Raw genomic sequence first — 56201 nt, forward strand, 5'->3', positions numbered from 1 at the left:
CGCCGCGGCATACATCTGGCCCGGCGCACCGTGGCGAAATACCGGGCCGATCTGGGCGTGCCGGGATGGAACCGAGGGCGCAACATCCAGGGCTGACCGACAGGCTCAGTCCCGATCTTCCTCGACCTGCCGCGCGAGCCTTTCCAGCGCGCCGTCCCAGGCCGAGTTGACTTCGGCAAGCCAGTCCGCCGCCCGGACAAGCGGTGCCGGGGTCAGGGTCAGGTGCAGTTCGCGCCCCGCGCGGCGGGCGGCGATCAGTCCCGCGGCCTCGAGCACTGCGACATGGCGGCTGACCGCCTGGCGGGTGATCGGCGCGCCGCGCGCCAGTTGCGTCAGGCTCAGCCGCCCCTCGCGCGCCAGCCGCCGCAGGATGCCCGCGCGGGTCGCATCGCCCAGCGCGGCAAAGACCGGCACCGGATCGGGCGCGCGCGGCTCAGGCTGCGACATGGTCGGCGATGTTCTGCATCTGCATGGTCCAGCCGCCTTCGTTGCGCTGCCAGACGGCAAGCCCCGGCCCCTCCGGCAGGTCAGCAAAGCCCGATTCCACCAGCGTCAGCCGCGTGCCCGCGCCCTCGGGCGCCAGCGTGATCGACACCGTGAGGCGCGCGTCGCTGTCGGGATCGCCGGGAAAGGCCTTGCCGTCGAAGGCCGGCCAGTCCCAGACCAGCCGCCGGCCCGGCTCCATCGTCAGGATGCGCATGTCCCAGCGCATGTGCTCGGTGCCGGGATAAAGGCTGCGGCAGGCAAGCGTCGCGCCCTCGCGCAACTCTCCCGTGACTTCGGCGCGGAACCAGCGGCCGAATTCGGCCGCGTCGCTCAGCGCGCGCCAGACCCGTTCGGGCGGGGCGTTCAGGTGCAGGGATTTCTCGATCGTGTCGGGCATGGCGGCCTCGTGATGTGCAACAGGATTGTTGCATGATGTCACAGCCAGCCTGATATGCAACATAAATGTTGCGCATCATTGCGCCCGCTGTCAGTCGCGCAGCAGCGCATTCGGGGAAGCGCGACGGCAACAGCATGACATGCCCCGCGCGCATTCGCCCCGGATGCCCTGCGCTCAATCACGCGCCTGCCCTTGCCGCGCGCGCGGCAAGGTGCCGGGCCAGCTTGTCGAGCGTCTGGACACCGTATTCGACCGCGCCGAAGCCGATGGTCGCCTGCCGCTGCGCGCGCGAGGGGTGCATCTGGCGCAGCGTCAGCACCGTCTTGCCGTCCGACTGCGCGTCGAAGGTGACGAGCATGCGGAACCGGCCCGGGTCGTCGTCGCGGTCCGCGCCGTGTTCGACCTCGATCCGGTGCGGGCGGTCCAGGATCAGGAAGGTCATGCGGTTGCCGTAACGGGTGCCGTCCGCCGCCACCATGTCGAAGCGCCACACACCCCCCTCGGTCAGGTCGATGGCATGGGTCTCGATGACCATGCCCTCGGGTCCGAACCAGGCGGTGATCTGGGCGGGATCGGTCCAGGCGTCGAACACCGCCTCGGGGCTGGCATCGAGCACCCGGGCAAGGACGATCTCGCGGTCGAGCGGCCAGTCGGCCCAGGCGGAGTCAGCGGTCAAGGTCGGAATCCTTCTTTATGCGGTTCAGATGCGCCTCCAGCCGGTCGAGCCGAGCTTCCCAGGCCAAGATGTGGGCGGAGAGCCAGGCCTCGGTCTGGCGCAGGGCGTCGGGGACAAGCGCACAGCGCCGCACCCGGCCCGTCTTTCGCGACACGATCAGCCCGCCGCGTTCGAGCGCGGCGATATGCTTGAGCATCGTCGGCAGGCCGATGGCGAAGGGCTGGGCCAGATCGCCGACCGATGCCTCGCCCTGCGTCAGCCGCGCGACGATGGCGCGCCGGGTCGGATCGGCGAGGGCGGCGAAGGCATGGTCGAGTCGCTGCGAATTGTTTTCCATATGGCGAAGTAACCGCGCAGGCGCAGCTTCGTCAAGAACAGTTCGCCAAACGGCAAAATTTTTGTCGCCGCAAGGAACGCAATTCGGCCATGGCCCCGGCGCGGAACCGCGCTAATCTGGCCCGGCATCCCGCCCCTGCCACATCCGAGCGCGCCCATGACCCCGACCGACCTGTCCCACCTGAAAACCATCGAACAGCGGCTGCTGTGGCTGTCGCACTGGATGATCCACCACGCCAATCACATCCGACCCAAGGTCGATGCCATCAAGATCGGCGGGCATCAGGCCTCGTCGGCGTCGATGGTGTCGATCATGACGGCGCTGTATTTCCATGCGCTGCGCCCGCAGGACCGGGTCGCGGTCAAGCCGCACGCGGCGCCGGTGTTTCACGCCATGCAATATCTGATGGGCCATCTGGACCGCGCCCGCATGGAAAATTTTCGCGGCTATGGCGGGGTGCAAAGCTATCCCAGCCGCACCAAGGATGTGGATGACGTGGATTTCTCGACCGGGTCGGTGGGGCTGGGCGTTGCCATCACCTGCTTTGCAGCCCTGGTGCAGGATTATATCGCCGCCAAGGACTGGGGGCGCGACCTGCCCCTGGGCCGCATGGTGGCGCTGGTCGGCGATGCGGAACTGGACGAAGGCAATATCTACGAGGCCCTGCAAGAGGGATGGAAGAACGATCTGCGCAACTGCTGGTGGATCATCGACTATAACCGCCAGTCGCTGGACGGCATCGTGCGCGAAGGGCTGTTCGCCCGCGTCGAAAAGATCTTCGACGCCTTCGGTTGGGACGTGGTGCGGGTGAAATACGGCGCCTTGCAACGGGCGGCCTTTGCCGAACCGGGCGGTGAGGCGCTGCGCGACTGGATCGACCGTTGCCCGAACCAGGAATATTCGGCGCTGACCTTCATGGGCGGCGCGGTCTGGCGGCGGCGATTGCTCGAGGATCTGGGCGATCAGGGCCCGGTCAGCGCGCTGATCGAGCGTCGCTCGGACACCGAGCTGGCGGCGCTGATGGAAAACCTGGGCGGCAATTGCGTGCAGACCATGGCCGAAGCCTTTGACGCCATCGACCACGACCGGCCGACCTGCTTTCTGGCCTATACGGTCAAGGGCTGGGGCACCCCCATCGCCGGGCACAAGGACAACCACGGCGGGCTGATGAACCCCACGCAATTCGCCGTCTGGCAGCGCCATATGGGCGTGCCGCCCGGACAGGAATGGGAACCCCTGGCCGGCGTGCCCGATCCGGCGGCGCTGCGCGACTTTCTGAACCGGGTGCCGTTTTTTGCCCAGGGTCGGCGGCGGCATCAGGACGCGCGCATCGCCGTGCCCGACATCGCCCTGGACAGCGACCGGACGATTTCGACCCAGGCCGCCTTCGGCAAGATCCTGGACGACCTGTCCAAGGGCGACAGCGCGCTGGCCGCGCGCATCGTCACCATGTCGCCCGATGTCACCGGCACCACCAACCTTGGCCCCTGGGTCAACCGGCGCAAGCTGTTCGCGCGCCAGGCCCAGGCCGATGCCTTCATCGAACACCGCATCCCCTCGACGGCGAAATGGGAATTCACCCCCCAGGGCCAGCACATCGAACTGGGCATCGCGGAAATGAACCTGTTCCTGCTGCTGGGTGCGGCGGGGCTGGGCCACAGCCTGTTCGGCAAGCGGCTGTTTCCCATCGGCACGGTCTATGACCCCTTCGTGCATCGGGGGCTGGATGCGCTGAACTACGCCTGTTACCAGGATGCCCGCTTCATCATCGCCGGCACGCCGTCGGGGGTGACGCTGGCACCCGAAGGCGGCGCGCATCAGTCCATCGGCACGCCGCTGACCGGCCTGTCGCAAGACGGGCTGGCGGCGTTCGAGCCCGCCTTTGCCGACGAACTGGCGGTCATCATGCACTGGGCCTTCGATTACCTGCAGCGCGATGGCGAGGGTGACCCGGACGAACGCACCTGGCTGCGCGACGAAACCGGCGGCTCGGTCTATCTGCGGCTGACGACCAACCCGCTCGAGCAGCCGGGCCGGCGCCACGACGACGCCTTTCGCCAGGGCGCCATCGACGGCGCCTATTGGCTGCGCCCGCCGGGGCCGAATTGCGATGTGGTCATCGCCTATCAGGGCGCCGTCGCGCCCGAGGCGATCGCCGCCGCCGGGATCATCGGCGAACACCGCCGCGATGTCGGCGTGCTGGCCATCACCTCGGCCGACAGGCTGAACGCCGGCTGGACGGCGGCGCAGCGGGCGCGGGCCCGTGGAAATCGCGCCGCGCGCAGCCATATCGAACGGCTGCTGGCCCCCCTGCCCCGCGACTGCCTGATCGTCACCGCCATCGACGGGCATCCGGCGACGCTGGCATGGCTGGGCGCGGTCGCGGGCCACCCCACCGTGCCGCATGGCGTGGAACATTTCGGCCAGACCGGAACCATCGCGGACCTTTACCGCCACTTTGGCCTGGACCGTCAGGCCTTGGCGCGTTCGGTTCTGGAACTGTCGGCCGGGTCGCGCGGCTAGGCCATGCCGTCCCGATCCGGCGCCAGCCGCCGCGCGGCCAACCAGCTGGCCAGTGCCAGCAGCCCGGCGGTGGCCAGACACAGGCCCAACCCGCCAATCTGATAGCTGACCCCCGACAGCAGCGTGCCGATCAGCCGGCCCGCCGCATTGGCCATGTAGTAGAACCCCACATCGCGGGTGATCCGCTGCGCCGAGCCATAGGCCAGGATCAGATAGGAATGGACCGAGGAATTGACCGCAAAGACAAAGCCGAACAGAAGCAGGCCCGCGATCAGCGTACCGGTCAGCCATGGCGCCGGCCCACCCGCCGCCCAAGCCGCCAGCGCCAGCGCAAAGGGGATCGGCACCAGCAGCCCCGACCACAGGATCGCCTTGCGGGTGATCGCGGCCTCGGGCTGGGCCTTGCCGCCCAGCAGCCGCGGCGCCATCGCCTGCACGGCCCCATAGCCGATGATCCACAGCGCCATGAAGCCGCCGATCAGGAAAAACGCCTCGCGCCGGCCTTCGGCGGTGCCGTCCGACAGCACCGACTGGAAATAGATCGGCACCCCGACCACGAACCAGACATCGCGCGCTCCGAACAGGAACATGCGCGCCAACGACAGCCGGTTCACCCGCAGGTCGCGGGACCGCCAGCCCGACCAGCTTTCCTTGGACGATACCCGACCGGGCAGACCCGCAGGCAGAAACAGCACCACCGCCAGCAATATCGCGGCCAGCACCGCCGCCATGCCCCACAGCGCCGCGTCGAAGCCCGCCAGCGCCAGCAGCGCCGCGCCCAGAAAGAAGCCCAGGCCCTTCACTGCGTTCTTGGAACCGGTCAGCACCGCCACCCAGCGAAACAGTGCGCCCTGTTCCGTGGGTGCCAGCAACTTCACGGCCGATTTCGACGACATCTTGGCCAGATCCTTGGCGACGCCCGACACCCCCTGCACCGCCATGACGAACACGACCGAAGCCGCGATTCCCCAGGCCGGGTCCAGCAGGGTCAACCCCAGCAGCGCCGCGATCTGCAGCGCCAGCCCCGCATAAAGCGTCGCCGCCAGGCCGAAACGTGCCGCCAGCCAGCCGGCGGCAAGGTTGGTCACCACCCCCGCCACCTCATACAGCAGAAACAGCCAGGCCAGCTGCACCGGGGAAAACCCCAGCGCGTTGAAATGCAAAAGCACCAGCATGCGCAGCGCGCCATCCGACAGCATGAAGGCCCAATAGGCCGCCGTCACCGCGGCATAGGCGCGCAAGGGGTTCGCGGGCGGCCGGGGCCGGGGGTGGGTCGCGGCCTGGCTCACATCGCCCCCAGGATCATCCGCGCCAGGTCGCCCATGCGACAGGCATAGCCCCATTCGTTGTCATACCAGGCATAGATCTTGACCTGGGTGCCGTTCACCACCATCGTCGAGGGCCCGTCGATGATCGCGGATCGCGGATCATTGGTGAAATCGCCCGACACCAGCGGCCGCCGCTCGAAACCCAGAATGCCCTGCAGCGCGCCCTCGGCCGCCCCAGACAGCAGGGCGTTCACCTCGTCGACGCTCGTCGCCCGCTCGACCTCGAACACGCAATCGGTCAGCGAGGCGTTCAAGAGCGGCACGCGGATGGCATGGCCGTTCAGCCGCCCCTTGAGTTCGGGATAGATCAGCGTGATCGCCGTGGCGCTGCCCGTGGTGGTGGGGATCAGGTTCATCAGCGCCGAACGCGCGCGGCGCATGTCCTTGGCCGGGCGGTCCACGATGGTCTGGGTGTTGGTCACGTCATGGATGGTGGTGATCGAACCGTGGCGGATGCCCAGGTTTTCGTGAATGACCTTGACCACCGGCGCCAGGCAGTTGGTGGTGCAGGAAGCAGCCGTGACCAGCGCCTGCGAACCGTCGTAAAGATGATGGTTCACCCCATAGACCAGGTTCAGTGCCGCCGCATCCTTGATGGGCGCGCTGACCAGCACCGTCCTGACGCCGGCGGCGTAATAGGGCGCCACCTTGGCCGCGGTCTTGAACACACCAGTGCAGTCGATCACCAGATCGACCCCCAGTGCCGCCAGCGGCAGCGCCTCGATGGTCCTTTCATGATGCAGCGGGATGGTGTGACCGCCCAGGGCCAGCGCACCGGGCAGGTGCCGGACCGGAGTGGACCAGCGGCCATGCACGCTGTCGAATTCCATCAGCAGCGCGTGCTGTTCGGCATCGCCCTGGGCATCGTTCAGCAGCACGATCTGATCGCCCTGGCCTTTGTCGATCAGGTCACGCAGCACCAGCTTGCCGATACGTCCCAATCCGTTCAATGCGATACGGGCCATTCTTCACGCCTTTTCCTTGTCGTCGCTGCCGATTTCATCGACACGGGCCTGCAGCGAAATCCGGCTGAGCGAGGCAAAGGGCAGTTCGACAAAGGCCATGATCCGGCGCCGCAGCGCGCCATAGGTCTGGGCAAACACCAGCGCCTTTTCCGCATCGGTCCCGGTCGCCTTGACCGGATCGGGCAGCCCCCAATGGCCGGTTATCGGCTGGCCGGGCCAGGGCGGACATTCCTCGGCCGCGGCGGTGTCGCAGACGGTGAACACGAAATCCATCACCGGCGAATCCGGCTGTTGAAATTCGGAAATGTGTTTGGAACGCAAACCGGCGATGTCATGGCCATTGCGCTGCAGGATCTCGAGCGCAAAGGGGTTGAGTTCCGTGTTCGGGCGGGTGCCGGCCGAATAGGCGCGAAACCGCCCCTGACCCAGGTCGCGCAGCAGCGCCTCGGCAAAGATGGAACGGGCGGAATTGCCCGAACAGATGAACAGCACGTCAAAACCGTCGTCGCGCATGGCAGCGTCCTTTCGCGTGGCCAGCATGGGGGCAAGCAGGTCGGGTCGGGCGCGGCCGACGTCCAGGGCGAGATAGCCGATCAGCGCCTCGACCAGGTCCAGATCGACCGCATAGAACAACGACCGCCCCTGCCGCGTCGCACCGACCAGGCCCGAAACGGTCAGATCGGCCAGATAATGCGACAGGGTATTGGGCCTGATGCCCAGCGCCTCGGCAATCTCGGTCGGCCGCACCCCGCGCGGGGCAAAGCGCATCAGCAGTCGAAAGACCGCCAGGCGACCGGGATGACCCAGGGTGGCAAAGGCAAGGCTGGCGCGGTTGTGTTCCATAATTCCCGAATAATGGAATCATATGCGCCGATCAAATGAACTTTCCATGACAGTCGGATGACCGCCAAGCATGACGGTCGCCGAAGCGGTCTGGTCCGTCCTCCGACCGGCCCGCGGGCAGGATACCTTATGGCGAAGCTGCCATGTGCAAGGACAACCACGCGACCGTTGCCCAGACCCTGAACCGCTGTTTTCCGGACCGGAGACTTCGACATCAGCGCGCAGCTCGGCGGGACGGGCAAGATGCTTTTACCCGCGCTGTGGGTCGACAGGGCGTCATCTGCATCGTGCCGGCCTTTCGTTTTCTGTCGACAGACCGGGCTGGACCCCGGCATCCTGCCCCTGGGGCGCCCATCGTCATGGTGTCATCGGCCGGAATCGCGGCAGAGGCCGCTGGCGACGATTCCCAGATCCATCCCGACGCCAGCAGCAGGAACGCGCATGTTCCGCACCAAAGCAGGTCGATTCACGGATGATCCGCTGGGTGTGTCCGGCCGCAGAGCTCGCAGGTCTGCGGCCGGGCCCTGACCTGTTTCGTGACCTGTGATCGGGAAACCGCGTCGCTCCGCATCGCCACGCGCGGATCCGCCACTGTGGGGGATTTGCCCGATGACAGCCTGCGCGGCCGGCGGCTGGGGGCCTCTGCCGGATGATGCCGACAGCGACGTCTGCGGAATATCCGACAGCGGCAGCTGCACGAATGTTGGCAAATGGCTTGCGCCGCGCCCGCGACCGGCGGCGTCCCGGGCGCGGAATGATGGAGAGGCATCGATCGCGGTCCCGCCCCGTCGCCCTGCGGGTCAGCGCCCTCAACGAGGACGGTCATGCCGCGCGCGAAGGATCGGCATGGCCATGAGCCCTATCGGGACTATTGCTGTCGCCCCTCACAGGAATCACGCGCGATTGCCCCGGCCATGCCTGAACGTCGGCCAAGGGCGATTGGCAGCATCCACGGTTCCTGCCCCGCCGGCTCAGGGTTCCGCGCCTGCTGGCCGGACGCCACGGCAGCCCCCGGTTCCGGCGCTGGCCCGCTGTCGTGCTGCGCCGGCCCGGGTCAGCCATCAACCGCGGCGCGGTTCCGGCCCCGAGGGCCGAGCCTCGGGCGGCTCGACATCGGGGCGCACGGGCAGGATGTCCTCGGCACCCGCAATCACCGGGCTCCGGCGCGGGGTGGCAACAGGTTCCGACGGCGCGTCGGGCGTCGCGGCGGGGCGATGGGACAGCGGCGGCTCGGGATCGGTCACGGTCATGGCCGGCTCGGCCCCGTCAGGCTCGGCAGCGGGCACCACCCGATAGTCGGATTCGCGCGGCACCATTCCGGGAGGCACATTCGCGACCTCGACGGTCGCACGCGGCGCAGGCGGCTCGGCCCCGGTGGCGGCCGCATCCATCCCTTCGGGGGTTGCCTCCGGCACCGGCGGCGCCGAAGTGGCAAGAACCCGGTCGGACCCGGCACCGGCAGCGGGCTTGCCCACCAGCAGCGGCAGCATCTCGACGCCGTTCGTGGTCGCAGCCCCCCAGGCAGGGGTTTCCGGCTCGCGCCAGGTCAGGGTGTCGAACCCGCCGCAACTGTCGCAGACGGGCGACCATTCGGCCATGACGTTATGACATTTGTCGCAGACCCATTGCGGGCCGCGGCTGGCCACCAGCGCCTTGGCCAGAATGCCGCGCACCACCGCGTCATCGGACCCTTCGCCACGTTCGACCGCCGCCAGGATCGACAGCGACCGGACCGTGGGGTGCTTTTCGGCCAGATCACCCAGGGCGCGGCGGGCCCCGGGAAAATCTTCGGCCGCCAGCAGCAATTCGGCGCGCAGCAGCCGCGTTTCCTCGTGATCGGGATTCTGGCGCATCAGATCCTCGAACCGACGCAGACGCGCGGCGGGTTTTTCATCGGGAACGATTTCGGCATAGGCTGCCGCGATCGCGGGATGGGGCCGCACGCTCCACGTCTTTTGCAACACACGGCTGGCATTTCGGCTATCACCTTGCGCGATATAGCTGCGTGCCGCCAGCACCGCCGCAGGGATCAGGTCGGGGCTGGCGCGGTTGGCCGAAATCGCCGCCTCGCGCGCGCTGATCGAATTGCCCTCGGCCAGGACTTCCGAGGCTTCCTTCAGCGCCAGCACCGCATCGCGGCGAATATGCACGTCCTTGGGCAGTTGTCCCTGCTGGCGCTTGTCCTTCAGCACGGCGCGGGCGCCCTTCCAGTCGCCCTGCCGGGTCTGCAATTCCAGCAGCATGTCCTGCACCTCGCCGTGCCGCGGCTTGAGCGCATAGGCCTTTTCGGCAAGCTTCAGCGCGGTGGGCAGATCGCCTTCGTCCAGCTTTTGCCGCATCAGCCCGCGCACGCCGACAAAACGCGTGCGCGGATCGGACAGCATGCGGCGATAGACCTCGGCAGCGGTGGCGCGGTCACCGGCCACCTCGGCGGCCTGCGCCGCCAGCAAGTCGGTGACATGCGGCTTGTCCAGAAAACGCGCCGCCCGCGCCGCCTTGTCCTGCGCCAGACGCCCTTCGCCCGAAGCAACCGCCAGCATCCCCTCGGACAGCGCCTCGTAACCCTTGCGCTCGCGCGAGCGCGCAAAATAGCGGGTGATCGAGGTTTCATCGCCAAGCAGAAAGCGCACGAAAGCCAGGATCAACCCGATCAGCTTGACCAGCAGCCACCCCAGCAGCACCGCGATCAGCACCGCGATCACCGCCTGCACCGGGCCAAGCACATATTCCGTGCCGCCATAGACCAGACGGAAGCCCTGGCCATATTCGGCAAGTTGCATCGCACCCAGCGTCACCGCCAGCACGATGGCAAAGAAGATCATGATTTTCAGCGCCGAAAGCAGCATCTCTTGCCCCTTATTGCGTGCCGGCGGCCAATGTGGCCAGGGCGGCCTGGGCCTCGACCCAGGTAGTTGCGCGGGCCGTCCAGTCGGCCATGGCGGTGCGACCCACCTCGGGCAGGGTGGCGATTTCCGACAGTGCCCCGGCGACATCGCCGGCGTTCACGGCGGCATCGGCGCGCGACAGCACCGCATCGGGGTCGCTGCCTTCGCGCGGCTCGACGGAACGCGCCCCGGTCTGGACGCGCAGGAAATTGCCGATGGTGCCGGCGATGCCGCCCTGATCGGGCGCGGCCTTGCGCGTCGCGGCCAGCGCAGCGCGCGCCGCGGCGGGGAAATCGGCCCGCAGCTGCGCCAGGGTCGGCACATCGCCCGCCAGTGCGTCGGGCACCTCGACACCAGCCTGTCGCAGATCGGTCAGCGCCTGGTCGCGGGCACCGCCATTTTCGATGGCGGCCTGCAGTGCCGCGGCCGCCGCAGCCGCGCGGGCGCGCCGATCGGCCGCCTCGGCGGTTTGCTTCAGGGCCTCGGCCTGGGCCTCGGCGGCGGCGATGCGCTGCTGGGCCTCTTCCGCGGCCCGGGCGATCTGCGCCTGAAGATCCTGCGCCTGCTGCGCAAAGGCGCGGGCCTCGTCGGCGCTGGCTGCATCGGCGGCGGGCCGCGCGGCAAGTTCGTCGATGCGCGCCTGCTGCGCCGCCAGCCGCTGGGAGAATTCGTTCAGCACCCCTTGCAAGGCAGCGCCCTCGTCGCCCGAGACGACGGCCGGGGGACGCGCCGCAAGCTCGGTCACGGATTTTTCCAGCGCAGCCAGCTTGTCCTGCAAGGATTTCAGCGCTTCGCCATCGGCGGACGTGGACGAGGCTGAATCGGCCAGGGCCTGCCGCGCGGCATCGGCGCCGGCCTGTGCCGCGCGTGTGGAAAAGGCATCGGCCTGCGCCTGAATCTCTGCCCGCGCAGCCTCGACCGCAGCCGAGCGCAGCGCGTCCTCGGAAAGCACCGGGGCGACAGCTTCGCCTGCCGCCGGGCGCAGGGCTGCGGGCAGATGCGGGATCGCCCAATAGGTCGCGGCGGCGCCCAGACCGGCAGCGATGACCCCGCCCAGCACCAGGGGCGCAAACCCGCCCCGGCGCACCTCGACAACGCGGGCAGCAGGGCTATGCGCGGAGGAGGCCGACGCAGGATCGGCGGAGATGCCCGCAGAATCCGGGCCAGAGGGGGCTACCGGGGCCGACGCCGCCGCAGTGGGAGCCGACCCACCCGCAGCAGCGTTCGCTGCGCTGGCGCGAGGCCGCGGCATGGCTGCGGCCGGTCCCTGACCGTCGCCGACCAGGCGCGACTCGATCGCGGGCTTGGGTTCGGCCGGGAGGCTGCTGCCTGCGGTCGGGGCGGTAATCGGCCGGCTTTCGATCGCCGCGCCGGGCACCGGTTCGCGGCGGGGCTTGTCGCCCTGGGCGGATTTGTCGCTGCTGGGATGGGTTTCTGGCTTTTTCACAACTTTTCCCCGATCTTGGGCCGTGGCGGCCGTTCTGCGCAGCGCGGCAGGACCACGCACCCGATGCCACAATCTGCGCCGAGTCCGTGGCACAGTCTAGATGCCGCATCATGTCCCCTCAACCCGGCGTTCCGGGGAATGTTCCCTGCCCAGCAGCGCCGAAATGGCCCCGCGCACGCCGGGGCTGTCGGGCGTTTCGGCCAGCTGGCGGCGCGCGGCGGGCGCGTCCCAGGCCCGGTTCGCGGCGGCACTGATAGGTGCCAGCCAGATGGGCGCCCGCGGCTGGCCGAGCTGATCGGCCAGCACCTGGGCCGAGCGCGGCGAGAACAGCGGCACCAGCACCGGCGCAGGTCCGGCCAGCACCGCCCGCGCCTGATCGTTCAGCGCCATCGGCTGCTGGTCATAGACCACCATGCCCGGCACCGGCAGCACCTTGGCCACATGCGCGCCATGCGGATGCAGCCAACCCGGCCCCAGATCCTGCAACAGCGGCAGCATGCGTTCGGCGTCGCCCGGCCCCTCGGTCACGCGGTATCCCGCCGCCCGCGCCGCCTGCGCTGTCGCCGGCCCCACGCAGATCGCCGGCCGCCCCCGCCCCGGCCCCGCCGCCGCCAGCGCATTGACCGAGGTCAGCACCAGCCCGCTGGCCGCCGCCAGCCGCGCCGCATCATGCGCCACCGGCACGATGCGCAGCACCGGCGAAATCACCACCCGCAGCCCCAGATCGGCAACCGCTGCGGCAAAACGCCGCGAGGCGTCCTCGGGGCGGGTCAGAAGCAGCACGGGCAGGCAGGTCTGCGGCATGGCAATCGACGCAACATGGTGATACTTCCCCTTGCCTAGGACCTGGGCGGCGCACAGACAAGGACAAGCATGTCACTGACCTTTCTTGGCATCGAAAGCAGCTGCGACGATACCGCCGCCGCCGTGGTGCGCGGGGATCGCAGCGTTCTGGCCTCGGTCGTGGTGGGGCAGACGGCGCTGCACGCCAGCTTTGGCGGCGTGGTGCCGGAAATCGCCGCCCGCGCCCATGCCGAAAAGCTGGACGGCTGCGTGGCCCAGGCGCTGGCGCAGGCCGGGCTGGGCCTGCGCGATCTGGACGGTATCGCCGTTACTGCCGGGCCTGGATTGATCGGCGGCGTGCTGTCGGGGGTGATGCTGGCCAAGGGGCTGGCGGCCGGCAGCGGCCTGCCGCTTGTGGGGGTGAACCATCTGGCCGGCCACGCGCTGACGCCGCGGCTGACCGATGGCGTCGAATATCCCTATCTGATGCTGCTGGTCTCGGGCGGGCATTGCCAGTTCCTGCGCGTTGACGGCCCGCGCGACTTCGCCCGCCTGGGCGGAACCATCGACGACGCCCCGGGCGAGGCCTTTGACAAGGTGGCCAAGCTTCTGGGTCTGCCCCAGCCGGGCGGCCCCGCGGTCGAGGCCGCCGCCCGCGCCGGCGACCCACGCCGCTTTGCCCTGCCGCGCCCGCTGCTGGACCGGCCGGGTTGCGACCTGAGCTTTTCGGGGCTGAAAACCGCGGTCCTGCGCCTGCGCGACGATCTGGTGGCGGCGCAGGGCGGGCTGCACGAACAGGACCGTGCCGACCTTTGCGCCGGGTTTCAGGCCGCCGTGGCCGAAGTGCTGGCCGAAAAGACCCGCCGCGCCCTGCTGGCCGCACCGGCGCCGGTGCTGGCGGTGGCGGGTGGGGTCGCCGCCAACCAGACCCTGCGCCAAGCGTTGCAGCAGGTGGCGTCGCAGGCGGGCGCCCGCTTTCTGGCGCCGCCCCTGCAGCTTTGCACCGACAATGCCGCCATGATCGCCTGGGCCGGGATCGAGGCATTTCAGGCCGGCCAGCGCGACGGCATGGATCTGGCAGCGCGGCCGCGCTGGCCGCTGGACCGCAGCGCCGCCCCGATGCTGGGCGCAGGCAGGAAAGGCGCCAAGGCATGACCGGCACGCTTTCGATCATCGGCGCCGGCGCCTTCGGAACCGCCCTGGCGGTCAGCCTGGCGGCGCGCGGCCCGGTGACGCTGTGGGGGCGCGACATCGACTGGGCGGCAACGGGGCTGAACCCGCGCCTGCCGGGGATCGCCATGCCGCCGGGATTGCGCGTCACCGACGATCTGGACCAGGCGCGCGCCGACACCATGCTGCTGGCGCTGCCCGCGCAGGTTCTGGGGGGCTTTCTGTCCGAACATGGCGCCGCGCTGGACCGGCGAAATCTGGTCAGCTGCGCCAAGGGGATCGATCTGGCGACGCTGCGCGGCCCCTCGGCGCTGATCGCGGCGGCCTGTCCCGATGCCACCGTCGCCGTGCTGACCGGGCCCAGCTTTGCCGCCGACATCGCCCGCGGACTGCCCACGGCGCTGACGCTGGCCTGCGCGCGCGCCGATCGGGCCGAGGCATTGCAGCGCCAGCTGTCCACCGCCAGCCTGCGGCTTTACCGCAGCAACGACGTGACCGGGGCGGAACTGGGCGGGGCGCTGAAGAACATCATGGCCATCGCCGCCGGCGCCGCCATCGGCGCGGGCTATGGCGACAGCGCCCGCGCCAGCGTCATCACCCGCGGCTTTGCCGAAATGACCCGCCTGGCGCTGGCATTAGGCGCGCGGGCCGAAACCCTGACGGGCCTGTCCGGCCTGGGCGACCTGGTGCTGACCTGCACCTCCGAACAGTCACGCAACTTTCGCTATGGCCTGGCGCTGGGCGCGGGCCAGCCCTTTGCCGCCGGCACCACGGTCGAGGGCGCGGCCACCGCCCGCGCCGTCGCCGCCCTGGCCCCGACGCTGGGCATCGACATGCCGATCTGCCAGCTGGTCGCCGGCCTTGCCCAGGGGCGCATCGCCATGGAACATGCGCTCGATCTTTTGCTGAACCGCCCGCTGAAGGAGGAATGATGCCGCTTTTCGCCCTGATCTGCCGCGATGCGCCCGACATGCTGCAAACGCGCCTCGATACCCGCGAACGCCACCTGGCCTGGCTTGCCCAACGGCCGGGCGTGATGGTCGGCGGCCCGATGCTGCAGGACGGCCAGCCCTGCGGTTCGCTGCTGATCGTCGAGGGCGACAGCCTGGACGAGGTGCGCGCCTGGGCGGCCGGCGATCCCTATGCCCAGGCCGGCGTTTTCGGATCGGTCGAGATCGTCGAATGGCGCAAGGTGATCGGCTGATGGCATATTGGCTGTTCAAGTCCGAACCCGATGTCTTCAGCTTTGACGACCTGATCGCCCGCGGCGAAACCGGCGAGCAATGGGACGGCGTGCGCAACTATCAGGCCCGCAACAACATGCGCGCCATGCAGCTGGGCGAGCGGGGATTTTTCTATCATTCCAACCTGGGCAAGGAGGTGGTCGGCATCTGCGAGGTAGTGGCCACCGCCCATCCCGATACCACCGCCGACGATCCCAAATGGGAATGCGTCGATGTCAAGGCGGTGGCCCGCCTGGCCCGGCCAGTCAGCCTGGATCAGGCCAAGGCCGAACCGCGCCTGGCCCAGATGGTGCTGGTGACGAACTCGCGCCTGTCGGTGCAGCCGGTGACCGAGGCGGAATGGCAGGTGATCCTGGAACTGGCAGGCGGCACCCGCGATCTTTGACAGCACGGACCACGGCCAGACCGGGTCGGCCCCCGTGCCGCGCCCGATCCAGCCGAACAAGGAAAGACGACACATGGCACGCGGCACCCCCGTCCTCGCTGACCGACCCACCTCGCGCCGCATCGGCGCGTTGCGGGCACTGTGGCCCTTTATCCGCCCCTATCGCGGGCTGCTGCTGGCGGCACTGCTGGCGCTGACGGTGACGGCCGGCATCAGCCTGATCCTGCCCCTGGCGGTGCGGCGGGTGGTGGACGGCTTCGACGCCGGCGCGCATCTGCTGGACCAGTATTTCGGCGCCGCGCTGGGGATAGTGGCGCTGTTGGCGGTGGGCACCGGCATGCGCTATTACCTGGTGACACGGCTGGGCGAGCGGGTGGTCGCCGATATCCGCAAGGCGGTGTTCGACCGCGTCATCGCCATGAGCCCTGCCTTTTACGAGCGCGTCCTGACCGGCGAGATCATCAGCCGCATCACCACCGACACCACGCTGATCCAGTCGGTCATCGGCTCTTCGGTGTCGATCGCGCTGCGCAACTTCATGATCCTGCTGGGCGGGGCGGTGATGCTGGTCTGGACCTCGGCCAAGCTGTCGCTGCTGGTGCTGGCGCTGGTGCCCCTGGTGGTGGTGCCGATCGTGGTGCTGGGGCGCAGGCTGCGCCAGCTGTCGCGGCAGAACCAGGACTGGATCGCGCAAAGCTCGGGCGCGGCCTCGGAAAGCCTGCTGTCGGCGCAGACCATCCAGGCCTTTACCCACGAAGGGGCGACGCGGACGCGGTTCAACGCAGTGACCGAACAGGCCTTTGACGTCGCCCTGCGGCGGGTGCGGGTGCGCACGTTGATGACGGTGATCGTGATCTTCCTGGTGTTTTCCGGCGTGCTGGGGGTGCTATGGGTCGGCGCCCGCGACGTGCGGATGGAGACGATGACCGCCGGCCAGCTGGTGCAATTCGTCATCTATGCCGTGCTGACCGCCGGTGCGGTCGGGGCGCTGTCGGAAATCTGGGGCGAGTTGCAGCGCGCCGCCGGCGCCACCGAGCGGCTGGGCGAATTGCTGAGCGCCACGGACAGCCTGACCGACCCCGCCGTGCCGCTGCCCCTGCCCCGCCCGGTGCGCGGCGAAATCGCCCTGCACGATGTCACCTTCCACTATCCGTCGCGGCCCGATGTCTCGGCCCTGGAAGGAGTCAGCCTGCAGATCGCGCCGGGGGAAACCGTGGCACTTGTCGGACCTTCCGGGGCGGGCAAGACCACGGTCATCCAGTTGCTGCTGCGGTTCTGGGATCCCGCCAGCGGGCGGGTGAGCATCGACGGCATCGACCTGCGCCAGATGGCGCGGGCCGATTTCCGCCGCGCCATCGCCCTGGTGCCGCAGGATCCGGTGATCTTTGCCGCCACCGCCCGCGAGAACATCCGCTTCGGCCGCCCCGATGCCAGCGATGCCGAGGTCGAGGCCGCCGCCCGCGCCGCCCATGCCGACGAATTCCTGCGCCGCCTGCCGGAGGGTTATGACAGCTATGTGGGCGAGCGCGGGGTGATGCTGTCGGGCGGTCAGAAACAGCGTATCGCCATCGCCCGCGCCATCCTGCGCGATGCGCCGATCCTGCTGCTGGACGAAGCGACCAGCGCGCTGGACGCCGAATCCGAACGGCTGGTGCAGCAGGCGGTGGACGATCTGGCGCGCAGCCGCACCACCGTCATCATCGCCCACAGGCTGGCGACCGTGCAAAAGGCCGACCGCATCATCGTGTTCGACCATGGCCGCATCGTCGCCCAGGGCCGTCACGCCGATCTGGTGGCGCAGAACGGGCTCTATGCCCGGCTGGCACGGTTGCAGTTCAGCGAAGGGGCGCTGGCGGGTTAGCGGGGCGCCCCATAAACGGCCGCCCAGTAGATGGTGCGGCCGTCGGCGCCGATCGCATGGCCGATGCCATAGTCGCGCAGCTGCGGGATCAGGATATTGGCCAGATGGCCCCTGGACCGTTCCCATTCGCGCAACACACGATCCTGAGCAAACGGGCCGGCGGCTATGTTTTCGGCCGCCAGCCGGGGCCGGTAGCCCTGGGCCTTCAGGCGCTGCATCGGGCCCCGCGTGCCGCTGCCGCGATGCGACATCACACCCCGCCGTGCCATGTCGCAGGCATGCCGCGCAGCTGCCCGGGCCAGGGTCGCATTGGGGGAAACCGGCGGCAGGCCGTGACTGCGACGGGTGGCATTGGTCGCCGCCGCCGCCAGACGGTTGGCTTGGGCGTCGGGCTGCACGCAGCGCACCTGCCCGACCTGCGCCGCCGCTGTCGTCGCGCTGATGCGATATTCGGCGAAATGATTTGCCGATTCGGCCAAACCCGGCCCAGCCACCACCACCCAACCCAGCACAAGGCCGGCAAACAGCTTGATTTTCATGATGGTGCCTTCCATCCTGATCGCAGTTTCGGCGGCAAAGCTAGGACGGGCAGTTCAGATGCTCAACCAAAGCTTGTGTAAAATGCGCCGGAACCCGGGTTTCGGCAAGGCGTTGCCGATAAGCTGCGCAATGACACGCAGAATGTCTCAGGAAAGGACAGGACATGGCCATTTGGGATTTCGTGAAAGACGCCGGAAAATCGCTTTTCGGCTCGGAGGCGCAGGCCAGCCCGGCCCCCGCCGCAGCAGACCCGCAGCAAAGTGACACCGACCGCAAGGTCGCGGCCCTGAAGGCGGAACTGAAGGCCTTGGGGCTGACGGCGAATGACGTTCATCTGACCTTGCGCGGCGGCGACACGGTTGTCATCTCGGGCAAGGCCCGCGATCAGGAAACCCTGGAAAAGCTGATCCTGGCGGTCGGCAACATCAAGGGCATCGCCCGTGTCGAAACCGCCCCCGACACGGCGACCGAAACCCCCGCCCCGGCCGGCGCCAAGCCCGTGTTCCACACCGTCCAGAAGGGCGAGACCCTGTCCGAAATCGCGCAGAAATATCTGGGCAAGGCAGGCCGCTACAACGAGATATTCGAGGCGAACAAGCCGATGCTGAGCCACCCCGACAAGATCTATCCCGGTCAGACCCTGCGTATCCCCCAGGCGTGACGGTCGGGTGACGCAGCGGTAGCCCCGCCGCGCCGCAGCGTCGCCGGCTCTGACGCAGCGTTTCCGAAGGCCGCGGCAGGCCATGCGGCTTGCCCCGGCGACGGCTTTTGGCCCATTCTTGTCCCAAAGCGCAAAGCTGAATTCAATCGGGAGGAGAATTGATGGCTAGGTTTGCAGGCGCCGCCGACCGGGATGCGGTCGAAGCGGAAATGCCCTATGTAAACAGGGACGTGCCGCATTCGCTGTATGAGGCGCTGGGACGAACGCGGGACCGCCACCCCGACCGCCCGGCCATCAGTTTCCAGCTGTTTTCCGCCCCGGACGCGCCGGCACGCACACTGACCTGGACCGATCTGCACGAACGGGTCACCGAAACCGCGAACCTGTTTCACAGCCTTGGCGTGGGGCCGCGCGACGTGGTGGCCTATCTCTTGCCCAATTGCATCGAGGCGCCGGTGGTGCTGCTGGCCGGGGCGACGGCGGGCATCGTCAACCCGATCAACCCGCTGCTGGACCCCGAACAGATCGCCGGCATCCTGCGCGAAACCAACGCCAAGGTCTTGGTGACGCTGAAATCCTTTCCCAAGACCGAAGTGGCGCAAAAGGCGGCGCAGGCTGTTGCCCTGGCCCCCAACGTGCAGACCGTGCTCGAGGTTGACCTGCGCAGCTATCTGACCGGGATCAAGCGGCTGCTGGTGCCGTTGATGCGACCCAAGACCACGGTGCGCCATCAGGCGCGCGTGCTGGATTTCGAAGCCAGCGCCAGTGCCCAGAACCATGACCGGCTGAATTTCGCCTTGCCGAACGAAGATCGCGTCTCGGCCTATTTCCATACCGGGGGCACCACCGGCACGCCAAAGGTGGCTCAGCACAAGCAGTCGGGCATGATCTACAACGGCTGGCTGGGCGCCACGCTGCTGTTTGATGAAACCGACGTGCTGATGTGCCCGTTGCCGATGTTCCACGTCTTTGCCGCCTATCCGGTGCTGATGTCATGCCTGATGTCGGGGGCGCATCTGGTCATGCCCACCCCGGCCGGCTATCGCGGCGAAGGGGTGTTCGACAATTTCTGGAAGCTGATCGAACGCTGGCAATGCACCTTCCTGCTGACCGTGCCCACCGCCATCGCCGCGCTGATGCAGCGCCCGGTCAATGCCGATGTCAGTTCGCTCAAGACCGCGATTTCGGGCTCCGCGCCGCTGCCGGTCGAACTTTACAACCGCTTCCGCACCGCCACCGGGGTCGAGATCGCCGAAGGTTACGGCCTGACCGAGGCCACCTGCCTGGTGTCGTGCAACCCGATCGACGGGCTCAAGAAGGTCGGCTCGGTCGGGCTGCCGCTGCCCTATACCCACACGCGTATCCTGCAGCGCATCGACGGCGGCTATCGCGAATGCGGGATCGATGAAATCGGCGAAATCTGCATCGCCAGCCCCGGCGTGTTCGAGGGCTCGACCTATACCGAGGCCGACAAGAACAAGGATCTGTTCGCCGAGGGACGTTTCCTGCGCACCGGCGACCTTGGCCGCATCGATGCCGATGGCTACCTGTGGATCACCGGCCGTGCCAAGGATCTGATCATCCGCGGCGGCCACAACATCGACCCGGCGGAAATCGAACAGGCGCTGCTGGCGCATCCGGCGGTCGCCTTCGCCGGCGCCATCGGTCAGCCCGATGCCTTCGCCGGCGAATTGCCTTGCGCCTATGTCGAACTGGTGGCCGGCGCCCAGGTCACGGCCGAGGAACTGGCCGATTTCGCCCGCGACCACATCCACGAACGCGCCGCCGTGCCGAAACATGTCGAGATCCTGCCCGAACTGCCCAAGACCGCGGTGGGCAAGATCTTCAAGCCCGATCTGCGCAAGCTGGCGATCAAGCGCGTCTATGACGCCACCTTGGCCGAGGCCGGCCTTGCCGCCGAGGTGGCCGAGGTGATCGATGACCGCAAGCGTGGTCTTGTCGCACGCATTGCCCGGCGCGGCGCGGTGGACGACAAGGCGGTGCAGGAATGTCTGGGCCGCTTCGCCCTGGCCTGGGAATGGGCATAGGACAGGCGGTTGCGGCCGTTGCAACCGGCGATCTATAACAGACAGGCGGAGCAACGGGGCTGAACATGTCTGGACCGGAAATCAGGCCGTCCGAGGACGACGAGCGCTTGGACGACGGCGCGGCCGAGGCCGCGCCGGTCGAACCCGCCCCCGCCTGGCTGATCGATTTCCGCCGTTCCGACCATCGCCGCGGGTTCTATCAATCGCTGGGCAACCACGCGCTGGTCTTTGCCGAACGCGGCACCGATCATCTGGTGGTCAGCTTCGACAACCTGTCCTCGGCGCGCGAGGATCGCATCGAACGCGAGCCTTGGGGTTATGGATTCGTCGCCAAGAACGGCTGGTCGCATCTGGGGGTGATGGCGTTCCGGCCGGACTGGTTCCGCGATCCCGACCTGTTCGCGGCGCTGGAACATCTGCGCGATGCCGGGTTCTTCCGCCGCTTCCGTTCGGTGACGCTGATGGGAACCTCGATGGGCGGCTATGCCGCCTGCGCGCTGGCGTGGCTGGCGCCGGGCTGCCGGGTCATCGCGTTTTCGCCGCAATCGACGCTGCGGGCCGATCTGGTCCCGTGGGAGGAGCGCTTTGCCGCCGGCCGGCGGGCCGATTGGGACGGTCCCTATGCCGATGCCGCGGTCGAGGCGGGCGCGGCGGACAAGGTCTGGCTGGTCTATGACCCGCATTTTGCGCCCGACCGCCAGCATGTCGAACGCTTTTCGGGTCCGAACATCCATCCGCTGCGTGCGCGCCACGGCGGGCACAAGACCGCGCTGGTGCTGCGCCGCGCCGAAATCCTCAGCGAGATCGTGCGCCAGGTGGTCGAGGACAAGCTGACCGAAAGGCGCTTTTACGGCATGTATCGCCGGGTGCGGCATCTGCCGTGGTTTCTGGCCAGCCTGTCGGATTCGATGCTGGCCCGCGGCCGCTTCGGCCTTTCCACGCGGCTGATCCATTATCTGCGCCGACGCGGACAGGGCTTTGCCGCGCATAACCTGCGCAAGAAGCATTCTCAGGTGGCGGGCAGCGACCCGCTGATGCCGGCGGGCGCAAGCCGCCGGCCCGTCGATCAGCAGGGGGCGTGACGTGTTTCTGAATCTGGATGATCCCGAAGGCGATCTGGTCGAACTGACCCAGGCGCTGGTGGTGCCGCCCCTGAGCGAGGAACGCCTGCGCGAGCAGCCATCGGGTGTGGTCGACAGCGAAGGCCGCTTCGTCGCCAATTCCATCAGCTGGACCGACAGCCGGCGTCCGGTGAACAGCCAACCCCTTGTGCCCTGGGATCTGCCCGTCGACGAGCTGGACGGTCACTATCTGTTTGGGGGCATCTTTTACGGCCATTTCGGCCATTTCATCGTGGAATCGCTGGCACGGCTATGGGCGCTGGACCGGGTTCAGGGACCGCTGGACGGCATCATCTTTACCCCCAAGATCCAGCGCGTGAATGCCCGCACCGTCGCCGTCTATCGCGAGATGCTCGAGGCGATGGGGGTGCGCGTGCCGGTCGTCATCGCCAGCCGCGCCACCCGCGTCGCGCGACTGTCGGTGCCGCGCCAGGGCTTTGGCATGTATGACCTCAGCGCCGGCAGCGCGGCCTTCCGCGATTATGTCAACCGTCACGCCGGTCGCGACATCGCCCCCGATGGCCCCGAGCGGCTTTACGTCTCGCGCACCCGGCTTGGGCCGCAGCGCGGCAGCATCCTGGGCGAGGCCCGCATCGAAGCCTATCTGGCCGACGAGGGCTATGAGATCTTTCATCCGCAACTGGCCAGCCAGAACGAACAGATTGCCCGATACAAGGCGGCGAAATTCATCGTCGGCACCGACTGCTCGCCGCTGCATCTGCTGGGCTATGTCGGCAATGCCGATCAGAAGGCAGCCGTGCTGACCCGGCGCAGCATGGAAATCGGCGGTTTCCTGGTGCGGCAGTTGCAGGCGTTCAAGAACATGCAGGCGGTGGAAATCAACACCCTGGTCAACGACTGGATGCCCCAGCCCGGCAGCCGCCCCAGCCGCAGCTCCTGGGGCGAGGTGGATTTCCCGCGCATGCACGCAGAATTGCTGGCGGCGGGCATGATCCGTAACCCCACCCCCTGGCGCAACCTGACGGCCGATGAGCGTGCGGCCGAACTCGCGCGACTGGAACAGTCGCACAAGACCAGCTTCAAACCCTATCGCCAGGACGCGGCCTGACGCGAAACGGCTGGGTTTTCAGGGTGATCGGCGCTATCATGGTGGCGATCATGCCCTGTTCGGGGTGCTGCCATGCGCTGGACGACCCTTTTGCCTGTCCTGCTGATCGGAACGCTTGCACTGCCCGGTCACGGGCGGGCGTGGTCGTTTTTCGACATCTTCGATCTGGAACGGCTGTTCGGACCGCTGTGGGGCAAGATGGACATGGCAACATCGGCACCTCCGCCCACAAGCAGCCCACCACCCATGACCGGCACGGACGGTGGCTTGCGGGCCTCGCGCATCTTTGCCGGGCCGGGCCAGTATCCGCCGCAGGATTTCGCCGCCTATGGCATTGTCGCCTTTCCGGGGCTGGCGACCAGCGCCGATCGGCCGCGCCACCTGATGATCTGCGAAGCCTATGTCGCCAACCTGCCGAATGCCGATGCGCTGGACATCCCCGCCGCAGAACAGATGGTCACGGTCTGGCCGGTGGCCCAGGACAGCCTGGCCCAGGAACTGACCCGGACCGGCGGTATCGCACCCTGCCCTGCTGCGGTCGACGGCTACAACCAGATGCTGGGCCTGCGGGCGCTGCGGCTGGCCGAACGGGCCGGGGCACGACCGGGCGACCGCCGCGGCCCGTTCCTGCTGGCCTGGAGCCCGGGGCGCCAGCACGGCCAGGACGGCGCGCATGTGCTGATCGCCGACCTGAGCCATGTGAACACCCCCGATCAGGCCGCCGCCGCCTTTCGCCGCTGGGCCCGCGACATCGAGGGGCAGCCCGAATTGTGGCAGCGCGGCTGGGACATGGAACGGCTGCGCCTGTCCCTGCGCAACTGGGCCGACGATCTCGGCGCCCGCATCCTGCCGGAGTAAGCCATGAACCTGCTGGAACTGGTCAAGATCGCGGGGCCGGGCGGGCTGGCGGGGGCGCTGGTCGGGCTGGCCCTGGTCAGCTGGGTGCGCCCGGAAACCACGCAAGGCGCGCTGATCCTGATGCTGCTGTCGGTGGCCAGCGTCGGTGTGCTGGTGGGTCTGGCAGGGTTGGTCTGGCGCCGTCGCACCCCGCCCGATACGGAAAAAACCGATGCCGGAAAGCCGGGGGCCGGAAAGCCCCCTGCGCAAACCCCGCGCCCCAGACGCCCCCGCGGCGGCAAGGGCGGTTGAACGGCTGCCCCGGCACCGGGCCGGGGCAAGCGCCTCAGCGGGTGAACTTCTTGTATTTCACCCGCTTGGGTTCGATGGAATCCGGGCCCAGACGGCGGACCTTGTCGGCCTCGTAATCCTCGAAGTTGCCCTCGAACCATTCGACATGGGCATCGCCTTCAAAGGCGAGGATATGGGTGCACAGCCGGTCAAGGAAGAAGCGGTCGTGGCTGATGATGACCGCGCAGCCGGCAAAATCCTCCAGCGCCGCCTCGAGCGCCTGCAAGGTTTCCACGTCCAGGTCGTTCGTCGGTTCGTCCAGCAGCAGCACGTTGCCGCCTGATTTCAGCAGCTTGGCCATATGCACGCGGTTGCGTTCGCCGCCCGACAGCAGGCCCACCTTTTTCTGCTGATCGCCACCCTTGAAGTTGAAGGCCGAGCAATAGGCGCGGCTGTTCATGGTGGCATCGCCCAGTTCGATCTGCTCTGCCCCGCCCGAGATTTCCTCCCAGACGGTCTTGTTGGGGTCAAGCGCATCGCGCGACTGATCGACATAGCTGAGCTTGACGGTATCGCCATAGACGATCTCGCCGGCGTCGGGTTGTTCCTGGCCCGTCAGCATCCGGAACAGCGTGGATTTCCCGGCGCCGTTCGGACCGATCACCCCGACGATGCCCCCCGGCGGCAGGCTGAATGTCAGATCCTCGATCAGCAGCTTGTCGCCCATGGCCTTTTTCAGGCCGGTGACCTCGATCACCTTGTTGCCCAGCCGTTCGCCGTTCGGAATGATGATCTGGGCCCGGGTCAGCTTTTCACGTTCGGACTGGCTGGCCAGTTCGTTATAGGCGTTGATGCGGGCCTTCTGCTTGGCCTGGCGGGCCTTGGCGCCGGCCCGGATCCATTCCAGTTCGCGTTCCAGCGTCTTTTGCCGCGCCTTGTCCTCGCGCGCTTCCTGTTCCAGGCGCTTGGCTTTCTGTTCCAGCCAGGCAGAATAGTTGCCCTCGTAGGGGATGCCGCGGCCGCGATCCAGTTCCAGGATCCAGCCGGTGATGTCATCCAGGAAATAGCGGTCGTGGGTGACGATCAGGATGGTGCCGGGATATTCGATCAGGTGCTTTTGCAACCAGGCGATGGTTTCGGCGTCCAGGTGGTTGGTCGGTTCGTCCAGCAACAGCATGTCGGGCTGTTCCAGCAGCAGCTTGCAGAGCGCCACCCGCCGCTTTTCGCCGCCCGACAGTGTGCTGACATCGGCATCATCGGGCGGGCAGCGCAGGGCCTCCATCGCCACGTCCACCTGGCTGTCCAGATCCCACAGGTTCTCGGCGTCGATCTCGTCCTGAAGCCGCGCCATTTCCTCGGCGGTTTCGTCGGAATAGTTCATCGCCAGTTCGTTGTAACGGTCCAGCTTGGCCTGCTTGGCCTTGACGCCTTCCATCACGTTGCCGCGCACGTTCAGCGCGGGATCCAGTTCCGGCTCCTGCGGCAGATAGCCGACCGTGGCCCCCTTGGCGGCCCAGGCCTCGCCGGTGAAGTCCTTGTCCCAGCCGGCCATGACGCGCAGCAGGGTCGACTTGCCGGCGCCGTTGACGCCGACCACGCCGATCTTGACCCCGGGAAGAAAGTTCAGGCGGATGTTCTCGAACACCTTCTTGCCGCCCGGATAGGTCTTGGACACGCCGTCCATGTGATAGACATACTGGTAGGAGGCCATGCGCTTTTTCCCGTCTGATGATCTGTCAGTGTCGGGCGCTATTTAGTCCAGAGCCATCCAAAGGGAAAGCCGCCCTAGCGCATGCGGCTGGTGAAATCGCTGCCGAAATGATCCTGAAGGAACTGGAACTGCGACTCCAGCCGGGCGCGCAGGCGCTGGCGCGCGGCATCGGGCACCGAAAGCGTGCGGTCCGAGGCAAAGACCTTGCGCCCGGGTTCGCGATAGTCGTGCGGGGGCAGGCCCAGGAAAGCCTCGACCTGCCGCAGCAATCCGACGGGATCGCGGGCGATCTGGCCAAAGGGCAGGAACAGCAGCCGGTCGGGGCCGAAGCGCGCCGACCAGCGCGGCACATAGTTTTGATAATCGCCCCGGTCCAGCAGCACCGGATCCTCGACCTCGGCCAGCCAGTCCTGCAGGCTGGCGGGTTTGCGGCGCGCGCGGGTCAAGTTCATCTTCAACTGCGATATCGCCCGGTCGACCGGATGGCGGATGATATAGACAAACCGGGCCTGCGGCAGGAATTCGGCGACGAAATCGACCCCTTCCGGCGGCAGGGTGGAATATTCCGGGGTCACGTCCAGGGTGCGGGCATGCTGCGGCGCCGGCGCAAACACCAGCTTGTACCAGTGGTTGGTGAACATCGGCTCGCGCGTAATGCGGTCGAGATAGCGCAGCAGCGGTTCGGGCACGGTCTCGCCGCGCGCCTCGTGGCGCTTGATGATGTTCAGCCGCGCGCGCCGGAAGTGCCAGGGCAGCCAGGCGCGATGTTCCGGCACGAAGCGGTGGTTGAAGAACTGCACCTCCTTGAAGGGCGGGGTCCAGACATCGGGCCGCTGGCCCAGCATCTGCGACAGCCAGGTGGTGCCGGCCTTTTGCGCGCCGATGCCCAGGAAGTCGGGCTTGCGCGGCTTGCCCTCGGGATCCCAGTTCACAGCCGTCCCTGCCCCTGTCCTGCTGCCCCGGTCAGAGCCGCCCCCACAGGTCGTATTCGCCGGCCTCGTCCACGGTGACGGTGACGATGTCGCCGGGGGAAAGCTGTTCGAAGCCTTCGTCGATGAACAGGTTGCCGTCGATTTCGGGGGCATCGGCCTTGGTCCGGCAGGTGGCGCCGTCGTCATCGACGCTGTCCACGATCACCTCGAGCCGGCGACCGACCTTGGCGGCAAGCCGGGCTTCGGAAATCGCCTGGGCCTTCTGCATGAAGCGATCCCAGCGGTCCTGCTTGACCTCGTCGGGGACGTGATCGGGCAGGTCATTGGCGCGGGCACCCTTGACGTTTTCGTATTGGAAGCAGCCGACGCGATCCAGCTGCGCCTCGTCAAGCCAGTCCAGCAGGGTCTGGAATTCGGCCTCGGTCTCGCCCGGATAGCCGACGATGAAGGTCGAACGCAGGGTGATCTCGGGGCAGGCGGACCGCCAGGCGGCGATCTCGTCCAGGGTTTTCGCCGCCGCCGCCGGCCGGGCCATGCGTTTCAGCGTATCGGGATGGGCGTGCTGGAACGGAATGTCCAGATAGGGCAGCACCAGCCCCTCGGCCATCAGCGGGATCAGTTCGCGCACATGAGGATAGGGATAGACGTAATGCAGCCGCACCCATGCGCCCAGGGATCCCAGATCGCGGGCCAGATCGGTGATATGGGCGCGGTGGCCGCGTTCGGTGGCGAACTTGCGGTCCACCCCATAGGCCGAGGTATCCTGGCTGATGACCAGCAATTCGCGCACCCCGGATTCGACCAGCTTTTCGGCCTCGCGCAGCACCGCATGGGCGGGGCGGCTGACCAGCTTGCCGCGCATGTCGGGGATGATGCAGAACTTGCAGGCGTGGTTGCAGCCCTCGGAAATCTTCAGATAGCTGTAATGGCGCGGGGTCAGCTTTACCCCGCTGGCCGGCATCAGGTCGATGAAGGGGTCGGGGCTGGGCGGCACGGCAAGATGCACGGCATCCAGCACCTGTTCGTATTGCTGCGGCCCGGTCACCGCCAGCACGCTGGGATGGGCGCCGGTGATGTATTCGGGCTCGGCCCCCAGGCAGCCGGTGACGATCACCTTGCCGTTTTCGGCCAGGGCCTCGCCGATGGCCTGCAACGATTCGGCCTTGGCCGAATCCAGAAAGCCGCAGGTGTTCACGATCACCGCGCCCGCGCCCTTGTAGTCGGGACTGATGGCATAACCCTCGGCGCGCAGCCGGGTCAGGATGCGTTCGCTGTCCACCAGCGCCTTGGGACAGCCCAGGCTGACCATGCCGATGGTCGGCTGCCCTTCCCTTCGCGTGGTGTCGAAGATCGGGCTGGGGGCAAGATCGGGGCGCAGCAGGGGCGGGTTCTGGGTCATGGCGGGCATATAATCGCAAGCGCGGCCGTTGTTAAGCGGCAAGCGCGCCGGCGGCTCGCCGGATCGTCATTTTGCAGCCGGGGGCGTTTCGGGACATAGTGGCGGGCACCCTGAACAGCAGATGCCCGATCCATGATGACCAAAGCCGCCCGCCCCGTCCTGCACCTTGCCGCTTGCCTGCTGGCGCTGGCCCTGCCGCTGGCGGGGCTTTCGCCGCAGGCCCAGGCCCAGCCCGCCAAGGCGCGCCCCATCGTCATCGCCAACAACAAGGGCGGCAACGTGCTCGAGGCGATCAAGTATCGCCAGCAGTTGGCCGCCAGCGGCAGGCCGGTTGAAATCCGCGGCTATTGCCGGTCGGCCTGCACCATCTATATCACCCTGCCCAACGCCTGCCTGGGCCCCAAGGCTACTGTGGGCTTTCACGCGCCCCGCATCCCCGGCACCACCATCATCCCCCCGATCGTGGACGAGCTGATGGCCAATTATTACCGCAACGGCATCCGCCGGATGTGGAATGCGCAATGGCGCCATTCGCTGCAGATGCACCGCATCAGCGCCCGCGAATATGTGCGGCTGGACCCGCAGACTCGGCTGTGCCCGAAATAGCCGGGCCGGATCGTGCAGGACAGCCTCGGCAGAATCGTGCCGATGACTGGCATGAATCCCTGCGCCCTCGCTTCGTTTCCGCACCATCAGGCGTTAACAGCCCGTCACCAGCCAGATCCACCGACAAGGATACGCCATGAAGAGCCACCGTTTTCTGACCGCCGCCACCGTCGCCCTGGCGCTGCTGGCCAGCGGCCCAGCCTTCGCCGACAAGGCACATGGCAAGGGGCATGGCGGCAAGCATGCGCATCAGGATCACCCCCATCATCGCCACGCTCGGAAACATGACCACGACAAGCATGGCCACCGCCATGGCAAGCACGCCCGGCAGGTCGAATACCGCTATCTCGACTGCCCGCCGGGGCTGGCCAAGAAGGATCCGGCCTGCGTCCCCCCCGGTCAGGCCCGCAAGATCGTTCGCGATTACGGGCTGGGCGTCGGGCAGATCCTGCCGCGCGATCGTTACATCCGCATCAGCGACCCCTATCGCTACGATCTCGAGCCGCGGCCCGGCTGGGACTATTATCGCGGCGACGATGCCATCTATCGGGTGGACAGCAGCACCCGCAAGATACTGGCGGTGCTGAACCTGATCAGCGCCTTTTCCAACTAGCGCGCCCGGGCGGGCGGCGGCGCGGTCATTCGCGCAGCCGCCAGCCGGTCAGGAAGATCCAGCGGATTGCCAACAGACAGACTGCGATCACCGCCACCACGGCTGCCAGCGACAAGCCCACCGGCACGTCGGCCAGGCCGAAAAAGCTCCATCGAAAGCCGGAAATCAGGTAAAGCACCGGGTTCAGCTTGGCCACGCCCTGCCAGAACGGTGGCAGCATCGAGGCCGAATAGAAGGCCCCGCCCAGAAACACCAGCGGCGTGATGACCATCATCGGGACGATCTGCAACTGCTCGAACGACTTCGCCCACAGCCCGATGATGAAGCCCAAGAGCGAAAACGCCACCGCCGTCAGCAGCAGAAAGGCCAGCATCCACAGCGGATGCGCGATATGCACGCCGTTGAAGGCAAAGCTGGTGACCAGGATCACCAGGGCGATCAGCACCGCCTTGGCGGCCGCCGCGCCGACATAGCCCAGCGTCACCTCGATCCAGCCGGCCGGCGCCACCAGGATTTCATAGATCGTCCCCGAGAACTTGGGGAAATAGATGCCGAAGCTGGCATTGCTGACCGATTGTTGCAGCACCGTCAGCATCATCAGCCCCGGCACGATGAAGGCGCCATAGCTGATGCCTTCGATGGCCTGGATGCGACCGCCGATCGCCGCGCCGAACACCACGAAATACAGCACCGTCGACAGCACCGGCGAGGCCAGCGATTGCCAGACCGTGCGAAAGAACCGCGCCATTTCGTGGCCGAAGATCGCGCGCACCGATTGCCAGTTCATGCCGGTTGCTCCTCGACCAGGGACATGAAGATTTCCTCGAGGCTGCTTTCCTTGGTGGCGATGTCCCGCACCGCGATGCCATGGGCGGCGATATCGGCCAGGAGCCGCGCGATGCCGCTGCGCGCGCCGCGCGTGTCGTAGCTATAGTTCAGCGACAGCCCGTCGCTCGCCAGTTCCAGCCCGCGCCCGCGCAGATCCTCGGGCAGCGTGGCCAGGGGCTGGGACAGGGTCACGGTCAGGTGCTTCTTGCCGAATTCGCCCATCAGCTCGTCCTTGGGCCGCACCAGCAGCAACTGGCCCTTGCTGATGACGCCGACGCGGTCGGCCATGTCCTCGGCCTCTTCGAGGTAATGGGTGGTCAGGATGATGGTGACGCCCTGGGCGCGCAGATCGCGCACCACGGCCCACATCTCGCGGCGCAGGGTGACATCGACGCCGGCGGTGGGTTCGTCCAGAAACAGCACCTTGGGCCGATGCGACAGCGCCTTGGCGATCAGCACCCGCCGCTTCATGCCGCCCGACAATTCGCGCGTGCGGGCGAAACGCTTGTCCCACAGCGCCAGGCTGCGCAGCAGCTGTTCCAGATAGGCCTCGTCGGGGCCCAGCCCGTAAAGCCCGCGGGTAAAGCGCACGCAGTCGATCACCTGCTCGAACGGTTCGAGCGCGATTTCCTGCGGCACCAGCCCGATCAGCTTGCGCGCCGCGCGCCAGTCGCGGCGGATGTCGTGCCCGCCGACGCACACCGTGCCGCTGCTGGGCACCACCAACCCGCAGATGATCGAGATCAGCGTGGTCTTGCCGGCGCCGTTCGGGCCCAGCAGGGCCAGAATCTCGCCTTCGTGGATCTGCAGGGACACCTGGTCCAGGGCGGCGGTGCCGCTGTCATAGATTTTCGACAGGCGCTCGATGTCGATGATGGGGGTCATGCCGTCCTCCGTGACGCAGGCGCAGATTGACCCGCAGCGCGTCGCGGTTGCAACCCCCGAAACGGCTAGCCGCGCCAGCCGGCTTCGGCCAGCAGGCGGTCGCTGGCGGGTTCGATGATCTGCTCCAGCGTCTCGATCACGGTGGTCGCACGTCCGTCGGCGGGCATCGGGGGCAGGAATTCGACCACTGCCGTGCCGCGGCGGATCGGGATGCCACGCTTGGGCCAGAACAGGCCGCAGTTCACCGCCACCGGAACGATCGGCAGGCCGGTCGCGCGCTGGATCGCCGCCACCCCGTGCTTGTAGGGCCGGCGCTCGCCCGGCCGGGTGCGGGTGCCCTCGGGATAGACGATCAGCTGCCCCAGCCCTTCGGGGCTGGCCATCGCGGCCTCGACCTCGTGGATGATCTGTTTCATCGCGTCCTTGCCGCGGGCGCGGTCGATGGGGATGCAGCCGACCTTGCGCGCGAACCAGCCCATGACCGGAACGCGCAGCACCTCGCGCTTCATCACGAAGGCGCGGCGCGGGCAGGCATGGGCCAGCGCCAGAATGTCCAGAAAGCTTTGATGCTTGGCCGCGATCAGGCAGTCCCCCTGCGGCAGCGGTCCGCGATATTCGACCCGCACCCCCAGGATGACCCGCGCCGCCCCCAGCATCTGGCGCAGCCAGATGTCGGCGACCCGGTTGGCGGCATCGCGCCCGCGCAGCGCCTGCGGCAGCCCCCATGACCCGATGGCCAGTGTCGCCAGCGCCACATAGACGTAATAGGCCGCGGCCCGCAGCCAATCCAGCGCCGATGCCGGCCGCGGCTGATACTGGCTCATCATCGCACCTCGCGCAGCATCCTCAGCGCCGCCCAGCGGGTGGCGGCAAAGCCGATCGCCGCCGCGGCCAAGGGCACCAGCAGCGGCCAGAGCCAGCCCCAGCCCTGAAAGCCCAGGCCGGTCAGGAATCCCCCCGCAGGATCGGCCGCGGGCAAAGCCCAGATCGCCAGCATCCCCAGCGCCGTGCCCACCGCCGCCCCCAGCCCGGCCCGGCGGGTAAAGCGGCGCACGAAGGCGGTGGCGATGGTGATGTCGCGCGCGCCAATCAGCCGCAAGACCCGGATCACCTGACCGTTTGCGGCCAGCGATGCCTTTGCCGCCAGCGTGATCATCGCCGCCGCAGTGGCCGCGATCAGCAGCAGCGAGAACAGCCCGAGCACCCGCAGCCTGCCTGCGGCCGAAACCAGCGGCTGGCGCCAGCGGGTATGGTCATCCAGCACCGCGCCCGGAGCCTCGGCCTCGAGCCGCAGCCGCAGGGCCTGCGCGTCAAAGCCCTGATCGGCCAGGCTGACCTCGACCAGGCGTGGCACCGGCAGGGCCTCGACGGGGATATCGGGGCCGAACCACGGTTCGAGCAGCTTTTCCACCTCGTCCTCGGGCAACAGACGGGCATCTGCGACGCCGGGGGTGGTTTTCAGCACCTCCATCACGGTGACGGTGGTTTCGTCCAGATCCGCCTGCGGGGCCGAAATGCGCACCGTCACCGACTGTGCCAGTTCGGACGACCAGCGTTCCGCCAGCCGTCCCGTTGCCAGCGCCAGAGCCAGCGCGAAAACCGCCAGGAACGCCATGGCAGCGGCGGAAAACAGCGTCAGCTGCGCGGTAAAGCCGGTGGGCGGCACCACGCGGTCGGTGCCGGCGACATCGGGTTGGGTCAGTCCCCGCCACAAGGCCGCCAGATTCAGCGATTTCAGATCGGGTTTCTTCACAGATCGGCCCCCGCGAGTTGCAGCCGCCGCCCGGCGATGCGCAGCACGCGCGCCTGCACCTGTTGCTTTGCGGCGCGGATCAGGTTCAGGTCATGGGTGGCCACCACCACCGCCTTGCCCGAGCGGTTCAGTTCGATCAGCAGTTGCATCAGCCGCATCGACATCTCCCAGTCCAGGTTGCCCGTGGGTTCGTCGGCAAGGATCAGGTCGGGCGACATTACCACCGCGCGGGCCAGGGCCGCGCGCTGACGCTCGCCCCCCGACAGCGCCGGCGGCATGGCCCGGGCGTGGCCGGTCATCTGCACCCAGGCCAGCAGTTCGCCCAGGGCATCCATGTCGATCTGCTCGCCCGCCACCACCAGCGGCAGGGCGATGTTTTCCGCCACCGGCAGGTGATCCAGGAACTGCGTGTCCTGATGCACGACCCCGACCCGACGGCGAAGCGCGGCGATGCCATCGCGCGACAGCGCGGCCACGTCCTGGCCGAATGCCGCCATCCGGCCAGCGGTCGGCAGCAGATCGGCATAGCATAGCCGCAGAAAGGTGGTCTTGCCCGAACCCGAAGGCCCGGTCAGGAAATGGAACGACCCCGGTTGCAGGCTCAGCGACATGTCGGCCAGCAGCGGCGCATCGCCTTTGTAGCCGAAAGACAGGTTCTGCATCTCGATCAAGGGTCGGCTCCTCCGGTGCGGCTGCTTGGCGCGCGGTTCGCGGCTTGATAGAACAGTCCTGCGCCAAATGCGAGACACCCGCATCACGGAAATCCAGTCCTAGACGCCAAGAAAGACATTGCCCATGCGCCTGACCTGCCCCCGCTGCGCGGCCCAATACGAAATCGCCGCCGCCGCCATTCCCGCGACGGGGCGCGAGGTGGAATGTTCTGCCTGCGGCCATGTGTGGCACCAGCCGGGCCAGATCAAGACCGGCGCTGCACCTGCTGCAAGCCGCGCCTTGGCGGCGCAGCCGCGAACCCCGCTGGCCCAGCCCCCCGCGGCACCCGAGGCGCCCCCCCCTGCGCCGCAAGCCCCGGCGGCATTGAGCCGACCGATGGACGATTCGGTGCTGTCGATCCTGATCGAGGAAACCGCGCGCGAAATGCAGGCCCGCGAGGCCGAGGCAGCCGCGCGCGCACAAGCGCGGGACTGGCCAGCGGCAACGGTCACGGGCGAGGACGATGTGCCGCAGCCATCCCCAGTCGCGCCCCAGACCCGGACGGTCGTCACCACGCCGCCGCCGGCCGGTCGATCCGCGCCGAAAGCCGAGCCCGGATCACGGGATCATCAACCGCCGGTCAGCGCACGGCTTCCGGATGCCGCCGAACTTGCCGCCACGCTGACGCGCCTTCCCGACCCGCCTGCCCCCGCGCTGGCGCGCAGCGCCGATGCCCCGGCCCCAGCAGAGCCTGTGCAGAACGGTCCCGGCGCCGGGCTGGAGCCACTGGCGGCGGCCGGACCCGGCAGCATGCCTGCGGAAAATGCGGCGCCCCCACAGCCGCCGCGCGCCAACCGGCGCGGCGATCCCCGCACATTGATGGCCGAGTCGCTGGTGGCCGAGGCCGCAGATCTGCATATCCGCCCAGCGCAGCGCCAAACCCGGCCACCGATGCCGGCCGTGCCCGCATCGCGGCCACGCCGGGCCTATGCCATGGGTCTGGCGCTGGGTCTGGCGGTGACGCTGGCGCTGGGGCTGGCACATCTGTTGCTGCCGCCGACACAGCCCGCTGCGGGACCGCTGGCGCAGCTGCGCCAGCAGATCGACCAGGGCCGCCTGTGGTTGCACCAGCGCCTTGGCGGCGATGCCGCGCAAGGCGCGGGCTCAGAAACCGTCGAGTAGCCGGTCCAGATAGTCGCGCTCGTCCGCCGGACGCTGCGGCTCGCCGGCACGGCGGCGGATTTCATCCTGCAACTCGCGTGCCTTGCGGGCGGGGTCGGCACCCTCGGCCAGCGGGTCACCGCCGGTGATGGCATTGCCCTCGCCGGCCAGCGATCGGCCCAGCGGATCGGTTTGCGAACCGCGATCCTGTGGCCGCGCCAGACCCCTCTGGCCGCGCGGGTCCGGAACGCTGCCCTGCGCGCCGTCCTGGCCGGTGCCGGGTTGCGGCGAGTTCTGTGCCTGGTTCTGACCTTCAAGCTCGCCCAGGGCGCGCATGCCCTCGCGCAGGGATTCGATGGCCTGGGCTTGCCGTTCCATGGCCGCGCCGGGGTCGCCGTCGCGCAGGGCGCGCTCGGCCTCGTCCATGGCGCGACCGGCCTGGTCAAGCTGGCGGCGCGCCTGCTCGCCCTGGGGGGTGCCGCGTCCCGGCAACAGGCCGCGCTGGCGTCCCAGATCCTCGCGCAGGGCGCGCTGGCGGTCAGCCAAGCTTTCGCCGGAACCGCCCTGCCCCTGGGGCCCGGCCTGCTGATCCTGACCCTGAGCCTGTCCCGGGTCGCCCGGGCTCGCGTCCTCGGGCGGCTGGGGTTGCCATTGCCCGTATTGGTCCTGCAACTGGCGCATCGCCTCGTCGGCCAGCTGCTGCTGGTCGCGCAGGGTCTGTGCCAGCCGCCCCATCGGCCGCTGGCTGCCGCCCTGGCCGTCCGGGCTGCGGGTGACTTGCAGGTTCTGCATCATGCGGTTGAACTGCTCCAGCAGTTCCTGGGCCTCGGCCATGCGGCCTTCGTTCATCAGGCGCTGGATCTCGTCCATCATCTGCTGGATCTGGTCGCCGGTGATCTGCTGACCCTGGCGTGGGGAACGGTCGAACCGCCCGGAAGGATCCTGTTCCTGTTGCCGGGCCAGCATGTCGACATAGGCGTCGGTCGCCTGTTTCAGTTCCTGCATCAGGCGCTGGATTTCGTCGGGGCTGGCGCCATTGCGGATCGCCTCTGACAGGCGCTGCTGGGCCTGCTGCATCCGCGCCAGCGCATCGGCCAGCCCGCCATCCTCAAGCGCGACGGCCGCATCCCACAGCACCTGCGCCAGCGCATTGCGGGTCTGATCCTGCAAGGGGCCGGATTCCAGTGTCGCCACCGCCCCGCGCAGGCCCGCGGCCAGATCGGGGTCCATCAGCCCTTCGGGCTGCCAGCTGATCGCGCGCAGCATCTGGGCGGTCACCGCCGCGTTGTCCCGCGACCACAGCAGATCGCGGCGCAGCTCGATCAGCGCCGCCGCCAGCGGATCGAAAAAGCGCCGCCCCGGCAGGACCATGCGCAGCGGCTCGGCCCGGCCGTGCTGGCCGATGCCATCCTGCACGCTCAGCGACAGCGTCACCGGCAGATTCGCCCAGGGGTGGCGCGCCAGATCGGCGACAAGGCGCCCGCGCATTGCGTCGCGACTGCCCATGGCAGGCAAGGGCAGTTCCAGTGTGACCGGATCGCGTGGCTCGGGCGCGACGGCCAGACCGAAACGGCGATCGATTGACCCAAGGTCCAGCGCGATCACCGCCTGACCCGCCACGATGCCGTTGTCGTCGCTGGCGGTGAAATCCTGCACCAGCTTGCCGTCGACACGCCGTTGCGGCACGGCGCCAGCCTGCACCTGGGGTGGGGCATCGGGCAGCACGATCACCTCGAACCGTCGCCCTGCCACCGTGACCGCGCCGCTTTGCTCGGCGACAAAGGCCGGGGCCTCGGGCGGGCTGTCGGGCAGCGCCGGGCCGATCTGCTGATCCAGCGTCGCATCGCTGCCGTAAAGGCGAAAGCTCAGCCGGGTGCCCTTGGGCAGTTCCAGCGCCTGATCGGCAGGCAAGGCGTTCAGATAGATCGTCGGCCGACGGGTATAGGCCGGGGGTTCGGCCCAGCCTTCCCAACCGGGGGCATCGGGTGCCAGCAAGGCACCTGGCGCCACCGGGCGCAGACTGCCGCCCAGCGCCGCCAGCCCCTGGCCGAAACGTCCCGCCGGCGCAAAGATCAGCGCCATCGCCAGCGCGGTCAGCCCCGCCAGACGCAGCGCCGTCGGATCGCGCCAGCGCAACCCGGCATCCGGCGCCACCGGCCGCGCCGCCTGCGCGAGGCGCCACATGCGCGCCTGATGCGCCTGCCACAGCCGCGCCGCGCCCGCATCCTCGGCGCCGATGGCGATGCTGTCGGCCAGCGCCGACAGCGGCCGCTCGGGCAGGCTGGCATCGACGCGGGCGCGCGCCGCCGGCGTGGTGGGCCTGCGCAGCCGTCGCAGACCGCGCCAGACCAGCGCCAGCACCGCCAGCGCCAGGACCGCCGTCATCGCCCGCAGCGCCCCCGTCGGAACCATGTCCGCCGCGCCGAAGGCCAGCGCCGCCCCCGCCAGCGCCAGCAGGGCCGAGGGCAGCCAGAAATTGCGGGCCAGTTCCTCCCACCACATGCCGGCGCGAGTCAGCGCGATGGCCAGACGGATGCGCGGGCTGTCCTGGGCTTTCATCGATGCCACCCGGTCGCACGGCGAGCACTGCCCGGGACAGCCGCAGCCTGACCGGGCGCCGGGCCAATCATGGCCCGCAGCGATGGTTCCGTGCCGATGGCGCCCGCGATCACAGCCATTCCGGGATGGTATCGCGTCCCAGCATTTCCTCAAGCGTCGGTCGCGCGCGAATGACGGCGAATTGATCGCCGCTGACCAGGACCTCGGGGACCAGCGGCCGCGAGTTGTATTCCGAGGCCATGACCGCCCCATAGGCCCCGGCCGAGCGCAAGGCTACCAGCTCACCCGGCGCCAGGCGCGGCAGTTCGACCGCCTTTTCAAAGGTGTCTCCGGTTTCGCAGACCGGCCCCACCACGTCAAAGGCCGCCACATCCGCGCCCGCCGCCGGTTCGGTCACCGGCACGATGTCGTGATGGGCGGCATACATCGCCGGCCGGATCAGGTCGTTCATCGCCGCGTCCAGGATCAGGAAATCGCGCCCCTCGCCCTGTTTCAGATAGATGACGGAACTGAGCAGGATGCCGGCATTGCCGGAAATGTTGCGCCCCGGCTCGATCTCGATCTCGCAGCCCAGATCGCCCACGGTGTCGCGGATGACCTGACCGTATTCGATCGGCAGCGGCGGCGCGTTGTTGTCGCGGCGATAGGGGATGCCCAGGCCGCCGCCCATGTCCAGCCGGCGGATGTCGTGTCCGTCGGCGCGCAGCGCCCGCGTCAGGTCGGCCATCTTGGCATAGGCCTGGCGATAGGGCTCAAGGTCGGTCAGCTGGCTGCCGATGTGCATGTCGATGCCCACCACCTCGATCCCCGGCAGGGCGCGGGCGCGGTCATAGACCTCGCGGGCGCGGGCGATGGGGATGCCGAACTTGTTTTCCGACTTGCCGGTGGCGATCTTCTCATGGGTGCGGGCATCGACATCGGGGTTGACCCGCACGGCGATCGGCGCACGCAGCCCCATGCCATGGGCCACCCGCGACAACAGCTCCAGCTCGGGTTCGGATTCGACGTTGAACTGGCGGATGCCGCCTTCCAGCGCCATGCGCATCTCGGTCTCGGTCTTGCCGACGCCGGAAAAGACGATGCGCTGCGGCGGCACGCCGGCGGCACGCGCGCGCGCATATTCCCCGGCCGAGACGATATCCATGCCCGCGCCCAGATCGCCCAGCAGTTTCAGCACCGCGATATTGCTGTTCGACTTGACCGCAAAGCAGACCAGATGCTCGGTCCAGGCCAGCGCCTGCTGAAACAGCCGGAAATGCCGCGTCAGCGTGGCGGCGGAATAGACATAGACCGGGGTGCCCACCTGTGCCGCGATCTGCGCCAGGGGCACCTCTTCGGCATGCAGATGGCCGTTGCGGTAGTTGAAATGATCCATCAGGTGATCCTGCGAGAGCGGATGAAAAGATAAAGCGGCAGCGCGCAGCCCAGTCCAAGATACAGCGCCGGCAGCGTCAGCAGCGCCAGCCAGTTGCGCCGCACCATGGTTTCGGCCACGCACCAGATTGCCAGCGCCGCCTGCCCCACCACATCGCCGGGATGCATCCCGGCCCCGCCGGGCGCGGTCAGCGCGACGACAGCGCCCAGGCAGGCCAGCCCCAGCCAGACCAGCCGCAACGGCGTCAGGCTAGAGCGCGGTCGTGACACCGATCCGCGCCTCGCCGCTGACATGCAGGCCGGGGGTGGCCGGGGCCGGATCGGGCCGCGTGGGCGCGCCATCGACGCCGCAGGCGGCCAGCAGCGTCAGCATCAGCGCCAGCGCCGCCAGCATCAGCGATTGGGTCATGCCAGGGCCTCCTTCCACCGGGCAATCTGGGCACGCACCTGCGCGGGCGCCGTGCCGCCATAGGACATGCGCGAGGCGACGGAATTATGCACCCCCAGCACCGAATAGACATCCTCGGTGATGGCGGGATGCACCGACCGCATCTGTTCAAGCGTCAGTTCGGGCAGATCCACCCCCGCCTTTTCGGCCATGGCGACCAGGCTGCCGGTAACGTGATGGGCGTCGCGGAACGGCAGCCCCGCCTCGCGCACCAGCCAGTCGGCCAGATCGGTCGCGGTCGAGAAGCCGGCGCCGGCCGCGGCCTCGAGCCGGTCCTTGTTCGCGGTCAGGTCCGACAGCATCCCGGTCATCGCCGCCAGCGACAGCATCAGGTTGTCGGCGGCGTCGAACACCTGTTCCTTGTCCTCTTGCATGTCCTTGGAATAGGCCAGCGGCAGGCCCTTCATCACCACGAACAGCGCCACCGCGGCGCCCAGGATGCGGCCGATCTTGGCCCGGATCAGTTCTGCCGCATCGGGGTTCTTTTTCTGCGGCATGATCGACGAGCCGGTGGAAAACCGGTCCGACATGGCGACAAAGCGGAACTGGGCCGAGGACCAGATCACCAGTTCCTCGGCCAGGCGCGACAGATGCACCGCGCAGATCGCCGCCGAGGACAGGAACTCCAGCGCGAAGTCGCGGTCGCTGACCGCATCGAGGCTGTTGGCCATCGGTCGGTCAAAGCCCAGCGCGCTGGCCGTCGCCTCGCGGTCGATGGGAAAGCCGGTCCCGGCCAGGGCCGCCGCCCCCAGCGGACATTCGTTCATGCGCCGGCGCGCGTCCTGAAAGCGCGACAGGTCGCGGCCGAACATCTCGACATAGGCCATCATGTGGTGGCCCCAGGTCACCGGCTGCGCGGTCTGCAGATGGGTAAAACCCGGCATCACCCAATCCGCGCCCTGTTCCGCCTGCGCCAGTGCCGCGCGCATCAGCGCCTGCAAGCCCTGGATCGCCGCATCGCATTGATCGCGCACCCACAACCGGAAATCGGTCGCTACCTGATCGTTGCGCGAACGCGCGGTATGCAGCCGTCCGGCCGGCTCGCCGATGATCTGCTTCAGCCGCGATTCCACGTTCATGTGGATGTCTTCCAGTTCGGTCGAGAACGGGAAATCCCCGCTCTCGATCTCTGACAAGACCGTGAGAAGCCCTTTCCCGATCGCCTCGGCATCGCTACTGCTGATGATGCCCTGGGCGGCCAGCATCGCCGCATGGGCGCGGCTGCCCCGGATGTCCTGGGCATAAAGCCGCTGGTCGAACCCGATCGAGGCGTTGATCGCCTGCATGATCGCGTCCGGACCGGCGGCAAAACGTCCGCCCCACATCTGGTTGGCGGTGGCTGGCTGCTGGGTCATGACTGGTCCTTCGGGGGTGAAAATGCGTTGGCTGGTTCTTTATACGGCGCTGATGATCGGTGCAAACCCGGCGTGGTCGGGCAGCATCGACTGGCAGGCGGCGCAGGACGGCGGTTTGAGCCGTCTGGTGCCGGGCGATCCGGCGCCGGTGCCCGAGATTGCCTTTACCGACCCCCAGGGTGGGCGTCACAGCCTGGCCGATTACCGGGGCAAGGTCGTCCTGCTGAATTTCTGGGCGACCTGGTGCGCCCCCTGCCGCGAGGAGATGCCGGCGCTGGACCGGCTGCAGGCCGAGATGCGCGGCGACGATTTCGAGGTGGTCGCGATTGCCTCGGGCCACAACCCGCCCCCGGCCATCGACAAGTTCCTGACCGAAGCCGGGGTCAGCCACTTGCCGGTGCTGCTGGATCCGCGCCAGGAACTGGCGCGCGCGATGGGTGTGATGGGCATGCCCGTCACCGTCCTGATCGACCGCGAAGGGCAAGAGATCGCCCGGCTTATGGGCGGGGCCGACTGGTCCTCTGACGCCGCCCTGACCCTGATCCGGCAGGCTATTGCCCCCTGAGGCGTCCATGGGCCGGACAGGATGTCAGATGGTCGTTGACCAACCCGCAGGCCTGCATGAAAGCATAGGTTATCACCGGCCCGCAGAAGTTGAAACCGCGTTGCTTCAGCGCCTTGGCCATTGCCTGCGATTGCGGGGTGCTGGCCGGCACCTGCGCCATGGCGGCGAAATCGTTCTGGATCGTCTGGCCGTCGACAAAGGACCAGATGAAATCCGCGAAACCTTCGTCCGCCTCGATCTGCAGATACAGCCGGGCGCTGCGCACGGTGGCCTCGATCTTGCCGCGGTGGCGGATGATGCCGGGATCGGCCAGCGTCGCGGCGACGCGCGCCTCGTCCCAGGCGGCCACGCGTTCCGGGTCGAAGCCGTCGAAGGCCGCGCGAAACGCGTCACGCTTGCGCAGGATGGTGATCCAGCTCAACCCGGCCTGAAACCCGTCCAGAACCAGCTTTTCCCATAGCGCGCGGGAATCACGTTCGGGCACCCCCCATTCGTGATCGTGATAGGCGACATACAGCGGATCGGTCCCGCACCACGGGCATCTTTGCGTCGTTTCGGGCAAGACCCTGTTAACCTCGAATCCAGAAAGCCCCTGAAGTTTACCCGATCTTAGGACATCATCGCCAGACTTCGGATGACGAAGGAGTCTTGGCATGACCGATCAGATCGATTCAAAGCTGGAAATGGGATCCCCGCTGGATTTCGTGGTTGACCAGCAGTCGCGCGTGACCATGGCAACCGTGCGCCGGGCCGTATCGCGGGGCGACGCGGTGCTGGCATATCAGCCGGTGGTGCAGGCCGACCGGCCCGAGAATGTGGCCTTTCACGAAGGTCTGATCCGCATCATCGACGAAACCGGGCGCATCATACCGCTGCGCGACTTCATGCCGCTTGCCGAAACCACGGAACTGGGGCGGCAGATCGACTGTCTGTCGCTGGCGCTGGGGCTGAAGGCGCTGGCCGAGGAACCCTCGCTAAGGCTTTCGGTGAACATGTCCGCGCGATCGATAGGTTATCCGGCATGGCTGCGCACCTTGCGCGAAGGCATCGCCGGCGACGACAGTCTTGGCGAACGGCTGATCCTGGAAATCACCGAAAGCTCGGCCATGGGCATGCCCGAACTGGTCGAACGATTCATGCATGAATTGCAGGGCCACGGAGTCAGCTTCGCGCTGGACGATTTCGGCGCCGGATACACATCCTTCCGCTATCTGCGGGATTTCTGCTTCGACATGATCAAGATCGACGGGCAGTTCATCCGCGAAATCGCCGGCCACCGCGACAATCAGGTGCTGACACGCGCGCTGCAGTCGATCGCCCATCATTTCGACATGTTCACGGTGGCAGAATCGGTGGAAACCGCCGACGACGCCGCTTTCCTGATCGATATGGGCATCGACTGCCTGCAAGGATACTACTTCGGCGCGCCGACCATCGTGCCTCCCTGGCGTTCACCGAATTCCGCAGCCAGACGCAGCTGACAGCCTCGCACAGATTTCACGGCAGACGTCATTCGCCGCAGACACGCGCAATCGATGGCGCATCCATCCGGCGCTGCTGCCGGAAGGGCGGCGGCATTGCATAACGCGCCCCGGACCCGGCGTCCGGAACAACGGCGCCGGGGTTTTCCATTGTTTTTCAAGCCCGAAATATCTCTTTCCGCGCATGACAGCTTTGTTCCGGCAAGGCGTCAAGTTGCCTTGACGCAACGAAACGAAACGGCAAACACTGCCCCAGAGCCGCTTTCCAGGCCAAGAGGAAGGACTAGCCATGACCAAAGCCGTAATCGTTTCAGCCGCGCGCACGCCGGTAGGAAGCTTCCTGGGTTCGTTTGCCAATCTGCCAGCGCATGAACTGGGCGCGGTCGTCCTGAAGGCGCTGGTCGAGCGCGCGGGGATCGAGGCCGCCGAGGTGTCCGAGACCATTCTTGGTCAGGTTCTGACCGCTGGCCAGGGCCAGAACCCCGCCCGCCAAGCGCATATCAAGGCGGGCTACCCCAAGGAATCGGCCGCCTGGCTGATCAACCAGGTCTGTGGCTCGGGCCTGCGGACGGTGGCGCTTGCAGCCCAGCAGGTGCTGCTTGGCGACGCCCGCATCGTTGCTGCGGGCGGGCAGGAATCGATGTCGCTTGCCCCCCATGCCGCCTATATCCGCGCCGGCCAGAAGATGGGCGACATGAAGATGCTGGACACCATGATCCGCGACGGGCTGTGGGACGCATTCCATGATTATCACATGGGCACGACGGCCGAGAATGTGGCAGCGAAATGGGGCATTTCCCGCAGCGAACAGGATGAATTTGCCGTCGCCTCGCAAAACAAGGCCGAGGCCGCGCAAAAGGCTGGCCGTTTTGCAGACGAGATCGTTCCCGTCACCATCAAGACGCGCAAGGGCGATACCGTCATCGACAGCGACGAATACATTCGCCACGGCGCGACGCTGGAGGCGATGGAGAAGCTGAAACCCGCCTTCTCGAAAGAAGGCAGCGTGACCGCGGGCAACGCCTCGGGGCTGAACGACGGCGCCGCTGGCGTTCTGGTGATGACCGAGGACGAGGCGAACCGCCGCGGCCTGACACCGCTGGCGCGGATCGCATCCTATGCGACAGCGGGGGTCGATCCGGCGATCATGGGCTCGGGCCCCATCCCGGCCAGCCGCCGGGCGCTGGAAAGGGCGGGCTGGAAGGTCGCCGATCTGGATCTGGTCGAGGCGAACGAGGCCTTTGCGGCGCAAGCGATCGCCGTCAACCGCGACATGGGTTGGGATCCCGCGATCGTCAACGTGAACGGAGGGGCCATCGCGATCGGGCACCCGATCGGGGCCTCGGGGGCGCGCATCCTGAACACGCTGATCCACGAAATGAAACGCCGTGATGCGAAAAAGGGCCTTGCAACCCTGTGCATTGGCGGCGGCATGGGCGTCGCTCTCTGCCTGGAACGCTGATCGACAAAGGGCGCGCAACTATCTTGCGCGCCCGGTTCGTATTCAGTAACACAATTGCAAGACCATTTTCGGAGGGGGAAGAAATGGCAAAAGTGGCCCTTGTGACCGGCGGGTCGCGCGGCATTGGTGCGGCGATTTCCAAGGCATTGAAGGATGCGGGTTACACCGTCGCGGCAAATTACGCCGGCAACGATGACGCCGCGCGTGCGTTCACCGAGGAAACCGGCATCAAGACCTACAAATGGTCGGTCGCCGATTATGATGCCTGTGCCGCCGGCATCAAGCAGATCGAGGACGAACTGGGGCCGATCGCGGTGCTGGTCAACAACGCGGGCATCACCCGCGATGCCATGTTCCACAAGATGACCCCCCAGCAATGGAAAGAGGTCATCGACACCAACCTGACGGGTCTGTTCAACATGACCCACCCTGTCTGGTCCGGCATGCGCGACCGCAAGTTCGGCCGCATCATCAACATCAGTTCGATCAACGGCCAGAAAGGTCAGGCGGGCCAGGCAAACTATTCGGCGGCAAAGGCAGGCGACCTGGGCTTTACCAAGGCCCTGGCTCAAGAGGGCGCACGCGCCGGCATCACCGTCAATGCCATCTGCCCGGGTTATATCGGCACCGAAATGGTCCGCGCCATCGACGAAAAGGTCCTGAACGAGCGTATCATCCCGCAGATTCCCGTAGGACGCCTGGGCGAACCCGAGGAAATTGCGCGCTGCGTGGTATTTCTGGCCTCGGACGATGCGGGATTCATTACCGGTTCGACCATCAGCGCGAACGGCGGTCAGTTCTTCGTCTAGGCACTGGCATGCCGCAACTGCAACGGCCCGCGAAATTCGCGGGCCGTTTTTCGTGGAACCGACCGTATCCGGCCCGATGCGGGCCGGTCCCCGGTCAATGAGAAAGACGCGTGATCTCTTCCTTGAGGCGAAGTTTTTCCTTTTTCATCTGTGCGATGACGAGGTCATCCACCCCGGGACTGCGATGCGCAGCCTCGATGGCGTTGGACAGCGACTGGTGTTTGCGGCGAAGCTCCTGAACATGGGATTCAACCGACATTCCGTCCTCCTCTTGGATTGATCGAACCCAAGGATTGCAGCACAGAATCGTCACATTGTCACCGAAAATCCATCACTCTCCAGGTTGAGCGCGGCACCATGCCGCAGCACCGCCTGCGCGGCGGCAGTCAAGTCCTCACCATCGCCGGAATGTGACAGTTTTTCGTGCATGATGAAGGGACTAAGCAACCGCATCGGTCCGCGCGCGCCTTTGCGCGCGCGCACCAGGACACGTCCGGCGGGTTGTCCGATGCGGCCGCTGACTGGCAGAATCGTGATCGCACCGGCCGCCGGCACCAGGGCCGGCAGGATCGTGTCCAGCCTGTCGGCGCGCTGGATCAGCGTCAGCCAGCCGCCGGGTCGTAGCCGTCTGAGCCCCGCAGCGATCCATTGCGCCAGCGGTGTCGTCTCGTGCCGGGCGATGCCGCGGCCGACGTCAGGGGCGGCGGTCCCGGATGGAAAATACGGCGGATTGGCGATGACATGGTCAAAGGTCTGTCTGCGCAGCGCCTCGGGCATCGCCGCCAGATCGCCCAGATGGATGCTCGCCTTCAGGTGATTGGCGGCTGCGTTCTCAATTGCAAGCTGTGCATAACCGGGCTGAAGCTCCAGTCCCGAAAGCTGAAGTCCATCGACACGCCATCCCAGACAAAGCAGCGCCACACCGGCGCCGCAGCCCAGTTCCAGAACCGACTGCCCCGATTTTGCAGGGCAGGCCGCGGCCAGCATGACGGCATCGGCCCCGGCGCGGTAACCGCGGCGCGGCTGGGCAATGGTCAGCCGCCCGCCCAGAAAGGCATCGCGTCGCAGGTCAGTCATGGGCGATGGCATGGTCGCGCAGGATGGCGCGGGCCATGAACAGGTCGCGGTCGGCCACCATCAATCGTCGCGGCAGAATCCCCAACGAGCCTTCCAGCACGCTCATGTGCTGGTCAAGGCAATAGGCGGTGATGCCCTCGGCAGCCAGGATGTCGGTGGCGCGGGCGATCAGAAGCGGGTCGGTGCTGTGCAGAAGCTGTTTCATTCCGGCAGAAGATGTAAGCGGCGGTTGCGATTGTGTCCATGACATGGCAATGGCTTGCAGCGAAAGGTGATGGCAGATGGGCATGAACGAAAACGTCTCCAAGCCGCTCGACCGGCTTGCGGCCGAACTGGCCGGCGATATGGACAGGGTCAACGCGCTGATCCGCGATCGCATGGCCAGCCGCCATGCGCCCCGCATCCCCGAGGTCACCGCGCATCTGGTCGAGGCCGGCGGCAAGCGATTGCGGCCGATGCTGGTGCTGGCGGCGGCGCGGCTGTGCGGCTATCGCGGCGACAGCCATGTGCAACTGGCGGCGGCGGTCGAGTTCATCCACACCGCCACGCTGCTGCATGACGATGTGGTGGACGAAAGCCAGCAACGGCGCGGGCGGCCGACAGCCAATCTGTTGTGGGACAATAAATCCAGCGTTCTGGTGGGCGATTATCTGTTCGCGCGCAGTTTCCAGTTGATGGCCGATACCGGCAGCATGCAGGTCATGCGCATCCTGGCCAATGCCAGCGCCACCATTGCCGAGGGCGAGGTGCTGCAGCTGACCGCCGCCCAGGACATTGCAACCACCGAACAGACCTATCTGCAGATCGTGCGCGGCAAGACCGCGGCCCTGTTTTCCGCCGCGACCGAGGCTGGCGCCGTGGTGGCGGGCGCCGATGCCAGCGTGCAGCGGGCGCTGTTCGACTATGGCGATGCGCTGGGGATCGCCTTCCAGATCGTGGACGACCTGCTGGATTACGGCGGCTCGACCCAGGTCATCGGCAAGAATGTCGGCGACGATTTCCGCGAACGCAAGCTGACGCTGCCGGTCATCAAGGCCATCGCCGCCGCCGATACCGACGAGCGCGCCTTCTGGGCCCGCACCATCGGCCAGGGCCAGCAGGACGCGGGCGACCTGGAACGCGCCTTGCAGATCCTGCGGGCGCGCGGCGCCTTGCAGGCGGCGCGCCACGATGCGCTGGATTGGGCAGCACGGGCAAAGGCGGCCCTGACGGCGGCCCCCGACAGCCCGCTGCGCGCGATTCTGGCGGATCTGGCGGATTTCGTCGTCTCGCGCCTGGCCTGATCGGCGGCACAAGTGGCCTGATCGGCGGCGCAAGCAAAAGGCCCGGCACGGCCGGGCCTTCGCGCGGCAGGCATGGGATCAGCTGTTATAGGCGCTTTCGCCGTGCGTGGTGATGTCAAGGCCCTGACGCTCGTCCTGATCGGGCACGCGCAGGCCGATGGTTGCCTTGACGATCATCAGCGCCACGAAGGACACAACCGCCGACCAGATCACCGCAACCACAACGCCCAGCGTCTGCGTAGCCACCTGCCCCGCAATGCTGTAATCAGCTGCGACAGCGCCGGTGGCATAGTCGAATATCCCCGATCCGCCCAGGGATGGCGCCGCAAACACACCGGTCAGGATCGCGCCGATGATGCCGCCGATACCGTGGATGCCGAACACGTCCAGGCTTTCATCGACGCCCAGCCGCGATTTCAGCGAAATCACGAACCACATGCACAGCAGCCCCGCCACCAGACCGATGACAATGGCACCCATGGGCCCGACGAAGCCGGCCGCCGGGGTGATGCCGACCAGACCGGCGATCGCCCCCGACACCCCGCCCAGCAGCGACGGGTGACCACGCATCGCCCATTCGCCAAAGGCCCAGGCCAGCGCCGCCGCCGCCGTCGCCACCGTGGTGTTCAGGATGGCCATGGCGGCGGTTCCGGTGGCCTCCATGTTCGAGCCGGCGTTGAAGCCGAACCAGCCGATCCACAGCAGGCACCCGCCCAGCAGGGTAAAGGGCAGGTTGTGCGGCGCGATCAGTTCCCGCCCATAACCCAGGCGCGGCCCGGCGACGATGGCGGCGACCAGCCCGGCCACGCCGGCGTTGATGTGGATGACGGTGCCGCCGGCGAAATCCAGGTCGCCATGCCCGAACAGATAGCCCGAGGGCGCATCATGGGCCGAAGGCCCGCCCCACCACCACACCATATGCGCCATCGGCACGTATGAGAAAAAGAACCAGATCACCACGAACATCAGCACGGCGGCGAATTTCATCCGCTCGACCGTGGCGCCGACGATCAGCGCCGGGGCGATGCAGGCAAAGGCCATCTGAAAGATGATGAAGGCATATTCGGGCACAAAGACGTTGGCGGTGAAGGTCTCGGCCAGCGAGGCGGTGGTGACGCCCGACAGGAACGCCTTTGACAGGCCGCCGATGAAGGGCGTCAGCGGCCCCGCCTCTTCGGCGGTGGCAGCACCGGTAAAGGCCAGCGAATAACCCACGCACACCCATAGCAGCGCCATGATGCAAAAGATCGTCAGCACCTGCATCAGCACCGACAGCATGTTCTTGGCCCGCACCAGCCCGCCATAGAACAGCGCCAGACCGGGCAGGGTCATCATCATGACCAGCACGGCCGAAATCATCATCCAGGTCGTGTCGCCCTTGTCCACGATGGGAACGGCGGCGGGCGCCGCCTCTTGCGCGCGGGCAGGCAGCGCCGCCCAGGCGCTGGTCAGGGCAAGCGCCGGCATGGCAAAAGTGATGGGACTGGGTCTTGTCATGGCTTCCGCACCTTTTTTCTGCACTGCAGCAGTTGATGTCCCGTTCAGGAAATCCGCCGGAGCCGGCAGCGGACAAGCCTGACCTGCCCTCGCGCGGCGGTCAGGCGACAACTGCCGCATTTTCAGGCAGCGAGGCGGCGGAATGCGGCCAGAGGCGGCAGTTCACCTATTGGTCAACGCGGTTCTCAAGCCCTGCCCTTTCCTGTATGTTGCGCGCAAACGGACCGAGGATCGGTCGGGCAGGATCACAGGCATGAAGAAAACGACCGGCACCGGGCGCGTTGTCGCCGACAAGCGCGATTTTGGCCAAGCCCCTCAGAAACGCCAGAAACAGTCGGGCGGATCGCCGCCCCCGCCGCCGCGCCGCCCGCGTCGGGGCAACATGCTGACCCGGGGAATCAGCGGGCTGGTGTTGCTGGTCTGGCGGGTGTTGTGGGGGTCTTTGTGGCGGCTGGGGCTGACGCTGGCGCTGATCCTGGGCGCGGCGAGCTTCTATTACTATACCACCCTGCCCGAGGCTTCGGCGCTGTTCGACGGTCGGGCGCGTGGATCCGTGACCATGCAGGACAGCGAAGGCCGCGTCTTTGCCTGGCGGGGCGAAACCTTCGGCATGGTCAGCGCCGACAAGATCGCGCCGGTGCTGAAGAATGCCGTGGTCGCGACCGAGGACAAGCGGTTCTACCGTCACATCGGCGTCGATCCCCAGGGTATCGCCAGCGCCATCAAGATCAACCTGTCGCAGGGGCGCGGCGCCTTGCAGGGCAATGGCGGCTCGACCATCACCCAGCAGGTGGCCAAGCTGTTGTGCCTGGGCGAAAGCTTTGACCCGACGCGCTGGAAGTCCGAGGCCGAGTTCGAGGCCGAATGCCGCAAGAGCTCGATCTGGCGCAAGATCAAGGAAGTCCCCTATGCCCTGGCGATGGAGTTCAAATACTCCAAGGAGGACATCCTCAACATCTACATGAACCGGTCCTATCTGGGCGCCGGGGCCCGCGGCTTCGAGGCAGCGGCGCAGCGGTATTTCGACAAGTCCGCATCCCAGGTGAACGCGGCCGAGGCGGCGATGCTGGCGGGGCTGCTCAAGGCGCCCAGCTATTTCGCGCCCACATCGAATTTGCAGCGCGCCCAGGACCGGGCCACCGTCATCCTTGGCCTGATGCACGATCAGGGCTATCTGAACGATCAGGAACTGGCCGAGGCCAAGGCAAGGCCTGCGGTGCTGTCCAAGGCCGCCGCCGCCCGCGCCGGCGGCTATTTCGCCGATTGGGTGATGGAGGCCGGCCCCGGTTTCCTGACCAGCGAGACGACCGAGGACGTAACCATCAAGACCACCTTCGACCAGCGGGTGCAGCGCGCCGCCGAACGCGCCCTGCAACGTATCTTCGATGAAAAGGTGGCCAAGGGCTCGAAGGCGCAGGCCGCGGTGGTGGTGATGTCGCCAGATGGCGCCGTGCGGGCGATGATCGGCGGGCGCGACAATACCGCCACCGGCACTTTCAACCGCGCCACCCAGGCGATGCGGCAGACCGGCTCCAGCTTCAAGCCCTTTGTCTTTGCCGCCGCACTGGACCAGGGCTATGGCCCGAACGATACGGTTCTGGATGCACCGCTGACGATCAATGTGCGCGGCTCGGGCCCCTGGTCGCCGCAGAACTATACCCGCCGCTATCTGGGCGAGGTGACGCTGACCCGCGCCCTGGCGCAATCGCTGAATACCGCCACGATCCGGTTGCAGGAAACGGTGGGCCGCGATGCGGTTCGGCGCGTGGCGCAGGATTTCGGCTTTGCCGCCAACCTGGCCTCGGGGCCGTCGCTGGGGCTGGGGGTGTCGGAATCGACGCTGCTGAACATGACCGCCGCCTATGCCGGCATCCGCAATGGCGGCACCGCCGTCAGCCCCTATGGCCTCGTGGAACTGCGTATCAAGGGCGACGATCAGGCCCTGATCGGTCAGGCAGGCGGCATGGGACAGCGCGTGATCTCGCAAAAGGCGGCGGGCGAATTGATCGGCATGATGCAGCAGGTCATCGAACGCGGCACCGGCACCAGGGCGCGGCTGCCCGGCCGCCCGGCGGCGGGCAAGACCGGCACCACCTCGAGCTATCGCGACGCCTGGTTCATCGGCTTTACCGGCCAGTATGTGACCGGGGTGTGGATGGGCTATGACGACAACACCCCCCTGAAGGGCGTGACCGGCGGCGGGCTGCCGGCCGAGATCTGGCAGGCGGTGATGACCGAGATCCACGACGGCCTGCCGGTCGAACCGCTGGGCAATTTCGTATTCGACGCCGAAAGCGCGGTTCCGCAAGTGGTCAGTTCCGGCGAGGAAGGCGGCGCCGACCCGCTGGCCGCGGCGCTGTCGCAGGCCCTGGGTCAGGGCGGCACCGCCCCGGCGCCCACCACCCCCGATGCCCAGGGCGCGGTCGATCCCCTGCCAGGTGCCGTTCCGCCGGCCGAGGCCGCGGGCACGATCGCGGCCGATACCGCCGCCGGCGGGCCGCCGCGCTTTCCGGCCGAGACGATCGGCACCGGCCCCGAGGCCGAGATGCCCCCCGCCGACCTGCCGGCCGACGATCCGCTGCTGCAGGCCCTGCGCGGGATCGAGGGGGTCTATCAGGAATGACAAAAGGGCCGGTCCTCGGGACCGGCCCTTTCCTTTCTGGCGCCGCTTTTTCTTTCTAGCCCGCGCGGGTCAGATCGGCGGTCAACGCCGACAGATCGCCCTTGCGCCGTGCCAGCATCGCACCGATCTCGGCCCGCTCTGACGCCAGCATGTTCACGCCTTCGATGATGATGTTGAAATAGCGGCTGCGTCCGGATTTGTCCGACACATGCCATTCGACTTCCATCGGGCTGCGGCCCTTGAGATAGGCGATCGAGGTGACGGCAAAGAAGGACTTGACCGGCCGAGCGTCCTTGACCTCGATCTTCGAGCCGATGAACTCGCGAAAGCGCTTGCCGTATTTGCGACCGATATAGCCCTGGAACGCCTGGCGATAGGCGGCGAATTGCGCCGGATCGGCCCCGCGCGCCGCCGGACCCAGCGCGGACCGGGCGATGATGTCCACATCGGCATAGCGGGCAAAGATCGCCTCGAAAGCCTTGAACATCTGTTCCGGCGGCTGGCCCGAGTTGATGACGGCATAGACCTCGTCCAGCGACCGCTGTATCAGTGCCCGCGCCTCGCCCGTGTCCAGCGCCCATGCAGGCACGGCTGCCAAGGCAAGCCCGCATCCGAACAGGCCCAGGAACCCCCTGCGGGTGTCATTCGGCATAAGGGTCAATGTCCTCTCCTTTCTGGCCAAGCTCGTGGCGGCGATGCTGCAGCCAGATCAGCCGCGTCTGCGCATAACTATCGGCACTTTCATGCAGGATGGAATCGACGGAATCGCCAAAGCGTGCCCGCTCACCGGCTTTTGAGGCCAGCCGCGCGCCCATGCCGATCAGATACTGGTCGCGATTGAGCCATTGCCGCACCGGATCGATGGCCAGATCGATCACCCGGCCGGTGGCATCGCGCAGGGTCGAGGGCCCGATCAGCGGCAGTTCGAGATAGGGCCCCTCGCCCACGCCCCAGGTGGCAAGGGTCTGGCCGAAATCGGTGTCCTCCTCGGGCAGGGCGAAATCCTTGCCGGCCGGATCCAGCAGGCCGCCGAAGCCCAGGGTGGTGTTGACCAGAAAGCGGAAGGTGGTGCGCACCGCAGGGGCGGGCTTGCCCTGCAACAGGTGGTTCACGGCCTTGCCCGGCAGGGCCAGGTTGCCACCGACGTTGCCCGCAGCGGTCAGCGCGGCGCGGCCAAGGCCCCCATCGTCGTCACCCGACGACACCGCGCCGCCAAGCGGGCGGACCACATGCGCGTCCAGGCCGCGATTGAAGGCGTGGACGCGGCGGTTCATCGGTTCCAGCGGATCGTTGATGGCGGCGCCGTCCTGCGACCCGGCACAGGCCGCCAGCGCCATCAGACCGGACAGGGCAAGGATGCGGAAAAGCAAGCTTCTGATAACCTTTCGCGGCTATAGAGGAATCAGGTGATCGATTCGGGACGGCCGCCCCGACAGCAGGCAGACTGTTTCGCGGTCGCGAATTGGGATATGCGCAGTCTGACGCCCGGACAAGGGCCCAGCGCGCCAACAGGAAGGAACCGGCATGGCCTTGCCGCCCCCGCGCCACGATGGCCGACGCGAATTGCGCGACGCGCGCGGCAGGACGTGGCAGCTTTACGCCTTTGTCGGGCTGTTTTCCTTTGCCGTGAACATGCTGATGCTGACCGGGCCGCTGTTCATGATGCAGGTCTATGACCGGGTTCTGGCCAGCCGCTCGGTCGAGACGCTGACGGCGCTGTTCCTGCTGGTCATCTTTCTGTTCGTGATGATGGGCGTGCTGGATCTGGCGCGCAGCCGGGTGATGTCGCGCGTTGCGGCACGCTTTCAGGAGCGGATGGAGGGACGGGTTTTCACCGCCGCGTTGCAGGATGGCGACGCCATCGGGTCGGACCTGGTGGTGCGCGGCGGGATGCGCGACCTCGAGGCGGTGCAGCGCCTGATCGGCTCTCCGGTATTGATGGCGCTGTTCGACCTGCCATGGGCACCGTTCTTTCTGGCTGCGGTGTTTCTGTTCCATCCGGTGCTGGGGGCGGTGGCGACCGCAGGGCTGCTGGTTCTGGTCGGCTCGACACTGCTCAACCAATGGGTCAGCAAGGACGCGCTGCAACAGGCCGCTGTGGCGACCCAGACCGCCGAGCGCATGTCGGACCTTTACCGCGACGAAGGCGAGGTGATCGGTGCCCTGGGAATGCGCGCCGCGGCGTTTCGCCGTTGGCAGCAGGCACGCGATGCGGCAACCCTGGCAATGATGCGCGGCGCCGACCGCGCCAGCGCCTTCACGGTGTTTTCGCGCAGTTTCAGGCTGTTCCTGCAAAGCGCGCTGCTGGCGGCCGGCGCCTGGCTGGTCTTGCGCCAGGAACTGACGCCCGGGGCGATGATCGCATCATCGATTCTGATGGGGCGGGCATTGGCCCCGATCGAGCAGGTGGTCTCGGGCTGGTCCATGGTCCAGCGCGCCCAGGATGGCTGGCGCCGACTGGCGGAACTGTTGTCGCGGCGGCCGCCCGTGGCGCCGCGCACGCCCCTGCCCCGTCCCGCCGCCCGGCTCGAGGTGCGCAACCTGACCGTCGTGCCGCCCGGCCAGGGCACGGCGACCCTGCGCGGGATCAGCTTCGATCTGACGCCCGGGCAGGCAATGGGTGTGATCGGGCCATCGGGCGCGGGAAAAAGCACGCTGGCGCGGGCGCTGATCGCGGCCTGGCCCATTGCCGGCGGCTCGATCCGGCTGGATGGCGCGACGCTCGACCAATACGACCCTGACGTGCTGGGCGCGCTGATCGGCTATCTGCCGCAGCAGGTGACGCTGTTCGACGGCACCATCGCGGAAAACATCGCCCGGCTGGCGCCGCATCCCGATGCCGAACGGGTTGTGGCCGCAGCGACCGCCGCCGCCGCCCATCGCATGATCCTGGACCTGCCCCAGGGCTATGACACCCGCGTCAGCCATGGCGGCGGGCGCCTTTCCGGCGGGCAGATTCAACGCATCGGTCTGGCGCGCGCGCTTTATAACGATCCGGTTCTGCTTGTGCTGGACGAGCCGAACTCGAACCTGGACAACGATGGTTCCACGGCACTGAACCAGGCGATCCGCAGCATCAAGGCTCGCGGTGGTGCGGTCATCATCATGGCGCATCGCCCCGCGGCCATCACGGAATGCGACCTGCTTCTGGTGATGGATCAGGGCATGCGCCGGGCCTTCGGCCCTCGGGACGAGGTGCTCAGGTCGATGGTGCGCAATGCCGAACAGATCAACCGCGCCCAAGGTCATGGTGGAGGTGTGACATGAACGCCGACCTTCGACCCACGCGTCCCGGCAGCCCTCGCCCCCTGCCAGCGCCCCAGGATGCGGCCGCGCAATCGGCCAGGCCGGAATGGTCTGCGCGCGGGGCGGTAACGCTGGGCCTTGTGGCGATCGCCTTGCTGTTCGGCGGCTTCGGCATCTGGGCGTGGGGGGCGCGGATTGCCGGCGCGGTCGTTGCCCCTGGTCAGGTCGAGGTCGAACAGCGCCGTCAGGTTGTCCAGCACCCCGATGGTGGGGTGGTCGATCAGATCCTGGTCCGGGAAGGCGAGGCCGTGAGTGCGGGCCAACCGCTGATCCGGCTGGACGGCACATTGCTGCGCACCGAACTTGCGATCGTCGAAGGGCAGTATTTCGAGCTTCTGGCGCGCCGCGGCCGGCTCGAGGCGGAGCGCGCCGAGGCCTCAAGCATCCGCTTTCCCGACGAACTGGTGACAACGGCGGCAAAGCAGCCGCAGGTGCGCGCGCTGATGAACGGACAGGAAAGCCTGTTCAATGCGCGGCGCGAGACGCTGCAACAGGCGCTTGGCCAGTTGCGCAAGCAGTCCGAACAGGTCGAGGCGCAGATCGGCGGGATCGATGCCCAGCGCCAGGCATTGCAACAGCAGCGCAGCTTCATCGCCCAGGAACTGACCGATCAGCGTTCGCTGCTGGACAAGGGCCTGGCCCAGGCGCCACGTGTTCTGGCGCTGCAACGCGAGGCGGCACGCCTGGACGGGCTTTTGGGCGAAACCACGGCCCTGCGGGCCCGCGCGGTAACCCAGCGCGCCGAAATCGACCTGTCGCTGCTGGAAAAGACCGCGACCTATCGCGAGGCTGCCGAAACCGAATTGCGAGATATCGGTTATCGGGAACTTGAACTGGCCGAACGCCGCCGGGCGCTGATCGAACAGATCTCGCGTCTGGATATTCGCGCCCCTGTGTCGGGCATTGTCCAGGAATTGCAGGTCACGACGCCCCGCGCGGTTTTGCGCGCGGCAGACCCGATCATGTTCGTCATCCCCCAGGATCGCCCCCTGGTGGTGGCCGCGCATATCGCGCCGATAAACATCGACGAAGTGCATCCAGGTCAGCAGGTGGTGCTGCGCTTTGCCTCGTTCTCGGCGCGCACCACCCCGGAAATCGACGGTGTGCTCAGCCGGGTGTCGCCCGACACATTGGTCGATCAGGCCACGCGCATCCCCTATTACCGGGCCGAGGTTACGATACCTCCCGAACAGGTCGCCAAGCTGAAGGGGCTGGAACTGATCCCGGGCATGCCGGTCGAAGTTTATGTTCAGACCGGCGAGCGCAGCCCTATGGCCTATCTGCTGAAACCGCTCAGCGACTATTTCGCCCGTGCCTTCCGCGAGAACTGAGATCTTCGGTCTTGCCGGCAAAGCGCCCTTGCCACAGCGATTCAGGCAGCGATCGCGACGGGATTCGGCTTTGCAAGGCTGCGTCGGATATTGAAACGCGGGCGATTCCCCCCTAGCAGCGTTGCGCAAAGCAGTAGGCGGAACATGTCAGACAAGGATCTAGAAGCCCGGCATCTCGAAACGCTGGACCGCGACCTGGGCCGGTTTTCGAACCTTGAAATGGCGGCAGCCTATATTTCGCGCCCGCTGGTCGCGCCGGGCATCGCACTGGTCTTTGTCATCATGGCCGGCCTGGCCTCGGGCATGCTGCTGGGGCAAGGCAACGATTCGATGATCGTGGTCAGCGCGGCGGTGTTTGGGGCCTATATGGCGTTGAACATCGGCGCCAACGATGTGGCCAACAACATGGGGCCTGCGGTCGGTGCAAATGCGCTAAGCATGGGGGGCGCCATTGCGATTGCCGCGATCTTCGAAAGCGCGGGCGCGCTGATCGCGGGTGCGGATGTGGTCTCGACCGTGTCGAAAGGCATTGTTGCGCCCGAAACCCTGCAATCGCCTGCAACTTTCGTCTGGGCGATGATGGCGGCGCTGCTGG

Annotated in this window: 56 protein-coding genes (2 of these 56 only partly in view); 25 read left to right on the forward strand and 31 right to left on the reverse strand. The window is 67.3% G+C overall.

The window, feature by feature from the left end:
- On the forward strand, positions 1-96 hold the final stretch of the coding sequence (locus GB880_RS00565; RefSeq protein WP_154493456.1) for an RNA polymerase factor sigma-54. Its footprint begins 1068 nt before the window's first position; 96 of the gene's 1164 nt are visible here — the last part of the coding sequence; the start codon falls outside the window, past its left edge; it ends in the stop codon at positions 94-96.
- Positions 97-105: 9 nt separating this feature from the next.
- Here the strand turns inward: GB880_RS00565 and GB880_RS00570 are convergent, their stop codons facing one another.
- The 4 genes from GB880_RS00570 to GB880_RS00585 form a co-directional block, all read right to left on the reverse strand.
- Positions 106-447: an ArsR/SmtB family transcription factor gene (locus GB880_RS00570; protein WP_154493458.1), complete on the reverse strand. Its 342-nt coding sequence runs from the start codon at positions 445-447 to the stop codon at positions 106-108.
- A complete protein-coding gene (locus GB880_RS00575) occupies positions 434-883 on the reverse strand; it encodes an SRPBCC family protein (RefSeq protein WP_195840856.1) in 450 nt (149 codons plus the stop codon). The genes GB880_RS00570 and GB880_RS00575 overlap by 14 nt, the downstream gene beginning before the upstream one ends.
- A 178-nt stretch (positions 884-1061) precedes the next feature.
- Positions 1062-1559, reverse strand: coding sequence for an SRPBCC family protein (locus tag GB880_RS00580; RefSeq protein ID WP_154493462.1), 498 nt, complete (start codon positions 1557-1559; stop codon positions 1062-1064).
- Entirely contained in the window at positions 1549-1896 is a 348-nt protein-coding gene (locus tag GB880_RS00585) for an ArsR/SmtB family transcription factor (RefSeq protein WP_154493463.1), read from the reverse strand. The genes GB880_RS00580 and GB880_RS00585 overlap by 11 nt, the downstream gene beginning before the upstream one ends.
- Positions 1897-2052: 156 nt before the next feature.
- On the opposite strand from GB880_RS00585, the gene GB880_RS00590 reads away from it, so the two are divergent.
- Positions 2053-4419, forward strand: coding sequence for a 1-deoxy-D-xylulose-5-phosphate synthase N-terminal domain-containing protein (locus tag GB880_RS00590; RefSeq protein ID WP_154493464.1), 2367 nt, complete (start codon positions 2053-2055; stop codon positions 4417-4419).
- Here GB880_RS00590 and arsJ read toward each other — a convergent pair.
- From arsJ to GB880_RS00620, 6 genes are all read right to left on the reverse strand, one after another.
- Complete coding sequence (arsJ, locus tag GB880_RS00595; RefSeq protein WP_229774369.1) at positions 4416-5618, reverse strand: organoarsenical effux MFS transporter ArsJ; 1203 nt, start codon at positions 5616-5618, stop codon at positions 4416-4418. The two genes, GB880_RS00590 and arsJ, sit on opposite strands and share 4 nt — an antisense overlap.
- Positions 5619-5704: 86 nt before the next feature.
- The gene (locus tag GB880_RS00600) at positions 5705-6712 is read right to left on the reverse strand and encodes an ArsJ-associated glyceraldehyde-3-phosphate dehydrogenase (RefSeq protein WP_154493466.1); all 1008 of its coding nucleotides are present in this window, start codon (positions 6710-6712) and stop codon (positions 5705-5707) included.
- A gap of 3 nt (positions 6713-6715) precedes the next feature.
- Positions 6716-7555 (reverse strand): arsenate reductase/protein-tyrosine-phosphatase family protein, encoded by an 840-nt coding sequence (locus tag GB880_RS00605; RefSeq protein ID WP_263467209.1) that lies wholly within the window; start codon positions 7553-7555, stop codon positions 6716-6718.
- 1061 nt (positions 7556-8616) lie between these two features.
- Positions 8617-10401: a heme biosynthesis HemY N-terminal domain-containing protein gene (locus GB880_RS00610; protein WP_263467210.1), complete on the reverse strand. Its 1785-nt coding sequence runs from the start codon at positions 10399-10401 to the stop codon at positions 8617-8619.
- A gap of 10 nt (positions 10402-10411) precedes the next feature.
- Positions 10412-11887: a hypothetical protein gene (locus GB880_RS00615; RefSeq protein WP_263467211.1), complete on the reverse strand. Its 1476-nt coding sequence runs from the start codon at positions 11885-11887 to the stop codon at positions 10412-10414.
- A gap of 108 nt (positions 11888-11995) precedes the next feature.
- Positions 11996-12691, reverse strand: coding sequence for a uroporphyrinogen-III synthase (locus tag GB880_RS00620; protein ID WP_263467212.1), 696 nt, complete (start codon positions 12689-12691; stop codon positions 11996-11998).
- A gap of 69 nt (positions 12692-12760) precedes the next feature.
- Between GB880_RS00620 and tsaD the strand changes: the two genes are divergently transcribed.
- From tsaD to GB880_RS00645, 5 genes are all read left to right on the forward strand, one after another.
- On the forward strand, positions 12761-13825 hold the full coding sequence (tsaD, locus tag GB880_RS00625; protein ID WP_263467213.1) for a tRNA (adenosine(37)-N6)-threonylcarbamoyltransferase complex transferase subunit TsaD: 1065 nt from the start codon (positions 12761-12763) through the stop codon (positions 13823-13825).
- Positions 13822-14772: an NAD(P)H-dependent glycerol-3-phosphate dehydrogenase gene (locus GB880_RS00630; protein ID WP_154493709.1), complete on the forward strand. Its 951-nt coding sequence runs from the start codon at positions 13822-13824 to the stop codon at positions 14770-14772. Before tsaD ends, GB880_RS00630 begins: the two co-directional genes overlap by 4 nt.
- Positions 14769-15044: a YciI family protein gene (locus GB880_RS00635; RefSeq protein ID WP_154493710.1), complete on the forward strand. Its 276-nt coding sequence runs from the start codon at positions 14769-14771 to the stop codon at positions 15042-15044. Before GB880_RS00630 ends, GB880_RS00635 begins: the two co-directional genes overlap by 4 nt.
- Positions 15044-15469 carry an EVE domain-containing protein gene (locus GB880_RS00640; protein WP_154493711.1) on the forward strand — a complete coding sequence of 142 codons (426 nt, stop codon included), beginning with the start codon at positions 15044-15046 and terminating at the stop codon, positions 15467-15469. The genes GB880_RS00635 and GB880_RS00640 overlap by 1 nt, the downstream gene beginning before the upstream one ends.
- A 73-nt stretch (positions 15470-15542) precedes the next feature.
- Entirely contained in the window at positions 15543-17330 is a 1788-nt protein-coding gene (locus GB880_RS00645; protein WP_154493712.1) for an ABC transporter transmembrane domain-containing protein, read from the forward strand.
- Here GB880_RS00645 and GB880_RS00650 read toward each other — a convergent pair.
- Positions 17327-17869 carry a CAP domain-containing protein gene (locus tag GB880_RS00650; RefSeq protein WP_154493713.1) on the reverse strand — a complete coding sequence of 181 codons (543 nt, stop codon included), beginning with the start codon at positions 17867-17869 and terminating at the stop codon, positions 17327-17329. The two genes, GB880_RS00645 and GB880_RS00650, sit on opposite strands and share 4 nt — an antisense overlap.
- Before the next feature lie 164 nt (positions 17870-18033).
- Here GB880_RS00650 and lysM point away from each other — a divergent pair, with 164 nt between their 5' ends.
- The 6 genes from lysM to GB880_RS00680 all read left to right on the forward strand — a co-directional run bounded on the left by lysM (position 18034) and on the right by GB880_RS00680 (position 23918).
- Entirely contained in the window at positions 18034-18531 is a 498-nt protein-coding gene (gene lysM / locus GB880_RS00655) for a peptidoglycan-binding protein LysM (protein WP_154550636.1), read from the forward strand.
- A 161-nt stretch (positions 18532-18692) separates the two neighbouring features.
- Positions 18693-20579 carry an acyl-CoA synthetase gene (locus tag GB880_RS00660; protein ID WP_154493715.1) on the forward strand — a complete coding sequence of 629 codons (1887 nt, stop codon included), beginning with the start codon at positions 18693-18695 and terminating at the stop codon, positions 20577-20579.
- 65 nt (positions 20580-20644) lie between these two features.
- Positions 20645-21661 carry a hypothetical protein gene (locus GB880_RS00665; RefSeq protein ID WP_154493716.1) on the forward strand — a complete coding sequence of 339 codons (1017 nt, stop codon included), beginning with the start codon at positions 20645-20647 and terminating at the stop codon, positions 21659-21661.
- Between the two features lies 1 nt (position 21662).
- The gene (locus GB880_RS00670) at positions 21663-22769 is read left to right on the forward strand and encodes a glycosyltransferase family 61 protein (RefSeq protein WP_263467214.1); all 1107 of its coding nucleotides are present in this window, start codon (positions 21663-21665) and stop codon (positions 22767-22769) included.
- Between the two features lie 72 nt (positions 22770-22841).
- A complete protein-coding gene (locus tag GB880_RS00675; RefSeq protein ID WP_154493717.1) occupies positions 22842-23627 on the forward strand; it encodes a hypothetical protein in 786 nt (261 codons plus the stop codon).
- A 3-nt stretch (positions 23628-23630) separates the two neighbouring features.
- Positions 23631-23918 carry a hypothetical protein gene (locus GB880_RS00680; RefSeq protein WP_154493718.1) on the forward strand — a complete coding sequence of 96 codons (288 nt, stop codon included), beginning with the start codon at positions 23631-23633 and terminating at the stop codon, positions 23916-23918.
- A 34-nt stretch (positions 23919-23952) separates the two neighbouring features.
- Here the strand turns inward: GB880_RS00680 and ettA are convergent, their stop codons facing one another.
- From ettA to rimO, 3 genes are all read right to left on the reverse strand, one after another.
- Complete coding sequence (gene ettA, locus GB880_RS00685; protein ID WP_154493719.1) at positions 23953-25608, reverse strand: energy-dependent translational throttle protein EttA; 1656 nt, start codon at positions 25606-25608, stop codon at positions 23953-23955.
- A gap of 74 nt (positions 25609-25682) precedes the next feature.
- On the reverse strand, positions 25683-26540 hold the full coding sequence (locus tag GB880_RS00690) for a sulfotransferase family protein (protein WP_263467215.1): 858 nt from the start codon (positions 26538-26540) through the stop codon (positions 25683-25685).
- A 31-nt stretch (positions 26541-26571) separates the two neighbouring features.
- On the reverse strand, positions 26572-27939 hold the full coding sequence (gene rimO, locus GB880_RS00695) for a 30S ribosomal protein S12 methylthiotransferase RimO (RefSeq protein WP_195840813.1): 1368 nt from the start codon (positions 27937-27939) through the stop codon (positions 26572-26574).
- Between the two features lie 132 nt (positions 27940-28071).
- On the opposite strand from rimO, the gene GB880_RS00700 reads away from it, so the two are divergent.
- Both GB880_RS00700 and GB880_RS00705 read left to right on the forward strand, forming a co-directional pair.
- Entirely contained in the window at positions 28072-28545 is a 474-nt protein-coding gene (locus GB880_RS00700) for a hypothetical protein (protein ID WP_229774400.1), read from the forward strand.
- Between the two features lie 136 nt (positions 28546-28681).
- Positions 28682-29158 (forward strand): hypothetical protein, encoded by a 477-nt coding sequence (locus GB880_RS00705; protein ID WP_263467216.1) that lies wholly within the window; start codon positions 28682-28684, stop codon positions 29156-29158.
- A 25-nt stretch (positions 29159-29183) separates the two neighbouring features.
- On the opposite strand, the gene GB880_RS00710 is transcribed toward GB880_RS00705, so the two are convergent.
- The 5 genes from GB880_RS00710 to GB880_RS00730 form a co-directional block, all read right to left on the reverse strand.
- Positions 29184-29945 carry an ABC transporter permease gene (locus tag GB880_RS00710; RefSeq protein ID WP_154493721.1) on the reverse strand — a complete coding sequence of 254 codons (762 nt, stop codon included), beginning with the start codon at positions 29943-29945 and terminating at the stop codon, positions 29184-29186.
- A complete protein-coding gene (locus GB880_RS00715) occupies positions 29942-30871 on the reverse strand; it encodes an ABC transporter ATP-binding protein (protein WP_154493722.1) in 930 nt (309 codons plus the stop codon). The genes GB880_RS00710 and GB880_RS00715 overlap by 4 nt, the downstream gene beginning before the upstream one ends.
- 65 nt (positions 30872-30936) lie before the next feature.
- On the reverse strand, positions 30937-31695 hold the full coding sequence (locus tag GB880_RS00720; protein WP_154550638.1) for a lysophospholipid acyltransferase family protein: 759 nt from the start codon (positions 31693-31695) through the stop codon (positions 30937-30939).
- Entirely contained in the window at positions 31695-32624 is a 930-nt protein-coding gene (locus GB880_RS00725; protein ID WP_263467217.1) for a cell division protein FtsX, read from the reverse strand. Before GB880_RS00725 ends, GB880_RS00720 begins: the two co-directional genes overlap by 1 nt.
- Complete coding sequence (locus tag GB880_RS00730) at positions 32621-33295, reverse strand: cell division ATP-binding protein FtsE (RefSeq protein ID WP_154493723.1); 675 nt, start codon at positions 33293-33295, stop codon at positions 32621-32623. Before GB880_RS00730 ends, GB880_RS00725 begins: the two co-directional genes overlap by 4 nt.
- 124 nt (positions 33296-33419) lie before the next feature.
- Here GB880_RS00730 and GB880_RS00735 point away from each other — a divergent pair, with 124 nt between their 5' ends.
- Positions 33420-34457 carry a zinc-ribbon domain-containing protein gene (locus GB880_RS00735; RefSeq protein ID WP_263467218.1) on the forward strand — a complete coding sequence of 346 codons (1038 nt, stop codon included), beginning with the start codon at positions 33420-33422 and terminating at the stop codon, positions 34455-34457.
- Here the strand turns inward: GB880_RS00735 and GB880_RS00740 are convergent.
- The 5 genes from GB880_RS00740 to argH all read right to left on the reverse strand — a co-directional run bounded on the left by GB880_RS00740 (position 34440) and on the right by argH (position 40172).
- Positions 34440-36995 carry a DUF4175 domain-containing protein gene (locus tag GB880_RS00740; protein WP_263467219.1) on the reverse strand — a complete coding sequence of 852 codons (2556 nt, stop codon included), beginning with the start codon at positions 36993-36995 and terminating at the stop codon, positions 34440-34442. The genes GB880_RS00735 and GB880_RS00740 overlap by 18 nt on opposite strands.
- 109 nt (positions 36996-37104) lie before the next feature.
- A complete protein-coding gene (lysA, locus tag GB880_RS00745) occupies positions 37105-38370 on the reverse strand; it encodes a diaminopimelate decarboxylase (RefSeq protein ID WP_154494075.1) in 1266 nt (421 codons plus the stop codon).
- Positions 38370-38639, reverse strand: coding sequence for a DUF2834 domain-containing protein (locus GB880_RS00750; protein ID WP_263467221.1), 270 nt, complete (start codon positions 38637-38639; stop codon positions 38370-38372). Before GB880_RS00750 ends, lysA begins: the two co-directional genes overlap by 1 nt.
- Positions 38620-38778 carry a hypothetical protein gene (locus GB880_RS00755; protein ID WP_195840832.1) on the reverse strand — a complete coding sequence of 53 codons (159 nt, stop codon included), beginning with the start codon at positions 38776-38778 and terminating at the stop codon, positions 38620-38622. The genes GB880_RS00750 and GB880_RS00755 overlap by 20 nt, the downstream gene beginning before the upstream one ends.
- Positions 38775-40172: an argininosuccinate lyase gene (argH, locus tag GB880_RS00760; RefSeq protein WP_154494073.1), complete on the reverse strand. Its 1398-nt coding sequence runs from the start codon at positions 40170-40172 to the stop codon at positions 38775-38777. Before argH ends, GB880_RS00755 begins: the two co-directional genes overlap by 4 nt.
- A gap of 22 nt (positions 40173-40194) precedes the next feature.
- On the opposite strand from argH, the gene GB880_RS00765 reads away from it, so the two are divergent.
- Positions 40195-40737 (forward strand): TlpA disulfide reductase family protein, encoded by a 543-nt coding sequence (locus GB880_RS00765; protein ID WP_154494072.1) that lies wholly within the window; start codon positions 40195-40197, stop codon positions 40735-40737.
- Here GB880_RS00765 and GB880_RS00770 read toward each other — a convergent pair.
- Positions 40724-41299, reverse strand: coding sequence for a DNA-3-methyladenine glycosylase I (locus GB880_RS00770; RefSeq protein ID WP_154494071.1), 576 nt, complete (start codon positions 41297-41299; stop codon positions 40724-40726). The genes GB880_RS00765 and GB880_RS00770 overlap by 14 nt on opposite strands.
- A gap of 91 nt (positions 41300-41390) precedes the next feature.
- Here GB880_RS00770 and GB880_RS00775 point away from each other — a divergent pair, with 91 nt between their 5' ends.
- The 3 genes from GB880_RS00775 (at position 41391) to GB880_RS00785 (ending at position 44489) form a co-directional block, all read left to right on the forward strand.
- Complete coding sequence (locus GB880_RS00775) at positions 41391-42218, forward strand: EAL domain-containing protein (protein ID WP_263467222.1); 828 nt, start codon at positions 41391-41393, stop codon at positions 42216-42218.
- 289 nt (positions 42219-42507) lie between these two features.
- On the forward strand, positions 42508-43680 hold the full coding sequence (locus GB880_RS00780) for an acetyl-CoA C-acetyltransferase (protein WP_154494069.1): 1173 nt from the start codon (positions 42508-42510) through the stop codon (positions 43678-43680).
- Between the two features lie 83 nt (positions 43681-43763).
- Complete coding sequence (locus GB880_RS00785) at positions 43764-44489, forward strand: beta-ketoacyl-ACP reductase (RefSeq protein ID WP_154494068.1); 726 nt, start codon at positions 43764-43766, stop codon at positions 44487-44489.
- A 94-nt stretch (positions 44490-44583) separates the two neighbouring features.
- Here GB880_RS00785 and GB880_RS00790 read toward each other — a convergent pair whose 3' ends face one another.
- Genes GB880_RS00790 through GB880_RS00800 form a run of 3 tightly spaced genes read right to left on the reverse strand, consistent with a single transcriptional unit; the run spans position 44584 to position 45771 of the window.
- On the reverse strand, positions 44584-44748 hold the full coding sequence (locus GB880_RS00790) for a YdcH family protein (protein ID WP_154494067.1): 165 nt from the start codon (positions 44746-44748) through the stop codon (positions 44584-44586).
- Between the two features lie 50 nt (positions 44749-44798).
- The gene (locus tag GB880_RS00795) at positions 44799-45566 is read right to left on the reverse strand and encodes a methyltransferase (RefSeq protein ID WP_154494066.1); all 768 of its coding nucleotides are present in this window, start codon (positions 45564-45566) and stop codon (positions 44799-44801) included.
- Entirely contained in the window at positions 45559-45771 is a 213-nt protein-coding gene (locus tag GB880_RS00800; protein ID WP_154494065.1) for a putative signal transducing protein, read from the reverse strand. The genes GB880_RS00795 and GB880_RS00800 overlap by 8 nt, the downstream gene beginning before the upstream one ends.
- A 76-nt stretch (positions 45772-45847) precedes the next feature.
- On the opposite strand from GB880_RS00800, the gene GB880_RS00805 reads away from it, so the two are divergent.
- Positions 45848-46849, forward strand: coding sequence for a polyprenyl synthetase family protein (locus tag GB880_RS00805; RefSeq protein ID WP_154494064.1), 1002 nt, complete (start codon positions 45848-45850; stop codon positions 46847-46849).
- Between the two features lie 78 nt (positions 46850-46927).
- Here the strand turns inward: GB880_RS00805 and GB880_RS00810 are convergent, their stop codons facing one another.
- On the reverse strand, positions 46928-48346 hold the full coding sequence (locus GB880_RS00810) for an ammonium transporter (protein WP_154494063.1): 1419 nt from the start codon (positions 48344-48346) through the stop codon (positions 46928-46930).
- Positions 48347-48599: 253 nt separating this feature from the next.
- Here GB880_RS00810 and GB880_RS00815 point away from each other — a divergent pair, with 253 nt between their 5' ends.
- Complete coding sequence (locus GB880_RS00815) at positions 48600-50969, forward strand: transglycosylase domain-containing protein (RefSeq protein ID WP_263467224.1); 2370 nt, start codon at positions 48600-48602, stop codon at positions 50967-50969.
- A 55-nt stretch (positions 50970-51024) separates the two neighbouring features.
- Here GB880_RS00815 and GB880_RS00820 read toward each other — a convergent pair whose 3' ends face one another.
- Both GB880_RS00820 and GB880_RS00825 read right to left on the reverse strand, forming a co-directional pair.
- Positions 51025-51621, reverse strand: coding sequence for an MlaC/ttg2D family ABC transporter substrate-binding protein (locus GB880_RS00820; RefSeq protein ID WP_154494592.1), 597 nt, complete (start codon positions 51619-51621; stop codon positions 51025-51027).
- Positions 51611-52339: an MlaA family lipoprotein gene (locus GB880_RS00825; RefSeq protein ID WP_229774504.1), complete on the reverse strand. Its 729-nt coding sequence runs from the start codon at positions 52337-52339 to the stop codon at positions 51611-51613. Before GB880_RS00825 ends, GB880_RS00820 begins: the two co-directional genes overlap by 11 nt.
- Before the next feature lie 154 nt (positions 52340-52493).
- On the opposite strand from GB880_RS00825, the gene GB880_RS00830 reads away from it, so the two are divergent.
- The 3 genes from GB880_RS00830 to GB880_RS00840 form a co-directional block, all read left to right on the forward strand.
- On the forward strand, positions 52494-54236 hold the full coding sequence (locus tag GB880_RS00830) for a type I secretion system permease/ATPase (RefSeq protein ID WP_154550699.1): 1743 nt from the start codon (positions 52494-52496) through the stop codon (positions 54234-54236).
- A complete protein-coding gene (locus GB880_RS00835; protein WP_154494400.1) occupies positions 54233-55606 on the forward strand; it encodes an HlyD family type I secretion periplasmic adaptor subunit in 1374 nt (457 codons plus the stop codon). The genes GB880_RS00830 and GB880_RS00835 overlap by 4 nt, the downstream gene beginning before the upstream one ends.
- A gap of 144 nt (positions 55607-55750) precedes the next feature.
- Positions 55751-56201, forward strand: the start of a protein-coding gene (locus tag GB880_RS00840) for an inorganic phosphate transporter (RefSeq protein ID WP_154494401.1). The gene runs 1034 nt beyond the window's last position; only the first 451 of its 1485 coding nucleotides appear in the window; the start codon lies at positions 55751-55753; its stop codon lies beyond the right edge, outside the window.

The organism is Paracoccus sp. SMMA_5_TC, assembly GCF_009696685.2.
Classification (GTDB): domain Bacteria; phylum Pseudomonadota; class Alphaproteobacteria; order Rhodobacterales; family Rhodobacteraceae; genus Paracoccus.

Coding starts and splice junctions, on each gene's coding strand:
- GB880_RS00570 (WP_154493458.1), bottom strand. CDS start 447: ATGTCGCAGCCTGAGCCGCGCGCGCCCGATCCGGTGCCGGTCTTTGCC.
- GB880_RS00575 (WP_195840856.1), bottom strand. CDS start 883: ATGCCCGACACGATCGAGAAATCCCTGCACCTGAACGCCCCGCCCGAA.
- GB880_RS00585 (WP_154493463.1), bottom strand. CDS start 1,896: ATGGAAAACAATTCGCAGCGACTCGACCATGCCTTCGCCGCCCTCGCC.
- GB880_RS00590 (WP_154493464.1), top strand. CDS start 2,053: ATGACCCCGACCGACCTGTCCCACCTGAAAACCATCGAACAGCGGCTG.
- arsJ (WP_229774369.1), bottom strand. CDS start 5,618: ATGCTGTCGGATGGCGCGCTGCGCATGCTGGTGCTTTTGCATTTCAAC.
- GB880_RS00600 (WP_154493466.1), bottom strand. CDS start 6,712: ATGGCCCGTATCGCATTGAACGGATTGGGACGTATCGGCAAGCTGGTG.
- GB880_RS00605 (WP_263467209.1), bottom strand. CDS start 7,555: ATGGAACACAACCGCGCCAGCCTTGCCTTTGCCACCCTGGGTCATCCC.
- GB880_RS00610 (WP_263467210.1), bottom strand. CDS start 10,401: ATGCTGCTTTCGGCGCTGAAAATCATGATCTTCTTTGCCATCGTGCTG.
- GB880_RS00620 (WP_263467212.1), bottom strand. CDS start 12,691: ATGCCGCAGACCTGCCTGCCCGTGCTGCTTCTGACCCGCCCCGAGGAC.
- tsaD (WP_263467213.1), top strand. CDS start 12,761: ATGTCACTGACCTTTCTTGGCATCGAAAGCAGCTGCGACGATACCGCC.
- GB880_RS00630 (WP_154493709.1), top strand. CDS start 13,822: ATGACCGGCACGCTTTCGATCATCGGCGCCGGCGCCTTCGGAACCGCC.
- GB880_RS00635 (WP_154493710.1), top strand. CDS start 14,769: ATGATGCCGCTTTTCGCCCTGATCTGCCGCGATGCGCCCGACATGCTG.
- GB880_RS00640 (WP_154493711.1), top strand. CDS start 15,044: ATGGCATATTGGCTGTTCAAGTCCGAACCCGATGTCTTCAGCTTTGAC.
- GB880_RS00645 (WP_154493712.1), top strand. CDS start 15,543: ATGGCACGCGGCACCCCCGTCCTCGCTGACCGACCCACCTCGCGCCGC.
- GB880_RS00650 (WP_154493713.1), bottom strand. CDS start 17,869: ATGAAAATCAAGCTGTTTGCCGGCCTTGTGCTGGGTTGGGTGGTGGTG.
- lysM (WP_154550636.1), top strand. CDS start 18,034: ATGGCCATTTGGGATTTCGTGAAAGACGCCGGAAAATCGCTTTTCGGC.
- GB880_RS00660 (WP_154493715.1), top strand. CDS start 18,693: ATGGCTAGGTTTGCAGGCGCCGCCGACCGGGATGCGGTCGAAGCGGAA.
- GB880_RS00665 (WP_154493716.1), top strand. CDS start 20,645: ATGTCTGGACCGGAAATCAGGCCGTCCGAGGACGACGAGCGCTTGGAC.
- GB880_RS00675 (WP_154493717.1), top strand. CDS start 22,842: ATGCGCTGGACGACCCTTTTGCCTGTCCTGCTGATCGGAACGCTTGCA.
- GB880_RS00680 (WP_154493718.1), top strand. CDS start 23,631: ATGAACCTGCTGGAACTGGTCAAGATCGCGGGGCCGGGCGGGCTGGCG.
- ettA (WP_154493719.1), bottom strand. CDS start 25,608: ATGGCCTCCTACCAGTATGTCTATCACATGGACGGCGTGTCCAAGACC.
- rimO (WP_195840813.1), bottom strand. CDS start 27,939: ATGACCCAGAACCCGCCCCTGCTGCGCCCCGATCTTGCCCCCAGCCCG.
- GB880_RS00700 (WP_229774400.1), top strand. CDS start 28,072: ATGATGACCAAAGCCGCCCGCCCCGTCCTGCACCTTGCCGCTTGCCTG.
- GB880_RS00705 (WP_263467216.1), top strand. CDS start 28,682: ATGAAGAGCCACCGTTTTCTGACCGCCGCCACCGTCGCCCTGGCGCTG.
- GB880_RS00710 (WP_154493721.1), bottom strand. CDS start 29,945: ATGAACTGGCAATCGGTGCGCGCGATCTTCGGCCACGAAATGGCGCGG.
- GB880_RS00715 (WP_154493722.1), bottom strand. CDS start 30,871: ATGACCCCCATCATCGACATCGAGCGCCTGTCGAAAATCTATGACAGC.
- GB880_RS00720 (WP_154550638.1), bottom strand. CDS start 31,695: ATGAGCCAGTATCAGCCGCGGCCGGCATCGGCGCTGGATTGGCTGCGG.
- GB880_RS00735 (WP_263467218.1), top strand. CDS start 33,420: ATGCGCCTGACCTGCCCCCGCTGCGCGGCCCAATACGAAATCGCCGCC.
- GB880_RS00740 (WP_263467219.1), bottom strand. CDS start 36,995: ATGAAAGCCCAGGACAGCCCGCGCATCCGTCTGGCCATCGCGCTGACT.
- lysA (WP_154494075.1), bottom strand. CDS start 38,370: ATGGATCATTTCAACTACCGCAACGGCCATCTGCATGCCGAAGAGGTG.
- GB880_RS00755 (WP_195840832.1), bottom strand. CDS start 38,778: ATGACCCAATCGCTGATGCTGGCGGCGCTGGCGCTGATGCTGACGCTG.
- argH (WP_154494073.1), bottom strand. CDS start 40,172: ATGACCCAGCAGCCAGCCACCGCCAACCAGATGTGGGGCGGACGTTTT.
- GB880_RS00765 (WP_154494072.1), top strand. CDS start 40,195: ATGCGTTGGCTGGTTCTTTATACGGCGCTGATGATCGGTGCAAACCCG.
- GB880_RS00775 (WP_263467222.1), top strand. CDS start 41,391: ATGACCGATCAGATCGATTCAAAGCTGGAAATGGGATCCCCGCTGGAT.
- GB880_RS00780 (WP_154494069.1), top strand. CDS start 42,508: ATGACCAAAGCCGTAATCGTTTCAGCCGCGCGCACGCCGGTAGGAAGC.
- GB880_RS00785 (WP_154494068.1), top strand. CDS start 43,764: ATGGCAAAAGTGGCCCTTGTGACCGGCGGGTCGCGCGGCATTGGTGCG.
- GB880_RS00790 (WP_154494067.1), bottom strand. CDS start 44,748: ATGTCGGTTGAATCCCATGTTCAGGAGCTTCGCCGCAAACACCAGTCG.
- GB880_RS00795 (WP_154494066.1), bottom strand. CDS start 45,566: ATGACTGACCTGCGACGCGATGCCTTTCTGGGCGGGCGGCTGACCATT.
- GB880_RS00800 (WP_154494065.1), bottom strand. CDS start 45,771: ATGAAACAGCTTCTGCACAGCACCGACCCGCTTCTGATCGCCCGCGCC.
- GB880_RS00805 (WP_154494064.1), top strand. CDS start 45,848: ATGGGCATGAACGAAAACGTCTCCAAGCCGCTCGACCGGCTTGCGGCC.
- GB880_RS00810 (WP_154494063.1), bottom strand. CDS start 48,346: ATGACAAGACCCAGTCCCATCACTTTTGCCATGCCGGCGCTTGCCCTG.
- GB880_RS00815 (WP_263467224.1), top strand. CDS start 48,600: ATGAAGAAAACGACCGGCACCGGGCGCGTTGTCGCCGACAAGCGCGAT.
- GB880_RS00820 (WP_154494592.1), bottom strand. CDS start 51,621: ATGCCGAATGACACCCGCAGGGGGTTCCTGGGCCTGTTCGGATGCGGG.
- GB880_RS00830 (WP_154550699.1), top strand. CDS start 52,494: ATGGCCTTGCCGCCCCCGCGCCACGATGGCCGACGCGAATTGCGCGAC.
- GB880_RS00835 (WP_154494400.1), top strand. CDS start 54,233: ATGAACGCCGACCTTCGACCCACGCGTCCCGGCAGCCCTCGCCCCCTG.